A 53,863-nucleotide genomic window follows, 5' to 3' on the forward strand; every position below is an offset into this window, starting at 1 on the left:
CCGCGTTGAAGAAGCGCGCGCAACCATGGATGTGCCGCCAGCGCTCATAGATGACGCCCTTCGGATTGGCGCGGATGAAGAAGAATTTCTCGAAATCGTCGTCGCTCTCGGCGGCAATGTTGGTGGAGCGCGCGATATGCGCCTCGCCGGCATTGCGGAACTCGAGTTCCGGGCGCTCTTCCTCGCAATAGGGGCAGCGGATGAGAAGCATTCTGTTTGTTCCTACAATTCGCCGTAGTCGATGGATCAGTGCGCCACCGCCGCCGCGGCGGCCTCGTCGATGAGACGGCCGGTGCGGAAGCGCTCGAGCGTGAAGGGCGCGTTGATCGGATGCGGCTCGTCCTTCGCGATCGTATGGGCAAAGACGTTGCCCGAACCGGGTGTCGCCTTGAAGCCGCCCGTGCCCCAGCCGCAATTGACGTAGAGGCCCTTGACCGGCGTCTTCGCCAGGATCGGCGACCGGTCGGGAGTGACGTCGACGATGCCGCCCCAGGAGCGCAGCATCTTCATGCGCGTGAAGATCGGGAACATCTCGCAGATGGCATCGAGCGTGTGCTGCAGGATGTGCAAGCCGCCGGTCTGCGAATAGGAGACGTACTGGTCGGTTCCGGCGCCGATCACCAGCTCTCCCTTGTCTGACTGCGAGATATAGGCGTGCACCGTGTTCGACATCACCACGCAGGGCACGACCGGCTTGATCGGCTCCGACACCAGCGCCTGCAGCGGATAGCTTTCGAGCGGCATGCGCACGCCGGCCATGTTCATGATGACGGAGGAATGGCCGGCCGCGACCACGCCGACCTTCTTGGCGCCGATGAAGCCGCGCGTCGTCTCCACGCCGCTGACCGCGCCGTTCGCGGCGCGCTTGATGCCGGTGACCTCGCAGTTCTGGATGATGTGCACGCCGCGCGCCGAGGCGCCGCGCGCATAGCCCCAGGCAACCGCGTCATGACGCGCCGTGCCGCCGCGCCGCTGCAACGCCGCGCCCATCACCGGATAGCGCGCTTCCTTGGAGATGTTGAGCGGCGGACAGAATTCCTTCGCCTGCTCCGGCGTCAGCCACTCATTGTCGATGCCGTTGAGCCGGTTGGCGTGGATGTGGCGCTTGAACACCTGGATGTCGTGCACATTGTGCGCCAGCATCATGACGCCGCGCGCCGAATACATGACGTTGTAGTTGAGCTCCTGGCTCAGCCCGTCCCACAGCTTCAGCGCATGGTCGTAGATGCCGGCGCTCTCGTCATAAAGGTAATTGGAGCGGATGATAGTGGTGTTGCGGCCGGTGTTGCCGCCGCCGAGCCAGCCCTTTTCCAGCACCGCGATGTTGGTGATGCCGTGCTCGCTCGCCAGATAATAGGCCGTCGCCAGGCCGTGCCCGCCGGCGCCGACGATGATGACGTCGTATTCCTTCTTCGGCTCAGGCGACGTCCACTGTTCTTCCCAGCCCTTGTGGCCGCGCATGGCCTCGCGGGCAATGGCGAATACCGAGTATTTCTTCACGTTAAGCCTCGCGCCAAAAATCGCGGATGTGGTTCGGGCCTCTCCCGTCACGCGAGGTGTATCACTAGCGAAACAGCGATGTCATCCTTGCGCTGTTTGCGACGGCGCTTGCCGTTTTGCGCCTCGGTCAAAATGATGCATCCGATCTGGCTTCGACAGGGGTCTTCGGCGACACTTCCCGTCGCGCGAATCCGGAGACGATGATGGGTAACGCCTGGTGGAATCTTATCCTGCGCTTTCTGCTTGAGCTTGCCGCCTTGCTTGGTCTCGGCATGGCGGGCTGGAGCCTCTCGGCCGGATTCTGGCGCTGGATTCTCGCTATTGGCTTGCCAATCGTCGCGGCCGTGTTGTGGGGCACTTTCGCCGTGCCCGACGATCCGAGCCGGTCGGGCCGAGCTCCGGTGCCGGTGCCCGGCGCCGTCAGGCTGGCGCTGGAACTTGTCATCCTGTTCGGCGGCGCCACGGGATTCTATCTGACCGGTCACGCCGCCATTGGCATCGTCATGGCCCTGTTGATTGCCTTCAACTATGCCTTCTCGCTGGACCGGCTGGGTTGGCTGTTGCGGCAGTAGGGCAATGGCGGCCGTTGCAGGTTTCGGGTGGCCGCGGCAATCCTCATCTGCGACCAAGCATCCATCGCCGCAAGCCGGCACAAAGGAAGGATGCTGAGACATGTTCACCCTGGCAAGCAAAGTCGCCATCGTCACTGGCGCCAGTTCCGGCATCGGCCGCGCCACCGCCAGGCTGTTTGCCGAGCAAGGCGCGAGCCTGGTCGTCGCCGCCCGGCGCCAAGCCGAGCTCGACACGCTCGTCGGCGAGATCGAGGATGCCGGGGGCACTGCGGTCGCACTTGCGGGCGACGTAAGGGACGAAGCCTATGCGCGGGCGTTGGTGGAACTCGCTGTGGCTCGCTTCGGCGGCCTCGACATCGCCTTCAACAATGCCGGCGCCGTTGGCGTGATGGGGCCGGTGACCGACTTGGCGCCGGCGACCTGGCAGGAGACGATGGACACCAACCTGACCAGCGCCTATCTCGCCGCCAGGCACCAGATTCCGACCATGCTGGAGCGCGGCGGCGGTTCGCTGATCTTCACCTCGAGCTTCGTCGGCTACACTGCCGGCATGCCGGGCATGGCTGCCTACGCCGCAGCCAAGGCCGGACTGATCGGCCTGACGCAGGTGCTCGCCGCCGAGTACGGCCCGCAAGGACTGCGCGTCAACGCGCTGCTGCCCGGCGGCACCGACACGCCCGGCGCGACCACAACCACACCCGAGGCGCGCGCCTTCGTCGAAGGCATTCATGCGTTGAAGCGCATGGCGCAGCCGGAGGAGATCGCCCGCTCCGCGCTCTATCTCGCCTCGGATGCCTCGAGCTTCACCACCGGCACGGCATTGTTTGCCGATGGCGGCGTCTCGATCAACCGGACGTGATCGCCCGGCGGACAGCAGACATGCTCATCCGTTGAAATCTAGCGATACGGCCTTGCATTCCGGTCCAATTTGACGATTTGTTTCCCGTCGAAATCGGACCGGAACGATGCTGCTGATCAGAACCTATGTTGCCCAGAGCGCCATCGAAGGCGTCGGGGTCTTTGCCGCGGAGCCGATCCGCAAAGGCGCCTCGATCTGGCGCCTCGATCCGGATTTCGACCGGCTGATCCCGATGGAAAAATATGAAGCCGCATCCCCGCATCTCAAGGAACTGCTCGACCGCTATGCCTATCCGAGCCCGGACAAGCCCGGCTTCATGGTCTATGAGGTCGACAATGGCCGCTTCATGAACCATTCGGAGCGGCCGAACACGGATTTCTCGCAATATGGCGGCGCCACCGCCATTCGCGACATCGCCGCAGGCGAGGAAATCACCTGCGATTATGGCGAGTTTTTCGAGGACTTCGCCCGCCTCCATCTGGCGGCGGTGGACGGTTGAAGCACTGCCGGGCGCAGCGCTCGGGTTTTTGATCGCTGTTTCCCGCAATCAGCGGTGGACATCCCAGCCTGATTCTGCTATCAGCCGCCACAATTCGCGGTGCAATTCGCCGCGGAGGCATCCCAGCTATGGCTGATTGCCTAACGATTTCAAACCCGAAGACAGGATTGCCCGTGCAGGTACTCGTCCGCGACAACAACGTTGATCAGGCGCTTCGCGCGCTGAAGAAGAAGATGCAGCGCGAAGGTATTTTCCGCGAAATGAAGATGCGCGGTCACTACGAGAAGCCGTCCGAGAAGCGTGCCCGCGAGAAGGCTGAGGCCGTGCGCCGCGCCCGCAAGCTGGCCCGCAAGCGCGCCCAGCGCGAAGGCCTGCTGCCGATGACCCCGCGTCCGGCTCCGGCTGGTGCCGCCGGCGCTTCGCGCTCGCCGCGCTCATAACGCCTATTTTTCGTCCTTTTCGAAGGATACCGAGGGTGGCGCGATGCGGAATCGCCGCCACCTTTTTGTTTATGCATAGGAGCCGGTTCGGAGAGGGAACGAACTGACGGCGCTGCGGCAGTGAGGACAAAGATGAACGCAATTTCCGTGGAGCGCAAAACCGCTTTTCGCGGCTTCGCCCTGACGGCGGCCCTGCTTTCGGGTCTGACGCTTGCAGCATGCCAGACGACGCCGACCGGCGAGTTCAACAACATCGACAAGGCGCAAGGCTCGAGCGAGAACATCTCGTCGCTTTCGGCCGTCATCCAGCGCAGCCCGCAGGATCCCGAGGGCTACAATGTGCGCGGCTCGGCCTATGGCCGCGGCGGCCAGTACCAGGCGGCGCTGAAGGACTTCAACCAGGCCATCCAGCTCAACCCGAACTTCTACCAGGCCTATTCGAACCGCGCGCTGATCCAGCGCTTCCTCGGCAACCAGGAAGCCGCCTTGGCCGACTATAACCGCTCGATCCAGATCAACGCCAATTACGACGCCGCCTATATCGGCCGCGGTAATCTCTATCGCAAGGCCGGCCGCACCCAGGATGCCTTCAACGACTTCCAGAAGGCGATCCAGCTCGACACCACCGACGCTCGCGCCTACCACAATCGCGGCCTGATCTATCAGAGCCAGGGCCAGCACAAATTCGCCATCGAGGATTTCTCGACCGCGATCTCGCTGGCGCCGGACGCTGCCGAGCCCTACAACGGCCGCGGCCTCTCCTATCTGGCCACAGGCGACCAGGACAACGCTTTCTCCGACTTCAACATGGCCATCAAGCTCGACGGCAAGAACGCCGAGGCCTGGGCCAACCAGGCGCTGATCTATGAAAAGCGCGGCGACAAGGTAAGGGCGGCCAAGTCCTACCGCGAGGCCGTCCACCTCGACCCCAACTACCAGCCGGCCAAGGACGGCCTGTCGCGCACCGGCGGCAACGCCAGCTGATCGAAAGCTGACGCCGCGTCGTCCCCGGTCGCCGCTGGCGACCGTGGTGTTGCGCTGCGGAGACGCCCGATAGCGATCCGTTAACCGCCCAGCGCGATGCGTTAACCTTTGCCATGTTCGCGCCAAGTTTCCGGCGGAACGCTCCGTGCACCTCGATCGTTTAGGCCGGGGCCAAGATTTCGCGAAAGGACCTTTCCAATGATCAAAACACTTGCCTGTGCCGCTGCCGCGCTTGCCGCCACGGTCCTCGCTTCTCCGGTAAGCGCCGGCACGCTCCGACTCGGCACGCTCGATTGCACGATCGACGGCGGCATCGGCTACGTCATCACGTCGAACAAGGGCGTCGCCTGTACCTTCCGTCCCTACCATCACGGGCCGGCCGAGCAGTACACCGGCATGATCTCCAAGCTCGGCGTCGACATTGGCCAGACGCATCAGGGTCAACTCGTCTGGGCGGTGCTCGGCGCCACGCGTCATCATGAGGCGGGCGACCTCGCCGGCAGCTATTACGGCGTCAACGCCGAGGCTTCCGTGGTGACCGGCGGCGGCGCCAATCTCCTGGTCGGCGGCCTCGACGGCGCCTTCATGCTGGAGCCGCTCAGCGTCCAGGCGCAGACCGGCGTCAACCTCGCCGTCGCGGTGGCCTCGCTGGATCTCGTCCACTCCTACAAGTGAAGCTTTCGGCTTCAAAAGTCCGTCTGGAACACTTGGCCCGGAACACCCTTGTTCCGGGCCAAGTGCTTTTTTGAGGATCGCATAAGGTCGTTAAACCCACGATCCTGCCTGCAACGTCAGATTCGCGAAAAAGCCTCTTGAGCTCAACTACGCTTGAGGTTCTACAAGCACCGCCGAACTGGACCTGGCGCCCATTTGAAAAGCGAATGAGGCTGCAATGCATCGAGGAGATTGGCGTGACGGCAGAAAGCGGCAACAAGGTGTCCGGCCACAGGGTGGATTGGCGGGCGCTGTGGGCGAGCGGCGACCTGGCACGCTTCTGTTTCGTCAGCCTCGGTATCCTCCTGCATGCCACCAACGAGACGATGGTGGCGACGGTGATGCCCGCCATGGTCGGCGATCTCGCGGGCGTGCAGCTGGTTGGCTGGTCGCTGGCGGTCTACGAGCTTGGCGCCATTGTCGCGGGTGCCGCGGCCGGCCGGCTGGTCAGCTATGTCGCGCTGCGCTCCAACATGATGGTCGCAGCCCTGCTCTATGCGGCCGGCGCGTTGATTTGCGCAACGGCCCCTTCGATGCCGCTGTTCCTCGCCGGGCGCCTGGTCGAAGGCCTTGGCGGCGGCGCGCTCGTGTCGCTGGCCTTCGTCTCGGTCGAGCGCCTGTTTCCACGCAACATCTGGCCGCAGCTCTTCGGCATCATGTCCGCGGTCTGGGGCGTCGCCGCCTTCAGCGGCCCGATGCTCGGCGCGCTCATGACCGAGTTCCTGTCATGGCGCTGGGCGTTCGGCATCTTCACTTTCGGCGGCGCGGCGATGGCGCTGGCGAGCTTCATCGTGCTTGACACGCCCGAGGCAGCGAAGCCGCAGGCCGTCGGCGGCAGGGCGCCACGCTTTCCCTATCCGGCGCTCGCCTGTCTCGCCTTCAGCGTGGTGCTGATCGCCGCAGCCGGCATCGATATTGCCCTTGTGCGCTCGTCGCTGCTGCTCCTGCTCGGCCTGATCGGCTTGGCGTTGTTCTTCCGCATCGATGCTCTCAGGCCGCAATCGCGGCTCTTTCCATCGCCTTTGTTCTCGTGGCGCTCGCCGCTTGGCAGCGGCATGACCATGGTTGCGGCATTCTCCGTGGCCACCTGCAGCTTCACCATCTACGGGCCGCTGCTTCTGACCACGCTGCACGACATACCGATCCTGACCACCGGCTACATCATTGCCGCCGAATCGATCGCCTGGTCGATCCTGTCGATCCTCGTCGCCAATGCGCCGCTGGAGCGCGAGAGACTGATCATCGTCGTCGGCGCGCTGATGATCGCCTCCGGTCTCGCCGGTTTCGCCTATGCCATTCCGGCAGGCTCGATCCCGCTGATCCTGCTCTGCGCCCTGCTGCAGGGCGGCGGCTTCGGCGTGTGCTGGCCATTCCTCACGCGCGTCATCGTCGCTTCGGCCCGCGACGGCGAGCAGACGATAGCCTCGGCCGCCGTGCCGACCATGCAGCGCATCGGCTACGCGGTGGGCGCAGCACTTGCCGGCATCGTCGCCAATGCCAGCGGCTTCTCGGAGGGCCTGAACCGTGAAGCCGCCGCCGGCGTCGCCGGCTGGCTGTTCCTCGCCTTCGTGCCGCTTGGGGTCCTTGGATGCATCGCCGCGCTCAGGATCGCGCTGCCGGCGTTGCGGCCTCAGCAAGCGGCCGGCTAGAGCAATTCCAGGAAAAGTGTATGCGGTTTTCCGTCCGGAATTGCGTAAAACAAAGGGATAGAGCGGTTCGCCGTTTCCGTGAAACGGTGAAACGCTCTAGACGACGACTGTCGCCAATCGCTCGGCAATCAGCGCGGCGAGCCGGGCCGCCACTTCGTCCTTGCCCATTTCCGGCCATTCCTCGACGCCGGTCCTGGAGACGATGCGCACCTTGTTGCGGTCGCCGCCCATCACGCCGGACGGCCCGATGCCGCTTTCATGCGAAACATCATTGGCGACGATGAAGTCGGCGCCCTTTTTCTTGAGCTTTGCCTCTGCATTGGCGATGAGGTCCTGCGTCTCGGCGGCGAAGCCGACGACGAGGCCTGGCCGCTGCGCATGATGGCCGATGCCGGCCAGGATGTCGGGATTTTCGACCATCTGCAGCGAAGGCGGTCCTTCGCCCGCCACCTTCTTGATCTTCTCGCCGGCGGCGTTGGCGGTGCGCCAATCGGCGACCGCCGCGACGAACACGGCGGCATCCGCCGGCAACAGGCTCTCGACCGCCTGCTTCATCTGGGCGGCTGTTTCGACATGCGTGGTCGCGACACCGGCCGGATCGGCGATGGTGACTGGACCGGAGACGAGCCGCACATCGGCGCCGAGCTTCGCAAGCGCGGTCGCGATCGCATGGCCCTGCTTGCCCGACGAGCGGTTGGCGATGTAGCGCACCGGATCGATAGGCTCATGCGTCGGCCCGGAGGTGACGATGATCCTGCGGCCGGCAAGCGGCTTCGGCTTCTCGTCGAGCATCGCCTCGATCGCGGCGACGATCTCGAGCGGCTCGGCCATACGGCCCTCGCCGGCTTCGTTGCTTTCGGCCATCTCGCCCTTGGCGGGACCGACAAAGGCGATGCCGTCCTTCTGCAAGGTCGCGCGATTGCGCCGCGTTGCCGGATGCGCCCACATCTTCGGGTTCATCGCCGGGGCCATCAGCACCTTCTTGTCGGTGGCCAGAAGCACCGTCGAGGCAAGGTCGTTCGCATGGCCGTTGGCGAGCTTCGCCATCAGGTCGGCGGTCGCCGGCGCAACGACCAGCAGGTCGGCCTCGCGCGACAGGCGGATATGGCCGACATCGTGCTCGTCATTGCGGTCGAACAGCTCGGTGAAGACATGGTCGGCCGAAAGCGCGCCGACCGACAGCGTGGTGACGAATTCCTGCGCGGCCGACGTCATCACCACCCGCACCGAAGCGCCGCGTTCGCGCAGCCTGCGGATGAGGTCGAGCGCCTTGTAGGCGGCGATGCCGCCGCCGATGATGAGCAGGATGCGCTTTCCGGAGAGCGAGCCCCTCGGGACCGGCCTGCCGGCAGCGGCGACAACCGGCGTCGCCTGCTCATTCGCCTCTGTCAGCGCACGCAGGGTCTGCTCGATCTGGCCGATGCGGTCGGACTGCCCTGCCCGGCCTTCGACCGCGGCGCGGATCATCGCCCGCGCCTGCTCTTCCATCGAGCAGCCATTTTCGGCCGCGAGTTGCCGGAGCAGGTCCTTGACCTCGTCATCGAGATTACGGATCGTGATGCTAGCCATGTGATTGCACTCGCTTGCATGCAGTGCATGCGATGATAGCAATGCAATCAGACTGCGGCAACCGCTTGGCAATCAGAGCAATTTCCAGGCGATGTAGATCAGGGTCAGCGCGATCACCCATAGCGCCACACGGCCGGAGCGGGTGTGGCGCGCTTCGGCCTTGCCGATGGCGCGGGCGGTCGCTTCGTCGAAGCGCAGGCCTTTCTCGGCCATCAGATCGATCTCGCGCGACAGCCGGTCGGTGCGGGCAGCGAGGTCCGGCGCCTGCCGTGCAAGCGCCAGCAGCGCCTTGGCGCCGTCGCGCGCGTCGGTGAGCAGTCCGCGCGGACCGAGATTGCCGGCGATCCAGTCGCCGACCACGGGCTCCGAGGTCTTCCACATGTTGAAGGCCGGATCGAGCGTGCGGGCAACACCCTCGACGACCACCATCGTCTTCTGCAGCAGGATCAGCTCCGGCCGAGTCGCCATGTCGAACAGCTCGGTGACCTCGAACAGCAAGGTCAGGAGCTTGGCCATCGAGATGGTGTCGGCCGACTGGCCGTGGATCGGCTCGCCGATGGCGCGGATCGCCTGCGCGAAGGCCGAGACATTGTGCTGGCGCGGCACGTAGCCTGCCTCGAAATGCACTTCGGCGACACGCTGGTAGTCGCGCACGATGAAGCCGTAGAGGATCTCGGCGAGGAAGCGGCGCTCCTTCTTGCCGAGCCGGCCGGCAATGCCGAGATCGACCGCGACGATGGTGCCGTTGGCCTCGACGAACAGGTTTCCCGGATGCATGTCGGCATGGAAGAAGCCGTCGCGCAGTGTGTGCCTAAGGAACGACTGGATGAGATTGGCGGCGATCGCCTTGAGGTCGTGGCCGGCCTCGGCAAGGCCGGCGATGTCGTTCATCTTGACGCCGTCGATCCACTCCATGGTGAGCACGTCGCGGCCGGTCCGCTCCCAATCGACCGCGGGCACGCGAAAACCCGGATCGTCCTTGGTGTTTTCGCCGAGTTCCGAGAGCGCCGCCGCCTCGAGCCGCAGGTCCATCTCGATCCTGGTGGTCTGCGCCAGCGTCTCGGTAACCTCGACCGGGCGCAGCCGGCGCGACGAGGGGATGTATTTTTCCTGCAGATGGGCCGCGAGGAAATAGCTTTCGAGATCCTGGTAGAAGCGGTGCCGCACGCCGGGCCGGATCACCTTAACCGCCACGCGCGAAGCGGCGCCTTCGCGCGCGACCTCCGCACTGTGCACCTGCGCGATCGAGGCGGCAGCCACCGGCTGACCGAAGGCGACATAGAGGTCGTCGATCTTGCGCCCGAGCGAGCCTTCGATCGCGTGGACCGCTTCCGCCTTCGGGAAGGTGTGCATCTTGTCCTGCAGCAGCGCGAGATCGAGCGCCATGTCGTTGCCGACGACATCGGGCCGAGTCGCCAGGAACTGGCCGAGCTTGACGTAGGAAGGTCCGAGCCGCACCACCGCCCGCGCCAGCCTGTCGCCGCGCTGATAGCTCAGCGCCCGACGGCGGGTAAAAAGCCGCGCCACGCGCCAGCCGAATTTCGGCATGCCGGAGAGCTCTTCGCCCGGCAACGCCGCGACGACGCCCTCGCGGACCAGCACCCAGCCGGCCCTGGCCAGCCTGAAGGCGGCGCCGACGCTGCTCATAGGCCAGCCTGTTGCAAAGGAGCCTGCTGCAAGGGGCCGCGCCTCAAAGCTTCCAGCCGGAATGAAGGGCGGCGATGCCGCCGGAATAGTTGCGGAAGGTGACGCGGTCGAAGCCGGCGCGGGTGATCATCGCCGCGAAATTCTGCTGGTTGGGGAACTTGCGGATGGATTCGACGAGATAGGAATAGGGTTCGCCGTCGCCGGTCACCGCCTTGCCGATCTTGGGGATGGCGTTGAACGACCAGGCCTCATAGGCCTTGTCGAGCAATGGCATGTCGACCTCGGAGAATTCCAGGCAGAGCAACCGTCCGCCTCGCTTCAGCACGCGATAGGCTTCGGCAAGCGCGACCTCGATGCGCGGCACGTTGCGGATGCCGAACGCGATCGTATAGGCGTCGAAGGTCTCGTCCTCGAACGGCAATTCCTCAGCATTGGCCTCGACGAAGTCGGTGTTTGCCGCAAGGCCCTGCTTCTCGGCGCGGTCGCGGCCGACCGCCAGCATCGAGCCGTTGATGTCGAGCACCGTGGCATGGGCCTGGCGCTGGCTGGCCTCGACGATGCGGAAGGCGATGTCGCCCGTGCCGCCGGCGACGTCGAGCACTTTCCAGCCCGGCCGCTTCGGCGGGTTCAGCCAGGCGACCATCGCGTCCTTCCACAACCGATGCAACCCAGCCGACATCAGATCGTTCATGAGGTCGTATCGATTGGCCACCTTATGGAAGACGTCGTTGACGAGGGGCTGCTTCTCGCCTTCCCCGACCTTCTTGAAACCATAGGAGGTTTCCATGCCGCCCGCGGCCGTGGTTCTCTCAACTGACATTATTTTGATCCGTCATAAAACCGGCGGGACCATAGCCGATCGATGGTGCCGACGCTATTGTCCAGGGCGCGGTTTTCGGCCGCGCTTTCAAAACACGGTCGAGAAAGGTTCCGCATGATTTTCCGGCCAGAATCCGCGCGAGATCAGCATGCCGAGCGGAATGACCGCATGATTTTGAAGGCCGAACTGCACTGCCACATCGAAGGGGCGGCAGCACCAGAGCTCGTCGTCGCCCAGGCCCGCAAATATGGCCAGGACCCTTCGCCCTACATCCAGGACGGCTCCTTCGTCTGGCACGATTTCACCTCGTTTCTCGCCGCCTACGATTTCGCTTCCGACCTGTTTCGCACCGAAGAGGACTATGCGCGCCTCTCCGACCACTATCTGACCAGCCTCGCCCGTGACGGCGCCATCTATTCCGAGGTTTTCACCTCGCCGGACCATGCCAAAAAGGCCGGGCTATCACCAAAAGCCTACACGGATGCGCTGGGCGAAGGCATGGTCCGCGCCAAGGCCAAGACCGGCATCGAGGGCCGCATGATCGTCACCGGCGTGCGCCATGTCGGGGTTGAGGCGATCGAGCAGGCGGCGCGCTTCGCGGCGCGCTGCGGCCACCCGCTGGTGACCGGCTTCGGCGTCGCCGGCGACGAGCGAATCGGCGACTTCGAGGACTATGTGCGCGCCTTCGAGATCGCGCGCGAAGCGGGCCTCGGCATCACCATCCATGCCGGCGAGCTGATGGGTTGGGAAAGCGTCAAGGCGGCCCTCGACCACATTCGCCCTTCCCGCATCGGCCATGGCGTTCGCGCCATCGAGAACCCGGACCTCGTCCGCCGCATCGCCGCCGAGGGCGTGGTGCTGGAATGCTGCCCGGGCTCCAACATCGCGCTGAAAGTGTTCGACAGCTTCGCCGACCATCCTTTTCCGGCACTGCGCGCTGCCGGCTGCAAGGTGACGCTCAATTCCGACGACCCGCCTTATTTCTGGACTTCGCTGAAGCGCGAATACGATATCGCCGCCGAGCATTTCGCCATGGACGACAAGGCGCTCGCCGGGATCACCCGGACGGCCATCGAAGCGGCCTTCGTGGACAAGAAGACCAAGGCGATGTTGCTGACCAGGCTCGACGCCAGAGTCCGGTGAATGGTGAATGGTGAATGGTGAATGGTGAATGGTGAATGGTTTGCCGGCTCTTCGGCCTGTCAACCGCAATCATCGATCCATCGGGACTCGCAAACCCGCTCACTATTCACTATTCACTATTCACCATTCACTGGAGCAGACCATGCAGGGCGTCACCGTCGTCGACCACCCCCTTGTCCAGCACAAGCTGACCATCATGCGCAAGAAGGAGACCTCGACCGCCGGCTTCCGGCGGCTGCTGCGCGAGATTTCGCTGCTCTTGGGCTATGAGGTGACCCGCAATCTCGAACTGACCACGACCATGATCGAGACGCCGATCGAGGAGATGGAGGCGCCGACGCTCGAGGGCAAGAAGCTGGTCTTCGCCTCGGTGCTGCGCGCCGGCAACGGCCTGCTCGAGGGCCTGCTCGACCTAGTGCCGGCGGCGCGCGTCGCCCATATCGGCCTCTACCGTGATCACGACACGCTGGAAGCGGTCGAATATTTCTTCAAGGCGCCGAGCGATCTTGCCGACCGTCTGGTGATCGTCGTCGATCCGATGCTGGCGACCGCGAATTCGGCGATCGCCGCGATCGACAAGCTGAAAGGACGCGGCGCCACAAACATCCGCTTCCTGTGCCTGCTCGCGGCGCCGGAAGGCATCGAGCGCTTCACCAAGGCGCATCCGGACGTGCCGATCTTCACCGCCTCGATAGACCGGCAGTTGAACGACAAGGGCTATATCATGCCCGGCCTCGGCGACGCTGGTGACCGCATGTACGGGACAAAATGAGCGGTCTTCTTTACCGCCTGTTTACGCAGACAAGCGGTTCCGGCACGCGTTAAAGTCGCAAACACCATGTCGGCCTAAGGATGCTGCCTTCGGGAGCAATTCCAGGAAGAGTGTGAAGCGGTTTTCCGTTCGGAATTGCTCCAAAACAAAGGGATAGAGCGGTTCGACGTTTCCTTGAAACGGTGAAACGCTCCAGGGGCATCCATGCTGCGCAAGCTTCTCATCCTTGGCATCTTTGCCGGAACCTCGGCTTCTATCCCGATTGTCTATCAGGCGAATCCGCATCTGGTGGACAGCCTGCTGAAATCGACCGTCGCCTCGCAGCCGGCAACGCCGGAGGCTCAGCCGCAGGTCAATCTCGCTTCGGTCCCGGACAAGCCCGCCGCCCCGATGCCGCTCGGCCGCCAGGTGCTGGTCAATGCCGATGGACGCGGTCACTTTACGTCGCAGTTCAAGCTCAACGGCCGCCAGATCGACGGCATGATCGACACCGGCGCGACGCTGGTCGCCATCAACACCTCGACCGCGCGCAGGATCGGCATCTCGCTCAACCCATCCGACTTCAATCACCAGGTGAACACCGCCAACGGGGCGATCAAGGCCGCCGTGGTGACGGTCGACCGCCTGCAGATCGGCAAGATCGCGATCGACAACGTCCAGGCGATGGTGCTCGACGACAGGGCGCTGCAGACCAACCTGATCGGCATGAGCTTCCTGCAGCGCTTGCAGAAATACCAGGTCCAGGACGGCTCGCTGCTGCTCGTTCAGTGAGTTCGCATAAGCAATTCCAGGAAAAGTGTGCAGCGGTTAGGCTCGGCGATCTCGCCGTAGCCTTCCGTCCGGAATTGCGTCAAGAACAAAAGATAGAGCGGTTCATCCTTTACGCCAAACCATGAACCCCTCTATCGCGGGAAATTACCCCTGAGCACGGTCTTCTCGGGGGGGGGCTTGGAATCGCCCGGGCGAACCTCTGCGCCGACCGGCAGCAGCCTGGTCAGACCGACGGCATGATCGATCTTGTCGTCAGGATGCGAACGCCCGCCACCGAGCGTGACGATGGCAAGCCCGATATCGCGCGTGGCGATGCTGCTAACGAACCCGTCCTGCTCCGCTTTCACAGCCAGTTCGACCGGCGCCGCCGGCAGATATTTTTCCGGGTTCTCGATGAAATCGCCGGGACCGCCGAGCACGGCCACCATCCGCGCGAAGACGGCTGCGGCGCGACCTCCGGCAAGCGCCTCGGTGGCGCGCCTGATACCGTCCTGGTTGGACGAGACGAGCCCCGCCGACTGCAGCATTTCGGCCGCCAGCGCCAGCGTGACATCCTCCAGCCGGCGGTCGCGATAGCGGCCGGTGAGGAAATCGACGGCATTCTTCACTTCGACCGCATTGCCGGCCGCCGAGGCGAGCGGTTCGTTCATGCCGGTGACCAGAGCCGAGGCATTCAAGCCGGCGCCGTTGGCGACCTCGACCAGGCTGTTCGCGAGCGCCACGGCATCGCGCGACTTCTCCATGAAGGCGCCGTTGCCGACCTTGACGTCGAGCACCAGCGAGCCGAGCCCCGCGGCAAGCTTCTTCGACAGGATCGAGGCGGTGATCAGCGGGACCGATTCGACCGTGCCCGTCACGTCGCGGATCGCGTAGAGCCTGCGGTCGGCAGGTGCCAAATCGGCGGTCTGGCCGATGATGGCGCAGCCTGTTTCCAGCACTGTCTTGCGGAAAAGCGCCACGTCCGGCTGGCTGGCATAGCCGGGGATGGCATCCATCTTGTCCAGCGTGCCGCCGGTGTGGCCGAGGCCGCGGCCCGAGATCATCGGCACACAGGCGCCGCAGGCGGCGACGATCGGCGCCAGCATCAGCGAGACATTGTCGCCGACGCCACCGGTCGAATGCTTGTCGGTGGCCGGGCCTGGCAGGTCGGACCAGTCGAGCACGTCGCCGGAATTGCGCATGGCGAGCGTCAGCGCCACCGTTTCCTCGCGGCTCATGCCGTTGAGGAACACGGCCATCGCGAAGGCGCCGGCCTGGCCCTCGGAGATGCTGCCGGTCGTCAGCCCCGCGACGAAGGCCGCGATCTCGTCGGCCGAGAGTTTGTGGCCGTCGCGTTTGCGGCGGATGATCTCCTGCGGCAGCATCAGTCGGGCAGGCCGTCCTGGAAGACGCGCCGCAGGATCGTCGCCAGCCGCGCGCCGCCGACCGGCGCCATATCCTTGGTTTCCTGGTGCGAGAGCTCCGCTCCGGTCATGCCCGCAGCCAGGTTGGTGATGACCGAGCAGGCGGCGACCTTGAGCCCGAGGAAGCGGGCGAGGATGACCTCTGGCACGGTCGACATGCCGACCGCGTTGGCGCCCATGACGCGCGCCATGCGGATTTCCGCCGGCGTTTCGAAGCATGGTCCGGAAAACCACATATAGACGCCCTGATGCAGCGCCGTGCCGGTCGCCTTCGCCGCCTTTTCGATCGCGCCGCGCAAGCCCGCGTCATAGGCCTCGGTGAGACCGACGAAGCGGCGGTCGCTCGGCTCTCCGATCAGCGGGTTCGAGCCCGAGAAATTGATGTGGTCGGTGATCAGCATCACCGAGCCCGGTCCCATTTCAGGATCGACCGAGCCGGCGGCATTGGTGAGGATCAAATGCGAGATGCCGATGCCGGCAAGCACCTCCAGCGCCGGCCGCATCGCGGCGGCGTTGCCATGCTCGTAATAATGCGCGCGGCCGGACAGCATCAGCACCGGCGTGCCCGCGAAATGCCCGGCAACCACCTCGCCGGCATGGCCGGAAACGCCGCTGCGCGGGAAGCCCGGCAGCTCGGCATAGGAGATGCGCCTGGCATCCTTGACCTGGTCGACCAGCCCGCCAAGGCCCGAGCCCAGCACGAGGGCCGCGGTCGGCGCCAGTCCGTCCAGCTTCTCGACCAGATGATCCAGCGCTTCCTTCATTTGAGGTTATCGCCCCTGAAGCCGTAAGGCAGCATGTCGCCCATGGTCACCGTCTCGGCCACGCCGGTATTGTCGCACAGATAGAGCTTCGTGTCCGGCCGGCAGAATTCCGCCAGCCGCTGCCGGCAGCCACCGCAGGGCGAGCATTTGGCCATGCGTTCGGCGATCACCGCGATCTCCACAATCCTGCCGCCGCCGCCCATGATGTAGTGGCCGAGTGCCGTCGTCTCGGCGCACCAGCCTTCCGGATAGGACGCCACCTCGACATTGGCGCCGGTGAAGACGCGCCCGTCCTCGGTACGCAAGGCGGCACCCACCGGGAACTTCGAATAGGGCGCATAGGCCTTGGCCATCGCCGTCTTCGCCGCCTCGAACAGATCATGCGACATCCGGTTCTTCTCTCCCACGATCTTGTTCAAATGCCGGTCGCCCCCGGACGAAAATCCAGCCCTCAGCGTTCCTTCACATAGGGCACGCCGCCGGCACGCGGCGGGATCGCCTTGCCGATGAAGCCGGCGAGCAGGATGACGGTCAGCACATAGGGCAGCGCCTGCATGAACTGCACCGGCACCTTGCCGATTATCGGCAGCGGCGAGCCCTGCAGGCGGATAGCTGCGGCATCGAGAAAGCCGAACAAAAGGCAGGCGAACATGGCGTTGACCGGCTTCCACTTGGCGAAGATGAGCGCGGCCAGCGCGATATAGCCCTTGCCCGCCGTCATGTCCTTCACGAAGCCGCCATTCTGCACCATGGAAAGATACGCGCCGGCCACGCCGGTGAGGATGCCGGTGCAGATCAGCGCGCGGTAGCGCAGCCAGGCGACCGAGATGCCGGCGGTATCGACGGCGGCCGGGTTTTCGCCGACGGCGCGCATCCTCAGCCCGAAGCGGGTACGAAACAGCACCCACCAGGTGAACGGCACCATGGCGAAGGCGAAATAGACCAGGATCGAGTGGCCCGAGATCAGCTCGGCATAGATCGGGCCGATGATCGGCACATCCTTGATCGCGTCGGCGCCGGGCCAGGTGATCGCCTCGAACCGTTCGCCCGGCTGCAGCGCCGGCGTGCGCCCGCCCTGCTGGAACCAGGCCTGGCCGAGGATGATGGTCGATCCGGCGGCGATGAAATTGATTGCCACGCCGGAGACGATCTGGTTGCCGCGATGCGTGATTGAGGCAAAGCCATGCACCAGGGCGAAGGCGACCGAGATCAGGACGGCTGTGCCGAGGCCGATCAGCGCCGAATGGAAGACGGCGGCGGCCGAAGCTCCGGCAAAGGCGCCGACCAGCATCTTGCCTTCCAGCCCGATGTCGAAGATGCCGGCCCGCTCCGAATAAAGCCCCGCCAGGCAGGCGAGCAACAGCGGCACCGAAAGGCGGATGGTCGAATCCAGCACCTGGATGATGGCGTTGAACATGTCCATCTCAGGCCCCCTTCCCGTTGACTGCCTGCATGCCGACCGATTTCGGACTGACCGAGGCGAACAGCGCCTGGATATAGGGCCTGAACATGTGCTCCAGCGCGCCGGCGAACAGGATGACCAGGCCCTGGATGATGACGATCATGTCGCGGCTGATCGCCGGCATCTCGAAGGCGAGCTCGGCGCCGCCCTGGTAGAGCATGCCGAACAGGATCGCCGCCAGCACGATACCGACCGGATGCAGCCGGCCCATCAGCGCCACCGCGATGCCGACATAGCCGGCGCCGGACACGAAATCGATCGCGACATTGTGCTGGTCGCCCATCACCGGGTTGAGCGCCATCATGCCGGCCAACGCGCCCGAGATCATCATCGCGGTGATGATGATGCGGGTTTCCGAAATGCCGGCGTAGCGCGCCGCCTTCGGGCTGTGGCCATAGGTGCGCATTTCATAGCCGAGCCGGGTGCGCCAGATCAGAAGCCAGACCAGGAACGCCATCACCAGCGCCAGCAGGAAGCAGATGTTGAGCGGCGCCGAGCGGATCTTGGCGCCGAACAATTCGATGATCCAGTTGAGCTTCGGCAGTTCGGCGCCGGCGAGAAAATTGCGCGTCTGCGGCGCCTGCGAGCCGGCCGGCTTCAGCGGGCCGACCAGCAGATAGACCATCACCGAGGCGGCGATGAAGTTGAACATGATGGTGGTGATGACGATGTGCGAGCCGCGCTTGGCCTGCAGATAGGCCGGGATCAGCCCCCAAAGCGCCCCGAACGTCGCCGCGGCCACGATCGCGATCGGAAAGATCACCCACCAGGGCATCACGCTGTCGAGGCTCAGGCAAACGAGCGCGATGCCGAGGCCGCCTATATAGGCCTGGCCCTCGGTGCCGATGTTGAACAGGCTGCAATGCGCCGCCACCGCCACCGAAAGGCCGGTGAAGATGAAGGTCGTGGCATAGAACAGGGTGAAGGCAATGCCCGTGCCCTTGCCGAAAGCGCCCTCGACCAGGATGACGGCGGCGCGGAACGGGTTTTCGCCGACCAGCATGACGACGAAGCCGGCGACGATGAAGGCGACCGACAGGTTGATCAGCGGGATCAACCCATAATCGGCCCAGGCCGGCAGCTTGGCGTAAGGCGTGCTCATTCGGCGGCCTCCTGGTGCTCGACGCCGGCCATCAATAGGCCAAGCTCGCCTTCGGTCGCATCTGGGCCGCGCTCGCCGACGACACGGCCGGCGAACATCACCAGGATGCGGTCGGAGAGCGAGCGTATCTCGTCGAGCTCGACAGAGACCACCAGCACGGCCTTGCCCTGGTCGCGCATGGCGATCAGCCGCTTGTGGATGAATTCGATGGCGCCGACGTCGACGCCGCGCGTCGGCTGGCCGACGATCAGCACGCCGGGATCCTGTTCCATCTCCCTGGCCAGCACGATCTTCTGCTGGTTCCCGCCGGAGAAATTGGCCGTCTTCAGCCGCGGATTGCCGGGGCGGATGTCATATTTCTCGATCTTGTCCTTGGCGTCGGCCATGATGGCATCGATGTCGAGGAACGGCCCCTTCAGATAGCGTTCGTCGTCGTGATAGCCGAGGATCGAGTTCTCGTTCTCCTCGAAGGCGAGCACCAGCCCGACATGATGGCGGTCCTCGGGCACATGGGCGAGGCCGCGGTCGCGCAATTCGCCGGGATCGGCCTTGCCGGTGAGATCGATCGGCTTGCCGTCGAGCATAACCTCGCCGGAAACCGCATGCCTGATGCCGGAAATCGCCTCGAGCAGCTCCGACTGGCCGTTGCCGGCAACGCCGGCGATGCCGACGATCTCGCCGCCGCGCACGTCGAAGGAGACGTTGTCGACCATGGTGACGCCGCGCGAATCCTTGACCGTCAGGTTCTTGACCGAGAGTTTTACGGCGCCGGCTTCGGACTCGCCCTTCTCGACCCTGAGCAATACCCGCCTGCCGACCATCAGCTCGGCCAGTTCGCCGACGGTGGTTTCCTTTGTCACCCGGGTCGCCACCATCGTGCCCTGGCGCATCACCGAAACCGTGTCGGTGATCGCCATGATCTCGCGCAGCTTGTGCGTGATGAGAACGATCGTTTTTCCCTGGTCCTTCAATTGCTTGAGGATGCGGAACAGGTGGTCCGCCTCGGCCGGCGTCAACACGCCCGTCGGCTCGTCGAGGATCAGGATCTCGGCGCCGCGATAGAGCGCCTTGAGGATTTCGACGCGCTGCTGCAGGCCGACCGCCAGTTCTTCGATGACGGCGTCGGGTTCGACCTCGAGGCCATATTCGCGCTCCAGCCGGTCGAGCTCCGAGCGAGCCTTGGCGATGCTGCTCTTCAGCAGCGCATCGTTTTCGGCGCCGAGGATGACATTTTCCAGCACCGTGAAATTGTCGACCAGCATGAAGTGCTGGTGCACCATGCCGATGCCGAGCGCGATGGCGTCGTTGGAGGTATGGATCGAAACCGGCTTGCCGTCGACGCGGATCTCGCCGCTGTCGGCCTGGTAGAAGCCGTAGAGGATCGACATCAGCGTCGACTTGCCGGCGCCGTTCTCGCCGACAATGCCGTGGATGGTGCCGCGCGCGACTTCCAGGTTGATGTCGCGGTTGGCGCGCACGGCGCCAAAGCTCTTGTTGATGCCTATGAGCTCGATTGCGGCTTGCGCCATGCAGCCAGTTCCCACTGTTATTTTTTTATCGCTTGGTCAAAATGCCTAGCATGATGCCCCGCTTATGCCAATCGGCCGTTCACTCTCGACAAATCCCCGCGCCCTTGTCAATTTCGAACCTGAGCAGGTTCCGCAAAAGTGTCCCACGGTTTTGCGATCGGAACCTGTGAAAACCAACAGAGCATAGGCAGATATACGTGGGGCTCCCACGTATATCTGCTTAGGTGGAAGTTCACATTCACAAGGGTCGGTTTTGCATGGCCAAACCTGACGATCGGCTGACGACGCTGGAAATCCGCGCCGCCGAGCAGGAAAAGATCATCGAGGAACTGTCCGGCCAGATCGCCGAGCAGTGGAAGGTGATCGAGCGCATGGAGCGCAAGCTCGCCGCCCTGACAGACCGATTCCTGGAGCTGGAGGAGCAGACCACCGCCGACGTGCCGGTGACCAAGCCGCCACATTGGTGAGAAGCCGTGGGGGTGAGAAGCCATGGGGGTGAGAAGCCATGGGGAAAGATGGCCATGTCCAGTGAAAGCGACCGTGTCGCCAGGGCCGGCGACTATGTCTTTGGGCTGATGAACGACAGGGAGCGCGCCCGCGCCGAACGCGACCTTGAGATCGATCCCGCCTTTCGCGACACGGTGCTGCGGTTGGCCGAACGCCTGCGCGCCTTCGATCCCGCAGGACCCGAAGGACGCGACAATCGCTGGGAGCTGGTCACGCAACGCCTTGCCGAATTGCCGCAGATGCAGACGCGGCTTGCCGGCGTCGCCGCCGCCGAGACGCAAGCACCGCAGCCGATGATCCACCGGCTCGAGCGCAAGCCCCACGGCGTCGGCCTGCATTCGCTTGGCGGCAGGCTGGGCTTCGTCATCGCGCTTGCCCTGGTGGCCGCCTTTGCGCTCGGCTATCTTGCTGGAACGCTATAGATCTCTCGACATCAGAAGCATCGGCTCGCCGCCCTGCTCGAAAATCTCGACCGCCCTCCATCCGAGCGCTTCGTAGAAGGCCCGCGCCTGCCAGGTGTAGAGATAGAGCGTGCCGGCACCGGTCGACGCGGCATGGGCCTCGACGGTTTTGACCAGCGCCGTGCCGACCCCGCCGCCGCGATAGGCTTCCTCGACGATCAGCCCGGCGAGCCATGGCGTCAGATCGTGCGGCGAACTGATCTCGTCGCGGACGAGCAGGCAGCTCCCGATCAGCCGGCCACGGTCGCGCGCGACGAAGGCCGCCTCGAAGCCGTCGCCGGCGATCAGCCCGCGCAGCCCGGCCATGTCCTCGTCGAGTGTCCGATCCGTGCCCTCGAAGAAAGCCTTGAGACGAAGCCGCGCCATCGGCTCGACGTCGCGTTCGGCCATGGCTTCGATTGCCGGTCGCATCATACGTCTCCAAAACGAAACCGCCGGGCGTCGGCCCGGCGGTTCAAACCCTGAAGCAATTCCTGGAAAAGTGCGTAGCGGCTTTCCGCCCGGAATTGCGAGAAACAAAAAGTCAGGGCGGTTCAATCGCTGAACCGCTCTGCTTCAACGGCCGATCAATAGGGGCAAGCGTTGTCGGTGGTGTAGTCGTGCACCTGCACCTTGCCGGAAATGATGTCGGCCTTGGCCTTTTCGACGGCGGCCTTCATCTCATCGGTCACCAGCGCCTTGTTGTTGTCGTCCATGGCGTAGTCGACGCCGCCTTCCTTGAGGCCGAGATTCTGGAGGCCGCCCTTGAAGGTGCCGTTCTTGCCGTCCATGAAGGCGTTGTAGACGGCAACGTCGACGCGCTTCATCATCGAGGTCAGCACCTTGCCTGGCTGCAGGCCATTCTGGTTGGAATCGACGCCGACGCCGAGCTTGCCGGCATCCGCCGCCGCCTGCAGCACGCCGACGCCGGTGCCGCCGGCCGCGGCGTAAACCACGTCGGCGCCCTGGTCGATCTGCGTCTTGGCGATCTCGCCGCCCTTGGCCGGGTCGTTCCAGGCGGCCGGCGTATCACCGGTCATGTTCTGGATGACGTCGGTCGCACCCGCCGACTTGGCGCCGCCGACATAGCCGCATTCGAACTTGCGGATCAGCGGGATATCCATGCCGCCGACGAAGCCGACCTTCTTCGACTTCGACGCCATCGCTGCCAGGATGCCGACGAGGTAGGAGCCTTCGTTCTCCTTGAACACCAGCGAGCGGACATTGGGCAGGTCGACGGCATCGTCGATGATGGCGAAATTCAGGTCCGGATAATCTTTCGCGACCGCTTTCAGCGCGTCCTCCCAGGCAAAGCCCGCCATGACGATCGGGTTGCGGCCGTCCTCGGCGAAGCGGCGCAGCGCCTGCTCGCGCTGCGAGGCGTTGGAGACCTCGAATTCGACGTAAGCCACGCCGGTTTCGGTCTTGAACTTCTCGGCGCCGTGATAGGCAGCCTCGTTGAAGGATTTGTCGAACTTGCCGCCCAGATCGTAGAGGATGGCCGGCTGCACATCCGCGGCGAAAGCCGGAAGAACCATTGCGGTTGCGGCCAGTAGGCCGAGAACGATACGTTTCATGTGATCCACACCCTGTCGGTTATTTTTTCCATTTTGCACCGCCTGCCCGCCCGGTTCTCCGGCGGGCTTGCAGCGCCAGGCAGGAAGTGTTTCCCTCCCGCTCGCGGTCAATCTGGCACGGCCCGAAACAAAATTCACGTGGAATTTTGACCTGTTGGAAAAAGCGGTTACCGGCAGTTGGGCTCGGCGGTTTCGCCGTAGCCTTCCCGTCTGGAATTGCGTCAACGCAAGCGCCTTCAGGGGCTTGGAGCGAATTCCGCGCCGCGACGCTTGCGGCGGTAGCCGATGGCGTAGAGCAGGAAGGCAAGCACCGCGAACACCGCAAAACCGGGCTGCGCGAGCACCCATGCGACGGCGCCGTCCCAGACCAGCGGGCTCGCCTTGGCGCGCACGAAAGTCTCGAAAGCCGCGCGTGTGTCGGGCGACACGGCAAGCCAGCTTGCGTTGAGCGGCGTCATCACCAGCGAGGAGGCGGCGACCGAGCGTGTGGTGTCGATCACCGCCATGATGACGGCGATCGACAGCGCAACCATGGCTGCCAGCCGAAAGATGAAACGCAACATCGACGCTCTCCCCGGGAAGGGCTCCCGTCTACCCCGCAATCGACATAGAGCGTGCGTGGTTCCCGCGCAATCGCGGCCCGTGAAATTAGAGCAATTCCAGGAAAAGTGTGAGCGGTTTTCCGTCCGGAATTGCGTAAAAACAAAGGGATAGAGAGGTTCGCCGTTTCCGTGAAACGGTGAAACGCTCTAGCGAGCCCGCGCGGGTCTGCGCCGGTTCACCCGCCAGACGGCGAAAATGCCGCCGGCGATCGCGCCGACGATCAGGCCTCCCAGGCCGACAAAAGCCGCGAAAAATCCGCAGGCGCCCTCGAAGCAGCTCATATGCGTCAGGTCCGCGATCAGCGAACCGGCGAAGAACCCGCCGCAGGCGCCGATCGCGCCGCCGAGGATGATGCCGAGCAGCGCGGCAAGGATCGAGACGAAGACAGGCGGCCGCTCGGTCTCCGGATTGGCGTAGATCGTGTCGGCGCCGGCTCCGTTGCGCAGGAGATAGATGCAGAGCAGGCCGATGGCGATCTCGGCGACGGCGAAGCCCAATGCCTCGGTCGAGAAGGCGAAGCTGTAAAACACATAGGCCTGGCGCAGGACGAGCCAGACGATGATGGCAATCTGCCAGATGGTGTAATGGCGCGGGAAGCGAGCCGAGCGGTTGAAGGCGAGGCCAAGCAGGTACAAGCCCCACAGGATGGTGATCACGCCACCGACAAGGCCGCCATAGATCAGGAACAACAAATTGTCCGGCAGGCTGAAGTCGCCGATCAGCCGCCAGTTTGCGATCAGCCCGTAGGCCGAAAGACCCATGACGATGACGAGCCAGCCTACCGGAATGAAGGAAAGCCCGCTGTCCGGCCGCCCCGCGGGTTGCTGGTCGATCGATGCCATGTCGGGACGATGCCCCTCGCAAAGCCCATTGCAATTTCAGGAGCAAGCCGCTCCCAGGCGGTATTGCGTAAACCAACACTTGAGAGCGGTTCAGTGAAGCCGAAGCGCTCCAGGGCAGTCGATAGACAGCGAACGCCGAAGTCAAGCGCAGCCAATCCGGCCGAGCACCGACATCAAGACGATCCCCGGCTTTGCTCCTCGACCGCCTTCAACCGGACGACCGACACCGAGCAAAGGGCTCGCGCCACGACCTTGGTCGAGACGCTGCCAAGGTGCCGGCGAATTGCCGACGACGATCGGGCACCGACGACGATATGTCCGACGTCGTTGCGCTCGGCGTAGCTGAGGATAGCATCGGCAGGGCTGACTGCTTCGAGCACGTGATAGCTTATGCGATCCTCCGGCAGATGCAGCGGACGCGCCCAGTCTTTCAGCGCGACCAGTCGCTGCAGATAGACAAGACGTCCCGATTGATCGACACTCGGCGTGTCGGCGATGATCTCGGTCTTCAACACCGTCACGCAAGCCAGCCAGGAATCCGCCCGTGCCGCAAGGACACGTGCCGTTTCGTTGAGAACCTCGCCTGCCAGGGCATCGTTTCCGTTGGCGAGGTCGACCGCGGCCAGCACGATCGGCGGTCCGGCCTGCACTCTCGAGCTGGCAGGCTTCCCCACCAGCGCTTTCTCATCGGGCCTGCCCAGCAGATTCCTGATCGCGTCCCAAGGCCGTGCGCTCGATGGCGCGCGTGGCCTGGCGACCACGACCTGATCGGGGTTCCTGAGATCCGACAGAACGTGTGCTGCATCGCCATATCGCCTGGATCTGTCCACTTCCATGCATCGTAGGATGATGGTTTCCAGCCACCGTGGAATGGCCTTGTCGACGTCTCGCGGCGGCTTGGGCGCATGGAATAGCCTGCGCTTCATTCCAGCGAGGGTGGCGGGGCGCCCGAACGGCTCATCGCCGGTGACGAGTTGATAGAGGATGCAGCCCAGCGCAAACAGGTCGCTCGCCGGATCCGATCTCTCGCCCAATACCTGTTCGGGCGAAATATAGGCCGCGGTGCCCATCGGCACGGAACTCTCCTCGCCGAGAAGGTCCGGAAGCTCTGCGTGGCGCGCGAGGCCGAAGTCCAGAAGCACGGCGCCGCGTTCCGCAAGAATGATGTTCTCGGGCTTGAGATCGAGATGAACGACCTTCTGGCGATGCAAGGCGGCGAGCGCCGTTGCGATTTCGACGCCGATCCTCGCCGCTTCGTCCGGCGGCAGCGGCGCCCGGCCGACCACGTCCGCCAGACCGGCCCCGGCGACGAACTCCATTGCAATGTACGGCACGTTGGCCAGGCCTCCGGAGGCCGCAAAGCGCGGCACATGCGGACCCGAGAGGCGTTTTAGGATCAGTTCCTCGGCCTCGAATCCAAGAATCGCCGAGACGTCCCCTCCCGGGTCGAGAAAGGGAACCTTCAAGAGGAGCGGAAAATCGAACTTCGGATTTCTGGCGCGCCAGAGCGCCGCCATGCCGCCGGACTGAAGCTTCTCGACGAGTTCGAAACCGTCGATGTTTGTCCCTGCTTCGAACCTCTCCATCGATCCTCTCCGGGGACTTAGCGGCCGATTTTCAGGCGCATGCCGAGCCAAGCGGGCAGGCCGGCCGCGCCGATCTTGCGGGCGGTTTCTTCATGGTCATAAGGAACGCGAACCATTGTCACCTCATGCCGATCGGTGTCGAGCAGCGCAAAGCAGGCGGCGGGGTTGCCATCGCGCGGTTGGCCGACGGCTCCCACGACGATCAGATGCCGCCGCAGTTCCGACAGCGGCGCCGCCACGTTGCCCAGGGGCGAAAAATGGACCGGCCGGCTAGCGGGCAAGGCGTAGTAGATGGCCGGGACGTGGGTGTGGCCACAGAAGATGAAACGAGCATCGCTGGAGGACAGACAGCGTTCCGCCGCCTCCCTGTCGCGTATGTACAACCATTTCTCCGGCCTCTCCGCGCTGGCGTGAACGAACAGCCGGTCCTCCGACCGGAGCGAAAGCGGCAGCCGCGCGAGAAAATCGAGATGCGCGGCAGCGAGGTGCTTACGGGTCCACTCGATGGCGAATCGCGCATTCTCGGTCATGTCGGTCCGGACCAGTCCCACCGCTTCGTCATGGTTGCCCATGATGCAGGAGGCACCGTTTTCCACCAGACCGGCGGCCGTCTCGATCACATAGGCTGGATCTGGCCCGTACCCGACCAGATCGCCGAGCAGAACCAACTGGTCCGGTGCCCGCTTGCGGACGGCCTCCAGGACTGCGTCGAACGCCTCGCGGTTGGCATGGATGTCAGACAGGATCGCGAAGCGCATTCAACCTTGTCCCGGGACCGGCGCAACATAGCAAGGGGATGGCTGCAAAGGATTTGATCCGGCTCAATGCCCCATCAGCCTCCGACAAGCTTCCCTCATGGCGGCAGCCTTCTCGATTTCAGCGACATCTGCTGCCGATCGGTAGAGGAGAAATTGAACGACCGGCACCCTTATGCGCGAACGCCCTCGGACTCTGGTCGCATCGAGAGACGCGCAGGCATTCCTGGATGCGGGCCTCTGCCATTCGCGACAAAAACCTTCGCCGTGCCATTATGGCTTGGCATTCGCTTTCGGATCGACTAGATGAGCCCCGCGCCCGTTTGCCTAGACGGCTAGCGGCGCAGGGAAGGGTTGCCTGCCGGTTGAAGGCACCCCAGATGCCCGTCCAGGGCTTCCCGCGGGAACATCTCCCCAACCCGCGCGGCGAAACCGGCCGACGCGAGATGCTAAGACGGAGAGGTGGCCGAGTGGTTGAAGGCGCACGCCTGGAAAGTGTGTTTACGGGAGACCGTAACGCGGGTTCGAATCCCGCTCTCTCCGCCAGTTAATTGATTCTAATGCGCTTTGGACCTGCTTGGCGTTCAATGACGAGCTCCACGCTCGACCAAATGATATCTGAAACGATCGCGCACGAATTCGTTGAAGAATTGCCCTTTCGAGGGCGCTGCCTTGAAAGCCTCGTAGGTCTCGGGTCCGACAGCCTCGTAGTCGTAGCGGTCGCCGCTGGGGACGAACCATACCGAAAGGATCCGCCTCAACGGATCGTAACGGATGTTGCGGATGGCGGTGGAAGGCATGTTCGCAATCCTGCTTTCCACCCCTAATCCCCGGCAAAACGCGAGGTTCCGCCAAGCAGGGGCTGGACTTGCACAAGCGCTCCAGTTGCCTATCTGAGCCGCATGCCATCACCAAAAAGCCGAACCGCCGACGGCGCTTTCCAAGGCGATCTCTTCGGCGCGCCCACAGGCGCGCCGACCGCCCCCGAAGGCTTCTCCTACCGGCCGGACCTCATTTCCCGCGACGAAGAGCACGAGCTGGTCGGTCGCATCCAGGGCCTGAATTTCAAGCCGTTCGATTTTCACGGCCATCTTGCCAACAGGCAGGTCGTCGGCTTTGGCCTGCGTTATGATTATGAGCGTCGCCTTGTGCTCGAAGCGCCGCCGATTCCGGACTTCCTGCTGCCGCTGCGCGCCAGGGTCGCCGCTTTCGCGGGCGTCCCGGCGACCGAATTCGCGCAGGTGCTGATCAACGAGTACTGCCCGGGCGCCGGCATAGGCTGGCACCGGGACAAGCCGCATTTCGAACTGGTCGCCGGTGTTTCCCTGCTGGCGCCCTGCAGTTTCCGGCTGCGCCGCAAGAACGGCGCGGCATGGGACCGCGAGACGATCGAGGTCGAGCCCAGGTCGGTTTATCTCATGGCGGGACCGGCGCGAAACGAGTGGGAACACTCCATCCCGCCGGTCGCGCAACACCGGTATTCAGTCACATTCCGAACGCTGCGCGCCGACTGAACGCCCAGGTGATCCGCGATCGCCTTGGGGCCAAGCAGTGCCTCTACTTCTTGATCGGAAACGTCAGTTCCTGCTGGCCCGTATCGACCACGAAAACGGCGAGCAGCTTTGCCGGTTTCGTCTTGCTGGCGTTTTCGCTGACGCCGTGGCGGTCGCCGGGCATCTCCGAAAAGCTCTGACCAGCCTTGTAGACCGTGACGGGGCCGTCATTGACCTGGCTGCGGATCTCGCCTTCCAGGACAGTGGCATAGATGAAGGCGGACTGAGGGTGTGTGTGACCCTCCGAGAAGCCTCCAGGAGCATACTCGACGAGAACGCCTTTGATGCTCTTGCCGGGCACATTCGGCAGTTCATGGTCGTAGACCAAGGCGACCTTCGCGCCTTTGCCTCCGCCTGGCGTGCCATCGGCGAACGCCGCACCGGGCAGAAACGCCGCGAGAGCCGTGGCAACAACAACTGATTTGATCATCTCGATTTTCCTTTTCACGGGTTGGACGCCGCCGGACGAAGGCGACAGGCGCGATCATTTCTTGGGCTGGGCGGCGAACCATTCGTCGAAGCCGACTCGGCCGATGCGGGGATGGTTGTCGGAAACCAGCGAACCGTCTTGCAATTTGGTCCCGAAATACCGCGCCTCCGGATCGGCTATGACGGTGCGCTTGTCGCCGACCGCCTTGAGGTAGCGGGCGACGAAATCGCACAGACGCAAGCGCTCGGGACCGGAGATCTCGACGATGCCGTTGACCGGAGCGGCAAGGGCGGCGTCCGTCACGAAATCCGCGACGTCGTCCGAAGCAATCGGCTGAAGGTAGCCCGTCGACAGGCGTGACGTATCGCCGACCGTGCCCTCCTGAGCGATGCCGCGGAGAAATTCGAAGAACTGCGTGGAGCGCACGATCGTATAGGGGATGCCGCTTTCCCTGATGATCTTCTCCTGCGCGACCTTGGCGCGAAGATAGCCGCTGTCGGGCAATCGATCTGTCCCGATGATCGAAAGCGCGACATGGTGTTTGACGCCGGCGGCCCTCTCCGCGGCAATCAGGTTGCGGCCCGAAGTCTGGAAAAATTCGAGCACAGCCTTGTCCTCGAATGAGGGAGAGTTTGCCAGGTCGACGACCACCTCTGCCTCCGTCAGCACATCCGCCAGGCCTTCGCCGGTGATGGTGTTGACGCCGGTGTTGGGCGAGGCCGCAATCACTTCGTGACCGTGCTTGCGAAGGCGTTCGGCGGTTTTCGAACCGATCAGGCCGGTGCCGCCGATGATGACGATTTTCATGTGATGTCTCCCTTCGCGCCTGCTCTTGCAGCGCGCTCTTTGTTCGATGGGCGTCAGGCAAGCGGCTTGATCGCACGATCGCAAACCGGCCTTGCCTTATTAAGGATATTTTGTATCCTTATGGATAGATAATATCCTTAATTGCCAGCTGTAAAGCCCCTTTCGCCCCGGATCCGGCCTGAACAGTTCCATCGAGAGGTTTGTTTGATGCCGCTCATCCTGACCAACGTCCTCGGCATCGCCGGTATCGTCGTCTGGCATCTCCAGGGCAGCAACCGTCCGACGGGCCGATTGATCGTCCAGATCCTGTTCTTTGCCGGGATGAGTTTCGTGCTCTATCTGGGCGGTATCTCGCCGCAGCATGTCGACGACACCAATCTGAAGGGTTTCGCCGCCCTGCTCGCTAAATCGGCCCTGGTCCTGTGGTGGACGCATCTCGCATGGACCATCATCGGCCTGGTGCGCATCTGGCTCATGCTCAACCGTGGCCCGCGCGAAGCGCATCTTGTCCGGGATATGACCGTCGGCGTCATCTATCCCGGCGTGGCGCTGTCGATCATAGGCTTCGTTTTCGGCATGCCGGTCGGCACGCTGATCGCAACCTCGGGCATTGTCGCCATCGTGTTCGGCCTGGCCCTGCAGAACACGCTGGGTGACGTGTTTTCGGGCATCGCGCTGACACTTGGCAGGACTTATGCGATAGGCGATTGGATCCGTATGAAGGATGGCCCCGAAGGCCGCGTTGTCGAAACCAACTGGCGCTCCGCCAACCTGCTCACCGCTGAGTACAATATCGTGGTGGTGCCGAACAGCGTTCTGGCCAGGCAAGCGCTGACCAATCTCAGCCGTCCCGATGACACGCGCCAGATCACGTTGACCGTGCGCATCGTCCCCACGCAACCGAGCTTCGTCGAGCAGGTCATGCGTTCCGCGTTGCAAGGCAGCACGCGGATCGTCCAGGATCCGTTACCGATCGTCGCTTTGAAGACCATCGATGCGGCCGCGATCGAGGTCGACCTGCTGTTCCGCATCGCAAGCCCCGCCGACTGGGCAGTTGCCCGCAACGAGGTCATCGACCTCATCTACAGCCAATGCAAGGCGGATGGCCTTTCGTTGGCCGCGCCGGCCGAAAGCCTTGTCCTCGCGTCGGCCGCGACCAGCGGGGCAAAGATCGTCGGGCGTATCGACGCGCGTTCATCCGGCGCGGTCTAACACCCAATCGAATGTGTCCTTCCAGAGAGCGGCGGGGGTTTCCTGCACGAGCATTCGCCCCAGATCCGACAGCGTCACGCTGCGCAGCTTGTCGCGCCAGGCTTCATCGGCCTCCCACATGATGCGTGCGACAGCGCACGGTCCGCTATAGCAATAATTCTCGGGCAGACAGGGATTGTTCTCGCGGATGTTGTTGCAGACGAAGGTGCGCCCCTTGCCCTCCACGGCCTCGACGATATCCAGAAAGGTCATTTGCTCCGGCGGCTTTGCCAGGCGATATCCGCCCGACGGACCGAGCGTCGTATCGACAAGACCCGCCTGCGACAGGCTCTGCAGCGCCTTGGAGAGATATTCCTTCGGCAGTCCGTGGAGTTCCGCCAGTGCCTTGGTCGACAAATAGCGTCCCTCGGGAACACCGGAGAGAATGGCGCAGCAGTGCAGCGCCCATTCAACTTGGCTTTTCAAAATCATCGATCTTTTCCGGGAACAAGTCGATCACCGCATATTAAGGATACATAATATCCCTATTATAGCATCATGTAAATATTGAGGTTTTGGACGCCTTCGCAGTCATCGGCCGATACGACAAGGACAAATGCTTCAAAGGGTTGGCAACCGGCCACCTGGCATTCCTCATATTCAGGATGACGCGCGCCACCGGAGCATTGGATCCGTGAGACCGTTATGCCGGAACCATTGCCGGGCCCCCGGGGTTGTGTCGTCAGGCTTCCAGATGGAAAGGAAAGACGATGCGCATGTTGACGATGGTCCTGACGCTGTCGGCAATCGCATTGGCGCAGCCCGCTTCCGCCCAACGCGCCGATCCGCAGCCGCCGCAAGCCCTGCCTCCCGCCCAGGAGCCCATCCCCGGCCAGCCCCAATCCGACCAGAACCCCGGTCAGGACGATACTGCCCAGAACGTCACCAACATCGTCGTGGTGGCGATCGAGGACCTGCCTTCGGAAGTGAAGGCGCAGGCCGAGGCCATCGTCACCAGGACGACCGCCAAAGAACTGGCCAAGCTGCAGGACTCGGTCGACGCCTCGCCCGAGGCGACGTCGGTCCTGCATGCGAACGGACTGAATTCCTCGCAGGTCGTCGCCGCCAACATCGACGGTGACGGCACGCTGACGCTGATCATCCAGACGACGGCCTGACCCGACCGGACGGCGGACGTCGCCGGCTGGACATCGTCTTCGGTGAGATCGATCGCTGGAAAGGCAGGAGAGGCAGGCGCCTCTCCACCTCTTCCCATCAATCAATACGCCCGGCGCGATCCCGCGACGGAACCCGCGTCAATGCATGAACACCGCTCTCAGCCAGGCGAGAATGCCCGCACCCGGCGAGATCGCCGCCCGCACGCGCGATGCCGCCCAGCGGGCCGGCATATTGGCGCCGACATGGCAATGGCAGACGACTTCATGCAGCTGCCAGTCGCTCATCTCGAAGAAGCGTTTGGCTTCGCCGTAAGTGTCGTCCCGCAGACCTTGCGCGCGGAAGATCGTATCCTCGAAAGCGACGGTGATCGCCGATCCGTCGGCGCGCATTCTTTCACGCACGTCGGGTGGAGCGTATTCGGTGCCCGCCAACGCCATGAGGCGACGGCTCGGGCCTTCCTCCAGAAGTTGCGCCCAGCGCTCGAGGCGCTGGCCGCGATTGGCGATGAGAGCCGGTGCTTCAGCTTGAACGTCGGCAACGGCGTTGATTTGGTCAAGGGTTTGATGCTTCACGGCCGCCTCCTGTGTCGGCAGATGGCCCCACCCATTATGAGAATTAAGGCGCCGACCGACGCCGGCAAGAGCCGAAACAGGCCCGCGGAATGATTTGATCGTTACTTGTTGCCGTCGCGCGGCCCGATCGTGTTGGAACCATCCGCGGGCGCGACCGTTCCGCCAGCTTGCGCCGCCGATCGCTCCAGAGCGAAGCGTCTGAATGCGGCGATCACCTCAGTTCAAGTCGGGCAGGACATCCCGCTTGTTGGGATCGCAGCAGGCCCTACCGAGGCATCGAGCAGAAGGATACGCGATGGCCATTCTTCCCAATCCCGACCCGTCCCCCACGCCGGTACCCACGCCGCCGCCCATCCCGGAACCGAAGCCGATGCGCGAGCCGGAGCCGGACCGGCTGCCCGATGAGGCTCCGATCCCCAATCCCGACGAGAATGACGCGCCGCCCAAACATTCCAGGCGGCGCCGGATTTGAACGGTTCACGGGAGGCGCCTGATGCGCCTCCCGCCGCCTGGTTATTCCCCGCGCATGGTCGCCTGGAAGGTCGGCAGATGCTTCTTCTGCGCCTCGATCATGCGTTCGCGGTAGACGCCATAGATGACGTCGGTGTCGTGCAGCGTCACGCCGGCAATGGTCGGCGAAGCAAAGACCGGCAGCTCGATGCCGCGCTTCGACAATTGCTCGGCCGTGCGCGCCAAGAGCTCATGCGCCATGATCATCGCCAGCACGGTCGAAGAACCCGCCACCGGGCGGCTCCAGCCTTCGACCGGCACCACGGCGTCCTCGATCGGCGAGCAGGTGTCGATGACGAGGTCTGCGGCGTCCGCCAGCCGCTTGCCGGAGGAATGCGTGGCCGGCTTGTCGAGATTGTTCTTGCTGGTGACCGCGACGACGAAGATGCCGCGCTTCTTGGCGTAGAGCGCCGTGTCGATGCCCGACGAATTGCGGCCGCTATGGCCGAAGATGATGATGGAATCGCCTTTGTTCAGCGGCTGGTGGTCGAGGAACTTCTCGGCGTATTTCTCGGTCCGCTCCAGCCACAAAAGCTCGCGCACGCCGCCGGCGCCGAGCACGTTGTGCCACATCACGCGCGGATCGGTCAGCGGATTGAAGCCGACGAAGCTGCCATAGCGCGGGAACATCTCCTGCGCCGGCAGCACCGAATGACCCGAGCCGTAGAGATGCACCAGCCCGCCATTCTCGAGCGTGTCGGCGAAGCGGCTCGCCGCCTGGCCGAAGGCTTCCGCATTGGCCTTCGATGCCTGTTCGATGAGGGCGACGAGACGGGGGATGTAGAGATCGGACACTTCGGTACTCCTGTTGATCGTGTCAGCTTCTGGTATTTGAGAGGCGGCCGGCGCGCAGCGTCGAGCGGATCTCGTAGCGATCGCCGCGCATGACCGAGACGGTGAATTCGAACGGGCCGCGTTCGTCGATGGTGATGCGCTCGACGACGAAGGCGGGACTGCCCGCGGGCAGGTCGAGCAATTCGGCGTCCGCCGCGCCGACGGCGCCGACGCGGTAGTTCTCGCGCGCCTCGACCGGCACAATGCCGTACTGGCGCTCCAGCGCTTCGTAGAGCGAGCCCTTGAGCAGGCCGGCATCGAGGAAGCCCGGCACGCGCGCGGCCGAAAGCTGCGCCGTCTGGATACCGATCGGCTCGTTGTTGCCGAGCCGCAGCCGCCTGATCCGCACCACCGGGTCGCCTTCCTCGATCTCCAGCGCGCCGGCCGCCGCCGCGTTGGCCGTCGTCAGGCTGCAGTCGAGCAGGCGTGAGCCGGCGACCACGCCGATATTGCCCATTTCCTGGGTGAAGGAGGTGAGCTCGCGCGTGCCGGCGACCAGCGTGGCCGAGCGCACGAACGTGCCCCTTCCATGCTCGCGCCTGAGCAGCCCGCTTTCCTCCAGATTGCGCAACGCGTGGCGCAGCGTGATGCGGCTGACGCCGAACAGCGCGCAGAGCCGGTCCTCCGCCGGGATCTGGTCGCCGGTCGCCCACTCGCCGCTCTTGACGATGGCGCGGATCGCTTCCTCGACCTGATACCAGAGCGGCTCGGGCCGCCTGCGGTCCGGCTGCTGAAAGCTCGCTTCGCTCATCGGATCTGCCTCCATCCGCTTCCCGCCTGCCCGGCAAGGGCGGCACCCACCAGTCCGGCGCGGGAGCCGAACAATCCCGGCTTGAGTTCGATGCCACGCAGATGCGGCGGCAGTTGCCGCCGCAGCGCCGCAAGCAGCGGCGGCGCGATCACGTCCAGCACATCGGCGAGGCCACCCGAGACCAGTATGACGCCCGGATCGAGCAACCCGACCGCGCCGGCCAGCGCCGTGCCGAGCTGGCGCGCGGGCACCTCGAGCAGGGTCTGCGCGGCAAGCTGGCCCGCCTTGGCGGCTGCGATCAGCTGGCGGCCGTCGGCCAGTCCTATCTCTCCGGCAAGGGCGTCCAGAGCACGGCCGGAGGCGACACGTTCCAGCCAACCGCTGCGCTCCTCGCCATGGTCCTTGATGTCGGCGCTGGCCCAACCGAAAGAGCAGGCGCCGCCATGCGCGCCGGCGACGATGCGGCCATTGGCCAGAACCGCCGAGCCGATGCCGGTGCCGATCGCAAGCAGGATCGCGTCGGAGACGTCCTTGGCCGCGCCTTCGGCTGCTTCCGCCAGCAGCGCGATCTGCGCGTCATTGCCGACCGCCACGCGAAGGTTGGGAAACAGCGCCGCGATGTCGACGCCGTCGAGCCAGGGCAGGTTCGGGATCCAGCGGCAGACGGATCCTTCGGCCAGGCCCGGCACGGCAAGCCCGACCGCTTCGGCTTCGCCTTCGGCCGCGAGCGCGCGGACGCGCGCCACGAACGCGTCGAGGTTCCCCGGCGCCGGCTCGCGAACCAGCTGTGTCAGTCCAGCGATATCGCCGGTATGGACAGCGGCGCGCAGATTGGTGCCGCCGAGATCGATGGCGAGGACCCGCGTCATGTGTCATGGCTCCGGTCGGCGGGCGGCGCGAACAAGCCGCTGCCGGCATTCCAGGAATGCGAGGCCGCCGCGAAGGCCTGCGCATGGCGCGTGCCGCGCAGGCAGCCTCGCAGCCGGTAGAGCGCGCTGTAATAGTCGACATAGGGAAAGCTGCTTAAGCCCCGCGCCAGCTCATACTCCATCACGGCTTTCTGCCAGGCGTCGAAGCCGGCGCTGACATCGACGAGGTGCTCGGGCCGAAAACCCTCGTCGTCCTCCCAGTTCTCGCCGAAGAGGAGCAACTGCGGCGTATGCGCGGGATGGGCGCGCTTCAGTGTCGGCAGGGCGGAAAAGAATATGCCGGTCTGGGTAAGTTGCGCCGCCGCGCGATGGTCCTTGTGCCAGCTGCCGTGCCAGTGGGTGATGACGACCTCCGGCCGCATTTCACGCATGACGTCGCAGACCTGCAGCGCGGTCGCGTTGTCGTTGGGCAGGAAGGCGTCCCGCAGCTTCATGTTGCGCATTCCGACACCGAGCCGCGCCGCCGCCTTCGCCGCCTCGTCCTCCTTCTGCGCCGAATAGTGCTCCGGGATCAGGCAGGGATGGCCCTGCTCGCCCATCGACAGATGCAGGAAGGTGACCTGGGCTCCATTCTTGGCAGCGGCTGCCGCCAGCGGCCCGGCGATGACCTCGGCGTCGAAGGCATGCGCCCCGACGACCAGGATCGAGCGCGCGGCATAGACCTTGTCCTCGATCATTTCATGCCTCCCCCGGCGCCGACGCCCTCGCGAATCTGGCGCGCCAGCAAACAATACATGATCAGGATTGGCGCCATGGAGATCGCCAGCGAAGCGAACACCAGGCCCCAATCGGTGCGGAACTGTCCGACGAACACGCTGATCGCCAGCGGCACGGTCTTGTAGCGGTCGTCAAAGATGAAGATCAGCGGGAAGAAGAAGTCGTTCCACACCGCGATCGCGGTGAAGATGGCGACGATCGACACCGCCGGCTTCACCATCGGCAGCACGATCTGGAACAGGATGCGGGTCTCGCCTGCCCCGTCCATGCGCGCCGCCTCGTCGAGCTCGGACGGCAGCACGCGCATGAAATTGGCAAAGATGAAGACGGCGAACGGAATGCGGATCGCCGAATAGACGAGGATCAGCCCGGTGAGCGAATCGAGCAGGCCGAGGTTGCGCATCAGCGTGAACAGCTCGACCGAGGCGAGCCTGATCGGCAGCATGATGCCGGACAGGAACAGGCCGAGCATGATGCCGTTCCAGCCGAGCTTGTAGCGGCTGAGCGGATAGGCGGCCATCGCCGAGACGACGATGGTGAGGATCACCGCGCCGCCGGTGACGATCAGGCTGTTGATGAAATTGTGGCCGAGATCGGCGCGCGTCCAGGCGCGCACGAAATTGTCGAAGGCAAAGCTCTGCGGCAGGCCGAGCCGGTTGTCGTAGATCTCGGCCGTCGTCTTGAAGCATGAGACGACGAGGATGTAGAGCGGCAAAAGCACCGCCGCCGTCCAGATCAGCAATATGATCCAGCCCGGCAGCCGCGCCAGTTTCTGCGGGATGGCTATTCCTTGCTGGAGGGACGCGGCGCTCATAGCTCGACCGTCCGCTTGTCGAAGAAGCGCAGCATCAGCAGCGTGCCGATGCTGAGGATCAGGAACAACATCGTGCCGAGCGCCAGCGCCAGGCCGATATCGGTGATGCCGACCGCGCCTTCCGCGCCGAAGGCCAGACGGTAGAAATAGGTCACCAGCGTGTCGGTCGCATAGCTCGGATTGCCCTGCACGCCCTGCATCACATAGACGATATCGAACTGGTTGAAGGTGTTGATGAAGGAGAGCGTCGTCAGCGTGCCGAGCGCCGGCATCAGCAATGGCAGCGCTATCGCATAGAGCATGCGCGCATTGCCGGCGCCGTCGAGCTTCGCCGCCTCGAACACCTGCGGCGAGATCTGCCGCAGACCCGCCGTATAGATCAGCACCGGCAGGCCCATCCAGTTCCAGGCGTCGACCGCGATCAGCATGCCGAGCGCGGTGTGGCTGTTGCCGAGCACGGTCAGGCTGCCCTGATGCAGGCCGAGGCCGTTGAGCGCCCATTCGACGATGCCGCCGGGCGCCAGCAGCAGCCGCCACAGCGCGCCGACGATGACGGGGCTGAGCACGGCGGGAAAGAAGAACACTGACTGGAAAAAGGCAGCGCCCCTGCCGCGCAGGAAAAGCAGCCAGGCGAACAACAGGCCGAGCCCGTTCTGCAGGACCATGATGCCGAAGAACCAGGCGATGTTGTGCCAGAGCGCGCCGTAGAGCCGCGCGCCGCTCGGGAACACGAACAGGCGCGAGAAGTTCGCCAGCCCAGCGAACTCCTGCATGCGCAGCCCCTTCCAGATAAAGAAGCTGCCCCACAGCGACAACAAGAGCGGATAGAGCACGAACAGCCCGTAGACGGCCAGGGCCGGCAGAATGAACAGCACCGCCATGCGCTGCTGCGTGCGCTGAAGGCTGGTCGTGCGGCGGAGCTTGATCATGCGCTGCGTTTCTGTGGGACAGAGATGCCGGCCCTCTGACGGCCGGCGCAATGCCCTACTGCTTCGGCTTGAACCAGGTGGCGACGGCGGCCTGCATGTCGGCCGCGAGCTTCTCCGGCGCGACATTGCCTTCGACCATGTCGATGATCCCGGACTGCAGCACCGACGACGCGGTCGGCGTCTGCCAGCGGAAACCGACCAGCGTCAGGTAGGGCGTCGAGTTCTTCGCCATCTCCATCATCTTGGAAAGGACCGGGTCCTTGACGGCGACGTCGGTGCGCGCCGGCGGCCAGCCGAGCTCGTCGGCGAAGGCCTGCGCGAACTCCGCCGAGGCCATGTAGTTCAGCACCTTGGTCGCCGCCTCCTTGTTCTGGCTCTCCGAGACGAGACCATAGGAGCCGTCGGAGAAAGCCGAGGTATAGAGCTTGGTCGAGGCGTCGTCGGCCGGGAACGGAAAGATCGAGAATTTCAGCTTCGGGTTCTGCGACTTGAAGCTGCCGTTCTCGAACGAGCCACCGAAGAACATCGCCGCCTTGCCGCCGATGAACTGCTGCGTCGCGGTGGTGTAGTCGATGCCGGCAAAGCCGTCGGAATAATAGGGCTTCAGCTCGGCGAAGCGCTTCAGCGCCGCAATGTAGCGCGGATCCTCGAAGGTCGCCTTGCCGCTCATCATCTCGTCATAGAAGCCCGGGCCGTAGAGCGTCGGCCCGATGACGCCGACGCCGATCTCCAGCTCCCAGGCCGAGCCGTTGGCGCCGCCATTGGCGATCGGCGTGATGCCCGCCGCCTTGAGTTTCTCGCAGGCGGCGATGAAGTCCTTGTAGGTCTTCGGGATCTCGATGCCTTGCGCCGCAAAAATCTCCTCATTGTAGAACACCCCCATCATCGGCACCGAATAGGGCACGCCGTAGAGCTTGCCGTCAGCGCGGCCGCGCGCCCCGCCAAGCGCTGCGTCCGGCATGTTCTTCAGTTCCGCCACGCTGTCGTCGAGCGCGTCGAGATAGCCGCCTTCGATGAAGGGCTGCAGTTCGCCATAGGCCTTGAGCTGCGCGATATCGGGTCCGCGGCCGCCGCGCAGCGCCGTGCTCAGGCGGTTCTGGTAGTCGGCGTCTGGCGTGAACTGGATCTCGACCTTGATGTCGGGATTCTTCTTCTCGAAGGCCTCGAAGATGCGGTGCATCGCGGCCTCGTCCTCGGTGCGCCAGCTCCACAGCGTCACCGTCGAGTCGGCGTGGGCCGGCAGCGTCGTAAAGATGGCCGCGCCGGCGGCGGCGAGGCCGCCGATCAGGCCGAGCGCGGCGCGCCGGTGTATGGAAAGCATGCTCATTGCCAGTTCTCCCATTGTTTCGGTTTTGAGGTCCGCGCGGCAGCAGCCCGAAGGCGATTGTCTGAATTTTCTCAAAGTCATTATAACGACATTATGCCACCCGCAAGTGCCATAAGGACGTTAACGGCCGCTGGTCGATCGGGGATCAGGCGGGAAAATAAGATCATAATATGCTGATTTATATACATTATTTAATGAGAATGATGCCATCGGGATTTTTTGGACCACAAACGTGATCCGAGCGTGCGCACGCTAGGGGCTTGCGCCCTTGCCCAAACTTGTCATAACGTCATTCACTCTTGTCACGGCTTATGTGGAGGATGCCGATGTCGCTTGCCTGGATCTCGAAGCTCGCTCTCGCCGCGGGGCTCGCTGCGCTGCCCGCGACCGGCTGGGCGCAATCGGTGAACATCTCCTACCTCACGCATTGGTCGCCGGAGACGGTGGCGCTGCTTGATGCGGCGGCCAAGGATTTTTCCAAGCAGCATCCCGATGTCGCCGTCACCGTGCGCGCGGTTCCGTTCGGCGATCTTTTGACCACGCTGCGCTCGCAGGGCGGCAGCTCGGACGGCCCGACGATCGGCGGCATCTACGATCTGTGGCTGCCGGAACTGGCCAGGGACAAGCTCGTCGCGCCTGCCCCCGACGCGGTTGCCAGCGAGGTGAAGAGCGCCTGGCCGGCGGGTGTCGTCAGCGCTGCCTCGGTCGGCGGCACACTCTACGGCATCCCGAACGAGATCGACGTCTACGCGCTGAATTACAACAAGGAACTGTTCAAGGAAGCGGGCATCGCCGCGCCTCCGAAAACATGGGCCGAATTCAAGGATGCCGCCGCGAAGCTGACCAACAAGGACAAGGGTCAGCAGGGCTTCGGCATGATCAATTCATGGGCGGCGGGCGTGGTCCATCCTTTCGCCTCGCTGCTCGTTTCCAATGGTGGCAACCTGGTCAAGGACGGCAAGCCGGCGCTGGATAGTTCCCAGGCCGGCGAGACCTTCGCGCTCTATGAAGACTTGATAAAATCCGGCGCGAGCAATCCGGCGATGGCGACGGCGGACGCCAACACCACCGGTCCGTTCCTCGACAATTTCGTCTCCGGCAAGACCGGCATGATCATCATGGCGAACTGGTGGGAGAGCGCGCTCAAGACCGGCATGGGCGACAAGTTCGCCAACGTGGCCACAGCGCCGATCCCGGTCGGTCCGAGCGGCGACAAGCCGCATTCGATCTCCTACTCCTGGATGACCGTCGTCAACGCCAAGGCCGGAGCGGCCGAGCAGAAGGCGGCCTGGGAGTTTCTCGCCTGGCTGAACAGCCCGAAGTCGGGCAAGAACGGCGCCTCGGCCATGTCCGACATTTTGATGTCTATGGGCATCCTGCCGTCACGCAGCTCTGACATCGAGGCGCACAAGGACAAGCTCGGCTCCGAATTCCTGTCCGGCTATGTCTCCGTGCTTGCCGATGCGCGCCCCTTCCCGGTCGTGCTCGGCGGCCAGGAATTCTCGGAATCCCTGCAGCAGACGCTCGAGGCGTTGCAGTATGGCCAGGTCTCGGCCAAGGATGCGCAGGCGAACGCCGAGACCGACGCCACGTCGATCCTGGAGCGCGCTGCCAAGTAAGTTCGGGTCCCTGACCGGAAGCAGGTGAATGGCCAAAGCTTTTCGTGCCTCGGCGGGCGTCATGCTTGCGCCCGCCGTGACATTGATCGGCGTGTTCGTGCTGTTGCCGATGCTGCTGACCGTCTGGCTGTCCTTCCAGGACTGGTCGACGCAGACGCCCTTTTCCGAGGCGAGCTTCGTCGGTCTCGGCAATTTCCAGGAGATCTTCGGCCCCACCTCGGTCGGCCGCGACTTCAAGACGGCCCTGCTCAACACCGCGATCTACACCGCGCTGTCCGTCGTCCTCATCCTGCCGCTGTCGGTCGTCTTCGGCCTGCTGGTCTATCAGCGCCAGGTCGCCGGCGGCACGGCGCTGCGCACAGTGCTGTTTTCCACCTACATGGTACCGATGATCGCGGTGGCGCTGGTCTGGTCGAAACTCTATTCGCCGAGCGAGGGCCCGCTCAACCAGTTGCTCGGCCTGGCAGGCATCGGCCCGCAGCCCTGGCTCTCCTCGCCACGCTCGGCTTTGATCTCGATCGTGCTTCTCAATGTCTGGCAGCAGGTCGGTTATTTCACGGTCCTCGCCATCGCCGGGCTGACGCAGATCCCGGGTAGCCTCTATGAGGCGGCGACGCTCGACGGCGCCAACGGCCGGGAGCAGTTCCGCTTCATCACCCTGCCTTTGCTTCGCCGCACGCTGCTGTTCAGCGCCGTCATCGCCATCATCAACGCGGTGCAGGTGTTCGAGCCGGTCGCGCTGATCACACAAGGCGGCCCGGTCGGCTCGACCAATGTGCTCACCTACCATATCCGCCGCGTCGGCATCGAACGCGCGCAGGGCGGGTTGGGCTCGGCGATGGCGGTGATGCTGATGGTCTCACTGATCGTCTGCGTTTCGGCGCTGTTTGCCTTCGGCAACCGCAAGGACAGCGAATGAACGCGGCTGCCCGATCGCTTGCCCGCAAGCGCCCGTCGGGTCGCAAGGCGCTGCTTGCGACCGCAATGCTTCTGGTGGCCGTCGCCTCCGCCTTCCCGCTCGCCTGGATGGTGCTGTCCAGCCTGAAGACGCCGGCCGAGACCATGCAGGTGCCGCCGGTCTGGATCCCGCACACGCCGACCCTTGAGGCGTATGGCAAGGTCGCCGGCGTCATCAGTCTTGGACGCTCGATGTGGAATTCCTTTGTCATCGCCTCGATCACCACGGCCGGCATCCTGGTCACCAGCATGATGGCCGGCTATGCCTTTGCCAAATATTCCTTCCCTGGCCGCTCGCTGCTGTTCTCGCTGCTGATCGCCACCATGTTCCTGCCGCCGATCGTGACGCTGATCCCGCTCTACCGCATGGTCGGCTCGATAGGGCTGGACGCCAGTCTCGCCGGCATCATCGTGCCCAACCTCGCCAACGCTTTCGGCATCTTCCTGATGCGTCAGTTCATCGCCGGCGTGCCGGACGATTTGATCGACGCCGCCCGAATGGACGGCGCCTCCGAGCTGCTTATCCTCTACAAGATCGTGGCGCCGAGCGTCGCGCCGGCCATCGCGGCGCTGGCGCTGTTCGCCTTCGTCTATCACTGGAACAGCTATCTGTGGCCGCTCACCGTGCTGCAGGGCAATGCCGACGCCTATCCGATCGTCATCAGCCTGAGCCGGCTGCTCAGCTACAACAGAGGCGCGCTCAACACGGGCCTGGTCATGGCCGGCGCCACACTCGCCGTGTTGCCGCCACTGTTGCTCTTCGTCTTCCTGCAGCGTTTCTTCGTCGATTCGATCGTGGGCTCTGCGATCAAGGGCTAAGTCACAAGCCAGTCACGTGGTCTCTCGCAGGATCACGGTCGGCTCCATCAGGACAGTCCGGCGTGGACGCTCGGGGTCGTCGAGAAAATCGATCATCGCGCCGATGGCCAGAGAGCCGGCTTCCGAAATGCGCCGCTCGATCGTCGAAAGCGGCCGCACGAGAAGCGGGGCTATGTATATGTTGTCGAAGCCCATCACCGCGCAGTCGTCAGGAACGCTCAGGCCGTGTTCGCGCAGCCCCACCATCGCCCCCATCGCCAGCATGTCGCTCATGCAGCACATGGCGGTGAAGCGCGTGCGGTCGAGCAGCGTGCGCGTCGCCATCAGCCCGAAGCGGTGATTGAACGCGCCGCACTCGATGAGATCGGGATCGACCGGGAGGCCTGCTTCGCAATGGGCTCTCTCAAAACCAGCCCGCCTGATCCTGGTGTTCGAGGCCAAAGGGTTGCCGCTGACAAAGGCGATGCGCCGATGTCCGTTGCGGATCAGATGGCTGGCCGACAGATAGGCTCCTGTCTCGTAGTCCGTATCGATGCGCGCGGCGAGGCAATCGAGGTCAGGCACTTCGCGGTCCATCGATACCAAGGGGATCCTCAGCTTTTCCAGAAGCCGTGCATCCGGAATGAGATCGCTCGCGGCAAGCACGATGCCGTCGACGCCGTGACTGGCGAGGAAGGTCAGATGCGACGTCTCCTTCGCGGGGTCGCTGTCGGAATTGCACAGGATCGTCGAATAGCCGCGTTCGCGGGCGGCCTGATCGCAGGCGCGGACCAGTTCCGTGAAATAGGCGTTGAGGATGTCCGGCACGATGATGCCGATGACGCGCGAGCTGCGCGTGATCAGCGAGCGCGCGATGGAGTTGGGCGTGTAGTCGAGTTCCTTGACGAGCGACCAGATCTTTTCCCGGGTCTCCTCGCTTATGAACTGATCTTTCCGATTGAGAACCTTTGAAACCGTGGCAGCCGATACGCCGGCCTGCCTGGCGATATCCTTGATCGTCGTTGCCACATTCCCTCGCCGCCTCGACCGGCGACAGCCCGTCTCCAGCCGCCGTCGCATCATCGGCCGCACTTAACACATATCTCGATTTCGAGAAACGGGGACGCGTGATCGACGGCATTGGCCGTGGAATTGACAACCCTTTATTAGATGGATAGGTAAACGTTTACCTGCGTGAGCTATCCGCTATTTTTGCAGATCAGCGGCTCTGTCTGGTTGCCATCGACGTCCTCGGGATCTCTCGGGTTCGTGACGGTGAACTCATGCCATTTTTCGAGACGGACTCGCCTGCATCAAAAAGGAACTCTGAATGGGACAAACGAGTGTGCCAGGAATCGTTGGTGAAGGGGCTGCCGCCAGGCGTCAGGCATCGCCTTCGATCAAACTGTCCATCAAGAATCTCGGGGTCAAATTCGGCTCGGCGATCGCGCTGAACGATGTCAGCCTCGACGTAGCCGAAGGCGAATTTGTCTGCATCCTCGGCGCGTCCGGCTGCGGCAAGAGCACATTGTTCAACGTCGTTTCCGGGCTGCTCACGGCGACATCCGGAAAGATCGTGCTGGATGGGCAGGATGTCAGCGATCGGCCCGGCCAGGTCGGCTACATGCTGCAGAAGGATCTGATGCTGCCCTGGCGCACCGTGCTCGGCAACATCACGCTCGGCGCCTCGCTGACGCGCGGCGCCACTGCGCGGGACAAGGCCGAGGCAGCGGACCTCGCCCGCCGCTACGGCCTCGGCGATTTCCTCAACCACTATCCGCATGCGCTCTCGGGCGGGATGCGCCAGCGCGTCGCCATGATGCGCACCATCGCCGCCGGCCGTGAGATGATGCTGCTCGACGAGCCGTTCGGGGCGCTCGACGCGCAGACGCGGCTCGGTATGCAGCAATGGCTGCTGCAGCTCTGGCGCGACCTCAACCGCACCATCCTGTTCGTCACACACGACGTGGATGAGGCGATCTATCTCGCCGACCGCATCGTGGTCATGACCCCTCGCCCGGGCCGCATCGCCGAGATACTCACCGTGGACCTTCCGAGGCCACGGCCGCTCGAAGTGCTGACGACCGACACCTTCGTCGGCCTGAAGCGGCAGATCATGCAGCACCTCTACCACTGATCGCAGGAAGGTCACCGCAATGAACACACGGTTTGGAGCGGCCGCGGGGCCGTTCATGATCTGGGTCGTGGCCATGGTGCTGATCCTGGCCACCTGGCAGGCGCTGGTCTGGGTGACCGGGCTTCCGCCCTATGTCATCCCGCCGCCGACTCTGGCGTTCTCGACGCTTTTCGACAATTGGCCCAGGCTTTCGGTGCTGACCGGCCAGACCCTGCATGAAACCGCGATCGGATACCTGCTCGGCGCCCTCATCGGCTTCCTGCTTGCCCTGGCGATGGGCCAGATCCGCGTGGTGCAGCGGCTGGTGATGCCGGCGCTGATCATTTCGCAGGCCGTCCCGATCGTCGCCATCGCCGCTCCCCTGGTCATCATCTTCGGCTTCGGCATCACGCCAAAACTGATCATCGTCGCCTGGATCGTCTTCTTCCCCGTGGTCGTCAACGTGCTCGACGGGCTGGCTTCGGTCGACCGCGACATGCTGAACCTTGCTCGCCTGATGGGCGGCAGCGGCCTGCGCACCTTTGCCATCGTGAAGCTGCCTGCCTGCATCGGCCCGCTGTTTTCGGGGCTGAAGATCGGCGCGACTTACGCGGTGACAGGCGCCGTCATCGGCGAATGGACCGCCTCGTCCAAGCAGGGTCTCGGCACCTATCTGCTTACCGCCAACGCGCAGATGAACACGGCCGGTGTCTACGCCGCCATGCTTCTGCTGACCATCATCGGTGTCGGCTCCTTCCTGCTCGTGTTCGGCCTGGAAGTGCTGATGACGCCATGGCGCTCGCGTTCCACGGCTCCCGCATGGGCGCAATGGAAGCCCCCTCGGGGGAGCACCGCCAGGTGAGCCTGGCACCAGTCTTCGACAAACCCAAAACAAATCAGGAGGAATTTGAATGCACACGACCTTTTCCAGGATGCTGCTTGCCGGCGCGGGCCTGCTGGCGCTCAGCGCCGCATTCGGTACGACGCCCGCTGCCGCCGCCGATCTCACGACGGTCCGTTTCGTCTATGACTGGCCCAGCGCCGACTTCGAGCTGATCCCGACGCTCGTCGGCCAACAGAAGGGCTTCTATGAAGCCGAGGGCATCAAGGTCGATGTGATCTTCCCGCCGGACTCGCAGACCACCGCGCGACTGCTTGCCGTCGGCCAGGCCGAGATCGGCTTCGAGGCCACCACCGACGTCGTCTTCGGCGCCGCGCAAGGCATCCCGATCACCTCGATCGGCCTCTACACCAAGAGCAACAATTGGGGGCTGTTCGGCCGCCCCGGCGAGCCGCTCTCGCTCGACAACCTCAAAGGCAAGTCGATCGCCATCTACACCGACTCCTGGACCAAGGCGATGATGCCCTTCGTGCTCAAGGCGGCCAAGCTGACCGAGGACGACGTCAAGCTGATCATCGCGCAGGATTCCGACACCAACCTTCTGCTCGCCGGCAAGATCGACATCGCCACCAACACCGAGAACTATCTGGTGCCGCAGGTGCAGGAAACCTTGAAGAAGGACCCGACCAGCCTCGTCGGCAAGGCCGCTGGTGCGCCCGACGTGCCAGTCTGGACCTACACCGCCTCCACCGCCTATCTGGCCGAGCATGGCGATGTCGCCAAGAAGTGGATGCGCGCCACCATCAAGGCGACCGAATGGGCCGCCGAGCATCCGGAAGAAGCGGCCGAGATGTTCACCAAGGCTTATCCGGAAGGCGGCAGCCTCGCCTACAACGTCTCCGGCTGGAAGCTGACCGCCGCGCTGATGAAGGGCGACACCGGCTACATGATGCAGGAAGACAAGAACTGGCTGCCGATCGCCCAGGCGCTGAAGGACACCGACCAGATCAAGGAAGTCCTGCCCGGCTCGAAATACTACACCAACGAACTGCTGAAGTAAGCGTCGCGGCGCCCATCGCGACGAGGGCCATCCCGACCGGATGGCCCTTTTTACTGCACAAACAAAATGGACTTGTCACACATGGCCAAGAGCAAAATCATCATCGATTGCGACCCCGGCGTGGACGACGCCATTGCACTACTTCTGGCCTTCGCATCCCCCGACGAGATCGAACTCGTCGGCATCACGACAGTCATCGGTAACGTCTCGCTGCCGCTGACGACCCGCAACGCCTTGCGCGTTACCGCCATGGCCAACCGGCAGGACGTTCCGGTCTATGCCGGCTGCAGCCGGCCGATCGTCCTGCCGCGCGTGCAACGCGGCGCCTCGGTGCACGGCACTGACGGGCTTGGCGATCTTGGCGTGCCCGATGCCACGCATCCGATCCAGGGCCAGCACGCCGTCGACTTCATCATCGACACGATCTTACGCGAGCCGGGCGAGATCACGCTCTGCCCGATCGGCCCGATGACCAACATCGCGCTGGCGCTGATCAAGGAACCCTCCATCGCTGCCAAGATCAAGCAAATCGTGTTCATGGGCGGCGCCGCCTTTAGCCCGGGCAACACCGCCACCGATGCCGAATTCAACATCTGGATCGATCCGCATGCGGCGCAGGTGGTGCTGTCGTCCGGCATTCCGATGACCATGTTCGGCCTCGACGTGACGCGCCACGCGACGCTGACCAAGGCGCGCTTCGAAGAGCTTGAACGTGACGCCAGCCCGCTTATGAAAACAGCCATCGCCATGATGCGCTATTACGGCAGCGGCGACGCCAGCCTGCACGACCCCTGCGTGACCGCTTTCCTCATCGATCCGACTCTGTTCGAGGGCGTCGATGCCGTCATCGACGTCGACCTGGATCAGTCGGGCGCATACGGCCGCACGCGCGCTGTCGAAAACGGCAACGGCTCACCGATTCACGTCATCACCGAGGTCGACGATGAGCGTTTGTTCCGGCTCATCGACCGGCGGCTGCGGTTGCTATAGCTCCGCGAGCTAAGCGGCGAACCGCGCCAGCGTCCACGCACCGCCCGCGCCGCTCGACTCCACCGCCGCGGCCACAAGCTTCACGCCGCGCGCGCCGTCGACCACGTCCGGCACCTGCGCCGCGAGGGCCGCGTCGACTTCTCCACCAGAACGGTGCGCGCGAGGGTTAGCCTGCGCGGCATTCCCACGATGCGCAACTCCAAGCATGTCGCCGACTGCGTGGCACCGCGCCAGCTGCGATCCGGGATTGACGCTCACGCCCTCTCGCTGCAATGTCTATTAACCAGCTGTTAACCTTGCAGCGGCTGAGATCGGGGGCAATTTGGAACCGTTTCTGGATGCGAATCTCCTGAATTGGGACGATCGCGCCGAGTTGCACGCGACCGACCGAACCGGCAGCTATCGCATCGAAAATGTACTGGCTGGCGGATCCAACCTCTATGAATTGGAAACGCGCGAGGTTGGCGACATTTTCGGCAAGGACATCGTCCATCTGCAATGTCACATCGGGCTCGACACGATCAGCCTGAAAAATCTCGGCGCGGGCAGCGTGACAGGCCTGGACTTTTCACCACGGGCCATCGCGGCGGCGCGAGATTTCGCCTCCAAGGCGGGCAGCGACGTCCGCTTCGTGGAAGCGCCGCTGTACGAGGCCGTCGAAGCGCTCGACCGGACCTATGACATCGTCTACGTCACCTGGGGGTCGGTGAACTGGCTCGACGATGTCTTCCGTTGGGGCCGGGTGGTCGCCGGTCTTCTACGGCCCGGCGGCCGGCTCTATATGGCCGAGGGCCACCCCTTGATGTTCCAGTGCAATCGCAAGGCTGCTGCGCTCGAGTTGAAGGACGATTGGCGAACGCCTGTAGCACGGCCGCTGGTCTGGAACGAGAAGCTGACCTATACCGGCGATGAGCGCGCCTTGAAGCACCCTCGCTACTATGAGTGGATCCATCCAATCAGCGACGTGGTAAACGCCCTGATCGCAGCGGGGCTGACGCTCGATTTTCTCAACGAGCACGACACGGTTTCCTGGAAGCACTTTTCATTCGCGGTAAGGGCCGGCAAGGATATGTACGGCTTGCCTGAAAACGCTCCCAAGATTCCGATGGCTTATTCGATTGGAGCAACCAAGCGCGGCGTCGGGACGTACCGGATCGTCCAAAAGAAGGTCGACAGCCACTAGAGCAATTCCAGGAAAAGTGTGATCGGTTTTCCGTCCGGAATTGCACAAAAACAAGAAGATAGTGCGTTTTCGCCGTTTCCGTGAAACGGTGAAACGCACTAATGGTGGCGCGTTCTCCGGGAGACGGTGTCCGAAGGTGGAAAATTTTCAGAGACCGTGAAGGCCAAAATTAAGTTATTGCGAACTAATATTCCCTTGACGAGGCTCGCTTAGAGAGCCTGACAAGCAAAGGGAACCTCGCTTTATTGGCTTTTTTCGCCGATATGTTCGCCCGCGTGAAGGGGGGCGTCTTTTCACCGGCGAGGATTCCGGCGGCGATCGCGGTTGCGGTTATTGCCCTTTGCGCGGTGCTCGTTGACCATCAAAACAAGCTCGTTTCGGATCAGGTCACCCGCGCGGACGTCCTGGCCAAGGTTAATGTCGTTCGCGCCAAGCTCGAAGGGAAGATTAACGGCAACCTCCAGCTGGCGCGAGGACTGGTCGCGGCAGTCTCGACCGAACCCTACATGGGACAACAACGTTTCGCTGAGCTTGCGAGCAGACTGTTCAATGAAGAGTCCCAGCTTCGCAATATTGCCGGCGCGCCCGACCTGGTCATTTCCTTGATGTACCCGATGGCCGGCAACGAGAAGGCCATCGGCCTCGATTATCGCAAGAACGACCAGCAACGTGCGGCGGCACTGCGTGCGCGCGACGAGCGCAGGCTTGTTCTTGCCGGCCCTGTCGAATTGGCCCAAGGAGGACAGGCCTTCATCGGGCGATTTCCGGTATTCGTGAAAAGCGCGGGCAACACCGAACGGTTCTGGGGCATCGTTTCCGCTGTCGTCGACGTGCAGCGCCTCTACCAGGCGAGCGGTCTTCTCGACAAGGATCTTGGGATTGACATCGCCCTCATCGGCAAAGACTCCCTTGGCGCGAAGGGAGTGCAGTTCTTCGGTGACGAACGGGTCGTCAAAAGCGATCCTGTGATGGCCGACGTTCTTTTTCCATCGGGCTCCTGGCAGATCGCTGCGATTCCCAAGGGCGGTTGGCCCTCCGTCCCCACCAACGCCTGGCGACTCCGGGCGATCATGGCGGCGGCAGCGGCGCTGATTTTGATTCCTTTCCTGGTGGCCGGCCGCCTGATCAATGAAAGACAGCGTAACTACTGGGAACTGAACCGGCTGTCGCGACGGCTGGAACTGGCTCTGGAGGCGTCGGCAATCGGAGTGTGGGAGCACGACCTCGAAACCAACCACCTTGCGTGGGACGATCGCGTCAACGAAATATACGGTAGAGAGGCTGATGGCGGGGCCCGTGGATATCCGGACTGGGCCGGGGCCATTCATCCTGCCGATCTGCCCGGTGCGCTTGCAGATTTCGACAAGGCCGCGGCCGGGCGGAGCACCTATTCGTCGGAATACCGGATTGTTCGTCCCGACGGCGAAATTCGTCACGTCCGCTCCAGGGCGATCTTCTACCAGGCTGCAAACAATTCGCCGCGAATGGTCGGCGCGGAGTGGGACGTGACGGCAGACGTTTTGCTGAACACCGATCTGGTTCGCGCAAAACAGCTGACTGAATCAAAAAATACGGAACTTGAATCTGCCAAGGCGCGCATAGAACACGTCGCCTTGCACGATTCGCTGACGGATTTGCCCAATCGGCGTTACCTGGACCAGGTGCTGGAGGATTATACGGCAAAAGCCAGGCTGAATGGCGGCTATGCAGCGCTGCTTCACGTCGATCTGGACCGTTTCAAGCACATCAACGATACGCTCGGGCACGCGGCGGGCGATGCAATGCTGGTGCATGCGTCATCCGTTCTGCAGTCCAATGTCGGCGATCGCGGGTTCGTCGCCCGAATTGGAGGGGACGAATTCATCGTGCTCTGCACGGTGCGTGACGATGTCGGCCAGGCGGCCGAGCTCGCCGACCGCATTATCGATGAGATGCGCAAGCCCGTTTACTACCACGGCAACCAATGTCGTTTTGGCGTCAGCGTCGGAATTGCCATCGACAATGGCAAAGACGCCGATGCCAAGCAGTTGCTGGTCAACGCCGACATCGCCCTCTACCGGGCCAAGCGGCGCGGCCGCAACCGACATGAATTTTTCAGCGGCGAACTGCAAAGCGAAATCGTCAACGCAAAGAGAATAGCCGACGAGATTCTGGCCGGTCTCGAGCGAAACGAATTCGTCGCATACTACCAGCCTCAATTTGACGCGAAGACGCTGGAGATCGTTGGAGTTGAAGCGCTTGCGCGGTGGAAACATCCAGAGCGGGGAATTCTGGCACCTGACGTTTTCCTGAAGATTGCCGAAGAACTGAATGTCGTCTCGGTGATAGACAGGAAAGTCCTCCAGCAATCGCTATTGGATTTCGAAGCGTGGTCCGGCGAGAAAATCGGCATTCCGCGCGTGTCGGTCAACGTTTCGGCGCGGCGCCTGCAGGACGAGGAGCTCCTGAAGAGTCTGCGGGCCCTCAACATCAGGAAGGGAACTTTTTCCTTTGAGCTCGTCGAGTCGATCTTCCTCGACGACAATGACGATCTGGTCACGTGGAATGTCGAGCAGATCAAGCAACTCGGCATCGACATCGAGATCGATGATTTTGGCACCGGCTATGCGTCCATTGTCAGTCTGCTCAAATTGCAGCCGCGCCGCCTTAAGATCGATCGCCAGCTGGTGGACCCTATCGTAAACTCGCCCCAGCAAAGGCAAGTCGTCTCCTCGATCATCGAAATCGGCAAATCCTTGGGTATCGAGATCATTGCCGAAGGCGTGGAAACGATGAAGCACGCACGTTTGCTCAAGGGGCTAGGCTGCGACATATTGCAAGGCTACGCATTCGGGCACGCGATGGATCCCGAAGGGCTGAAAAGCTTCGTTCGGTCTCGTCGGTTGCGCGTCGCAAGTTGAATCTTGATCTCGGGCGAGCATCCCCTCGCGGCAAGGCGTCGCGTGCCTCAGGGAAACCGGGCGGGAGTCCACGCCCCACCCGCCGCGTTCGACTCCACCGCCGCCGCCACGAATTTCACGCCGCGCGCGCCGTCGACCACGTCGGGCACCTGCGCCACGCGCGCGGCATCAACCGTTCCGCCCGAGCGATGCGCGCGAATAATGGCGGCGGCGTCGCGATAAAAGTTGGCGAAGGCCTCGATATAGCCTTCCGGATGCGCGGCCGGCATGCGCGAGACGCGCCGTGCTTCCGCCGTCGAGCCGTGGCCGCCGCGCACCAGCGTGCGCGTCTCCTCGCCATAGGGCGAGAAGCGCAATTCCTCCGGCCGTGACCCGGACCATTCGAGTCCGGCCTTCTCGCCGTAGATGCGCACCGAAAGGTCGTTGTAGTGGCCGGGCGAGGTCTGGCTGGCGAGGATCGTGCCCCGCGCTCCGCCACTCCAGCGCAGCAGCACATGCGCGTTGTCGTCGAGCCGCCGCCCCGGCACCGCGGTGAACAGGTCCGCGGAAACCGCCTCGGCTTCGAAACCGGAGACGAAGCTTGCCAGGTTGAAGGCATGCACGCCGATATCGGCGAGCACCGCCGACTGTCCGGCGCGCGCCGGATCGGTGCGCCACTCGGCCTGTTTCTGGCCTTCGGCATCGATCGGCTTGGTCAGCCAGTCCTGGATATAGGCGCCGTGCACAGACACGATGCGGCCAAGCTCGCCCGCCGCCACCATTTCGCGCGCCTGGCGCGCCATGGCGTAGCCGGTGTTGTTGAGCGTGACGACGAAACGGCGCTGCTTCGCTTTGGTCAGCGCCACCAGCGCTTGCGCCTCCTCAAGCGTCGTCGACAGCGGCTTGTCGCAGATCACGTCGATGCCGGCTTCGAGGAAGGCGGTGGCGACCGGCGCGTGCAGATGGTTGGGCGTGACGATGACCACTGCCTCGATGCCGTCCGGCCGTGTCGCCTCGGCCTTCGCCATGGCGCGGTAGTCGGCATAGCTACGCTCCGGCGCGATGCCGATCTCGGCGGCGGAGGCCGCGGCATTGTCCGGATCCGACGACAGCGCGCCGGCGACCAGCGCGATCTGATCGTCGAGCCGCATCGCCAGCCGGTGCACGGCGCCGATGAAGGCATTGCGGCCGCCTCCGACCATTCCAACTCTCAGGCGTTGGCGCGTGGTTCCGTCCGCGGTTGCATAGACCATGATAGAGATTATCCTCCCGATTGCAGCGGTGTGTTGCTGTGGCGCGGACCATAGGCAGTCCGCCGGCATTTTTCGAATGATATTTCTATTTTTTGTTTTGTAAAACGATCGTACCGCGGTAGCGTTTCTCGTGGCCCAATTTATGGGCCGCATCCGGAGGGAGGGTTCGGGTGTCTCAAGCCGTGTTTGGGTACGTCGTATGAGCGGCCATCGCCGAGCGGCGAACGAATCGTCTGCGAATAGCCTGGAGACGGCGGCGAGAAAGCGAAGCCGATCGCTGGCGGCACTTGGCTACACCAAGCCGCAAACCTATGAAGAGCTGCGGGCGGTGCTTTCGTCGGGCACCGTGCATTTCCCGAAACGGCTTCGGCAGGTGGCGATCTTCCTCTGGCAGCATCCGAGCGAAGTGGCGCTGGGCACGATCGCGCAGGTGGCGGACCAGGCCGGCGTGCAGCCTTCGACCCTGGTGCGCTTCGCGCAGATCTTCGGCTATTCCGGTTTTTCCGATTTCCAGGTCCTGTTCAAGGATCGCATGAAGGGCTCCTGGCCGGACACGCAAGGCAACCAGGAAAAAGCCCCAGAGCCGAATGCGAACCTGCATTTCCTCGGCGGCATGGTCGGTGCGTGCCAAGCCTCGCTCGGCCGCATCGGCAATGGGTTCGACATCGACAGTTTCGAGACGATGATCGATCATCTGGCGGCGGCGGAGCTGATCTATGTGATCGGCAGCAAGCGCGCCTTTCCCGTCACCACCTATCTGTCGCTGACGCTCTCGCAGCAGGGCGTGCGCAACGTGCTGGTCGACAATGTCGGCTCGACCGCGCTCGACCAGGTCGGCTGCATCACGCCGCGCGACGCGGTGCTCGCTGTCTCCTTCAGCCCTTACAATTCGATCACGCCTGACCTCGTCGCCGTCGCGCATGAGCGCAAGGCACGCATTGTCACCATCACCGACAGCACCTTCTCACCGCTGGTGAAGCTCTCCGACACCTGGCTGGAAGTGGTCGAGCAGGATTTCGCCGGCTTCCGGTCGCTTGCCGCTTCGCTGGCGGTCGGCATGGCTTTGGTCCACGGCGTGGTCGAGCGGCGGACAGGCTGACCGGGACGATTGACTA

58 protein-coding genes and 1 tRNA gene (1 of these 59 cut by a window edge) are annotated in these 53,863 nt (G+C 63.7%); 27 read left to right on the forward strand and 32 right to left on the reverse strand.

Annotated elements, in window-relative coordinates; all coding sequences use genetic code 11:
• A protein-coding gene (locus AC0YKC_RS14765) for a sarcosine oxidase subunit delta (protein WP_434723926.1) crosses the window boundary here: on the reverse strand, positions 1-211 show its 5' portion. 86 nt of this gene lie to the left of the window's left edge; the window shows 211 of its 297 coding nt (coding positions 1-211); it begins with the start codon at positions 209-211; the stop codon falls past the left edge of the window.
• Positions 212-246: 35 nt separating this feature from the next.
• Entirely contained in the window at positions 247-1,500 is a 1,254-nt protein-coding gene (locus AC0YKC_RS14770) for a sarcosine oxidase subunit beta (RefSeq protein WP_320293056.1), read from the reverse strand.
• Positions 1,501-1,616: 116 nt separating this feature from the next.
• Between AC0YKC_RS14770 and AC0YKC_RS14775 the strand changes: the two genes are divergently transcribed.
• The 7 genes from AC0YKC_RS14775 to AC0YKC_RS14805 all read left to right on the forward strand — a co-directional run bounded on the left by AC0YKC_RS14775 (position 1,617) and on the right by AC0YKC_RS14805 (position 7,217).
• Positions 1,617-2,072 (forward strand): YrdB family protein, encoded by a 456-nt coding sequence (locus AC0YKC_RS14775; RefSeq protein WP_488511566.1) that lies wholly within the window; start codon positions 1,617-1,619, stop codon positions 2,070-2,072.
• A 100-nt stretch (positions 2,073-2,172) separates the two neighbouring features.
• Positions 2,173-2,931 (forward strand): SDR family oxidoreductase, encoded by a 759-nt coding sequence (locus AC0YKC_RS14780; protein ID WP_488511567.1) that lies wholly within the window; start codon positions 2,173-2,175, stop codon positions 2,929-2,931.
• 106 nt (positions 2,932-3,037) lie between these two features.
• Positions 3,038-3,430 (forward strand): SET domain-containing protein, encoded by a 393-nt coding sequence (locus AC0YKC_RS14785; protein WP_434723928.1) that lies wholly within the window; start codon positions 3,038-3,040, stop codon positions 3,428-3,430.
• 173 nt (positions 3,431-3,603) lie between these two features.
• Positions 3,604-3,870 carry a 30S ribosomal protein S21 gene (gene rpsU / locus AC0YKC_RS14790; RefSeq protein ID WP_027165252.1) on the forward strand — a complete coding sequence of 89 codons (267 nt, stop codon included), beginning with the start codon at positions 3,604-3,606 and terminating at the stop codon, positions 3,868-3,870.
• Positions 3,871-4,002: 132 nt separating this feature from the next.
• Positions 4,003-4,854 carry a tetratricopeptide repeat protein gene (locus tag AC0YKC_RS14795; protein ID WP_434723929.1) on the forward strand — a complete coding sequence of 284 codons (852 nt, stop codon included), beginning with the start codon at positions 4,003-4,005 and terminating at the stop codon, positions 4,852-4,854.
• 198 nt (positions 4,855-5,052) lie between these two features.
• Positions 5,053-5,529, forward strand: coding sequence for a DUF992 domain-containing protein (locus AC0YKC_RS14800; RefSeq protein ID WP_320293051.1), 477 nt, complete (start codon positions 5,053-5,055; stop codon positions 5,527-5,529).
• Positions 5,530-5,765: 236 nt separating this feature from the next.
• Positions 5,766-7,217: an MFS transporter gene (locus AC0YKC_RS14805; protein WP_434723931.1), complete on the forward strand. Its 1,452-nt coding sequence runs from the start codon at positions 5,766-5,768 to the stop codon at positions 7,215-7,217.
• A 96-nt stretch (positions 7,218-7,313) separates the two neighbouring features.
• Here AC0YKC_RS14805 and coaBC read toward each other — a convergent pair whose 3' ends face one another.
• From coaBC to ubiE, 3 genes are all read right to left on the reverse strand, one after another.
• Positions 7,314-8,786 (reverse strand): bifunctional phosphopantothenoylcysteine decarboxylase/phosphopantothenate--cysteine ligase CoaBC, encoded by a 1,473-nt coding sequence (gene coaBC, locus AC0YKC_RS14810; protein ID WP_488511568.1) that lies wholly within the window; start codon positions 8,784-8,786, stop codon positions 7,314-7,316.
• A gap of 72 nt (positions 8,787-8,858) precedes the next feature.
• On the reverse strand, positions 8,859-10,433 hold the full coding sequence (ubiB, locus tag AC0YKC_RS14815; protein WP_488511569.1) for a 2-polyprenylphenol 6-hydroxylase: 1,575 nt from the start codon (positions 10,431-10,433) through the stop codon (positions 8,859-8,861).
• A 43-nt stretch (positions 10,434-10,476) separates the two neighbouring features.
• Complete coding sequence (gene ubiE, locus AC0YKC_RS14820; protein WP_434723933.1) at positions 10,477-11,253, reverse strand: bifunctional demethylmenaquinone methyltransferase/2-methoxy-6-polyprenyl-1,4-benzoquinol methylase UbiE; 777 nt, start codon at positions 11,251-11,253, stop codon at positions 10,477-10,479.
• 168 nt (positions 11,254-11,421) lie between these two features.
• Here ubiE and AC0YKC_RS14825 point away from each other — a divergent pair, with 168 nt between their 5' ends.
• The 3 genes from AC0YKC_RS14825 (at position 11,422) to AC0YKC_RS14835 (ending at position 13,939) form a co-directional block, all read left to right on the forward strand.
• A complete protein-coding gene (locus AC0YKC_RS14825; RefSeq protein ID WP_488511570.1) occupies positions 11,422-12,396 on the forward strand; it encodes an adenosine deaminase in 975 nt (324 codons plus the stop codon).
• A gap of 142 nt (positions 12,397-12,538) precedes the next feature.
• The gene (gene upp, locus AC0YKC_RS14830; protein WP_112096510.1) at positions 12,539-13,168 is read left to right on the forward strand and encodes a uracil phosphoribosyltransferase; all 630 of its coding nucleotides are present in this window, start codon (positions 12,539-12,541) and stop codon (positions 13,166-13,168) included.
• A gap of 204 nt (positions 13,169-13,372) precedes the next feature.
• Positions 13,373-13,939, forward strand: coding sequence for a TIGR02281 family clan AA aspartic protease (locus tag AC0YKC_RS14835; protein WP_320293045.1), 567 nt, complete (start codon positions 13,373-13,375; stop codon positions 13,937-13,939).
• Between the two features lie 131 nt (positions 13,940-14,070).
• Here the strand turns inward: AC0YKC_RS14835 and deoA are convergent, their stop codons facing one another.
• From deoA to AC0YKC_RS14865, 6 genes are all read right to left on the reverse strand, one after another.
• On the reverse strand, positions 14,071-15,303 hold the full coding sequence (deoA, locus tag AC0YKC_RS14840) for a thymidine phosphorylase (RefSeq protein WP_488511571.1): 1,233 nt from the start codon (positions 15,301-15,303) through the stop codon (positions 14,071-14,073).
• Complete coding sequence (locus AC0YKC_RS14845; protein WP_434723936.1) at positions 15,303-16,106, reverse strand: purine-nucleoside phosphorylase; 804 nt, start codon at positions 16,104-16,106, stop codon at positions 15,303-15,305. The genes deoA and AC0YKC_RS14845 overlap by 1 nt, the downstream gene beginning before the upstream one ends.
• The gene (gene cdd, locus AC0YKC_RS14850; RefSeq protein ID WP_434723937.1) at positions 16,103-16,495 is read right to left on the reverse strand and encodes a cytidine deaminase; all 393 of its coding nucleotides are present in this window, start codon (positions 16,493-16,495) and stop codon (positions 16,103-16,105) included. Before cdd ends, AC0YKC_RS14845 begins: the two co-directional genes overlap by 4 nt.
• Positions 16,496-16,557: 62 nt before the next feature.
• A complete protein-coding gene (locus AC0YKC_RS14855; protein ID WP_488511572.1) occupies positions 16,558-17,529 on the reverse strand; it encodes an ABC transporter permease in 972 nt (323 codons plus the stop codon).
• Between the two features lies 1 nt (position 17,530).
• Positions 17,531-18,670, reverse strand: a complete 1,140-nt coding sequence (locus tag AC0YKC_RS14860; protein ID WP_320293041.1) for an ABC transporter permease — start codon at positions 18,668-18,670, stop codon at positions 17,531-17,533.
• Positions 18,667-20,199 (reverse strand): ABC transporter ATP-binding protein, encoded by a 1,533-nt coding sequence (locus tag AC0YKC_RS14865; protein WP_488511573.1) that lies wholly within the window; start codon positions 20,197-20,199, stop codon positions 18,667-18,669. Before AC0YKC_RS14865 ends, AC0YKC_RS14860 begins: the two co-directional genes overlap by 4 nt.
• Positions 20,200-20,456: 257 nt before the next feature.
• Between AC0YKC_RS14865 and AC0YKC_RS14870 the strand changes: the two genes are divergently transcribed.
• On the forward strand, positions 20,457-20,666 hold the full coding sequence (locus AC0YKC_RS14870) for a SlyX family protein (RefSeq protein WP_488511574.1): 210 nt from the start codon (positions 20,457-20,459) through the stop codon (positions 20,664-20,666).
• A 54-nt stretch (positions 20,667-20,720) separates the two neighbouring features.
• Positions 20,721-21,128, forward strand: a complete 408-nt coding sequence (locus AC0YKC_RS14875; protein ID WP_488511575.1) for a hypothetical protein — start codon at positions 20,721-20,723, stop codon at positions 21,126-21,128.
• On the opposite strand, the gene AC0YKC_RS14880 is transcribed toward AC0YKC_RS14875, so the two are convergent.
• From AC0YKC_RS14880 to AC0YKC_RS14905, 6 genes are all read right to left on the reverse strand, one after another.
• Complete coding sequence (locus AC0YKC_RS14880; RefSeq protein ID WP_488511576.1) at positions 21,123-21,578, reverse strand: GNAT family N-acetyltransferase; 456 nt, start codon at positions 21,576-21,578, stop codon at positions 21,123-21,125. The genes AC0YKC_RS14875 and AC0YKC_RS14880 overlap by 6 nt on opposite strands.
• A gap of 155 nt (positions 21,579-21,733) precedes the next feature.
• The gene (locus AC0YKC_RS14885; protein ID WP_320293036.1) at positions 21,734-22,723 is read right to left on the reverse strand and encodes a BMP family lipoprotein; all 990 of its coding nucleotides are present in this window, start codon (positions 22,721-22,723) and stop codon (positions 21,734-21,736) included.
• 236 nt (positions 22,724-22,959) lie between these two features.
• Positions 22,960-23,286, reverse strand: a complete 327-nt coding sequence (locus AC0YKC_RS14890) for a hypothetical protein (protein WP_434723941.1) — start codon at positions 23,284-23,286, stop codon at positions 22,960-22,962.
• Positions 23,287-23,472: 186 nt separating this feature from the next.
• A complete protein-coding gene (locus tag AC0YKC_RS14895) occupies positions 23,473-24,168 on the reverse strand; it encodes a hypothetical protein (protein WP_488511577.1) in 696 nt (231 codons plus the stop codon).
• Between the two features lie 173 nt (positions 24,169-24,341).
• Positions 24,342-25,754: a protein kinase domain-containing protein gene (locus AC0YKC_RS14900; protein WP_488511578.1), complete on the reverse strand. Its 1,413-nt coding sequence runs from the start codon at positions 25,752-25,754 to the stop codon at positions 24,342-24,344.
• 17 nt (positions 25,755-25,771) lie between these two features.
• On the reverse strand, positions 25,772-26,512 hold the full coding sequence (locus AC0YKC_RS14905) for a metallophosphoesterase family protein (protein ID WP_488511579.1): 741 nt from the start codon (positions 26,510-26,512) through the stop codon (positions 25,772-25,774).
• A 453-nt stretch (positions 26,513-26,965) separates the two neighbouring features.
• On the opposite strand from AC0YKC_RS14905, the gene AC0YKC_RS14910 reads away from it, so the two are divergent.
• A tRNA-Ser gene (locus AC0YKC_RS14910) sits at positions 26,966-27,055 on the forward strand.
• 38 nt (positions 27,056-27,093) lie between these two features.
• Here AC0YKC_RS14910 and AC0YKC_RS14915 read toward each other — a convergent pair.
• Entirely contained in the window at positions 27,094-27,309 is a 216-nt protein-coding gene (locus AC0YKC_RS14915; RefSeq protein WP_488511580.1) for a KTSC domain-containing protein, read from the reverse strand.
• Positions 27,310-27,411: 102 nt separating this feature from the next.
• Here AC0YKC_RS14915 and AC0YKC_RS14920 point away from each other — a divergent pair, with 102 nt between their 5' ends.
• Positions 27,412-28,023: an alpha-ketoglutarate-dependent dioxygenase AlkB gene (locus tag AC0YKC_RS14920; RefSeq protein WP_488511581.1), complete on the forward strand. Its 612-nt coding sequence runs from the start codon at positions 27,412-27,414 to the stop codon at positions 28,021-28,023.
• A gap of 43 nt (positions 28,024-28,066) precedes the next feature.
• On the opposite strand, the gene AC0YKC_RS14925 is transcribed toward AC0YKC_RS14920, so the two are convergent.
• Both AC0YKC_RS14925 and AC0YKC_RS14930 read right to left on the reverse strand, forming a co-directional pair.
• Positions 28,067-28,492 (reverse strand): cupin domain-containing protein, encoded by a 426-nt coding sequence (locus tag AC0YKC_RS14925; protein WP_434723946.1) that lies wholly within the window; start codon positions 28,490-28,492, stop codon positions 28,067-28,069.
• Between the two features lie 54 nt (positions 28,493-28,546).
• A complete protein-coding gene (locus AC0YKC_RS14930) occupies positions 28,547-29,299 on the reverse strand; it encodes an SDR family oxidoreductase (RefSeq protein ID WP_488511582.1) in 753 nt (250 codons plus the stop codon).
• Positions 29,300-29,506: 207 nt separating this feature from the next.
• On the opposite strand from AC0YKC_RS14930, the gene AC0YKC_RS14935 reads away from it, so the two are divergent.
• A complete protein-coding gene (locus AC0YKC_RS14935; protein ID WP_488511583.1) occupies positions 29,507-30,511 on the forward strand; it encodes a mechanosensitive ion channel family protein in 1,005 nt (334 codons plus the stop codon).
• On the opposite strand, the gene AC0YKC_RS14940 is transcribed toward AC0YKC_RS14935, so the two are convergent.
• Entirely contained in the window at positions 30,494-30,982 is a 489-nt protein-coding gene (locus tag AC0YKC_RS14940; protein WP_434723949.1) for an RrF2 family transcriptional regulator, read from the reverse strand. The genes AC0YKC_RS14935 and AC0YKC_RS14940 overlap by 18 nt on opposite strands.
• Positions 30,983-31,260: 278 nt before the next feature.
• Here AC0YKC_RS14940 and AC0YKC_RS14945 point away from each other — a divergent pair, with 278 nt between their 5' ends.
• Entirely contained in the window at positions 31,261-31,668 is a 408-nt protein-coding gene (locus AC0YKC_RS14945) for a hypothetical protein (protein ID WP_488511584.1), read from the forward strand.
• A gap of 138 nt (positions 31,669-31,806) precedes the next feature.
• Here the strand turns inward: AC0YKC_RS14945 and AC0YKC_RS14950 are convergent, their stop codons facing one another.
• Positions 31,807-32,241, reverse strand: coding sequence for a hypothetical protein (locus AC0YKC_RS14950; RefSeq protein ID WP_488511585.1), 435 nt, complete (start codon positions 32,239-32,241; stop codon positions 31,807-31,809).
• A 295-nt stretch (positions 32,242-32,536) separates the two neighbouring features.
• Between AC0YKC_RS14950 and AC0YKC_RS14955 the strand changes: the two genes are divergently transcribed.
• A complete protein-coding gene (locus tag AC0YKC_RS14955; RefSeq protein ID WP_488511586.1) occupies positions 32,537-32,713 on the forward strand; it encodes a hypothetical protein in 177 nt (58 codons plus the stop codon).
• 41 nt (positions 32,714-32,754) lie between these two features.
• Here the strand turns inward: AC0YKC_RS14955 and AC0YKC_RS14960 are convergent, their stop codons facing one another.
• Genes AC0YKC_RS14960 through AC0YKC_RS14990 form a run of 7 tightly spaced genes read right to left on the reverse strand, consistent with a single transcriptional unit; the run spans position 32,755 to position 39,052 of the window.
• Positions 32,755-33,546 carry a sugar isomerase domain-containing protein gene (locus tag AC0YKC_RS14960; RefSeq protein WP_488511587.1) on the reverse strand — a complete coding sequence of 264 codons (792 nt, stop codon included), beginning with the start codon at positions 33,544-33,546 and terminating at the stop codon, positions 32,755-32,757.
• 22 nt (positions 33,547-33,568) lie between these two features.
• Entirely contained in the window at positions 33,569-34,336 is a 768-nt protein-coding gene (locus AC0YKC_RS14965) for a GntR family transcriptional regulator (RefSeq protein WP_434723951.1), read from the reverse strand.
• On the reverse strand, positions 34,333-35,205 hold the full coding sequence (locus AC0YKC_RS14970; RefSeq protein WP_488511588.1) for an ROK family protein: 873 nt from the start codon (positions 35,203-35,205) through the stop codon (positions 34,333-34,335). The genes AC0YKC_RS14965 and AC0YKC_RS14970 overlap by 4 nt, the downstream gene beginning before the upstream one ends.
• A complete protein-coding gene (locus tag AC0YKC_RS14975) occupies positions 35,202-35,942 on the reverse strand; it encodes a PIG-L deacetylase family protein (protein WP_488511589.1) in 741 nt (246 codons plus the stop codon). Before AC0YKC_RS14975 ends, AC0YKC_RS14970 begins: the two co-directional genes overlap by 4 nt.
• A complete protein-coding gene (locus AC0YKC_RS14980) occupies positions 35,939-36,796 on the reverse strand; it encodes a carbohydrate ABC transporter permease (RefSeq protein WP_488511590.1) in 858 nt (285 codons plus the stop codon). Before AC0YKC_RS14980 ends, AC0YKC_RS14975 begins: the two co-directional genes overlap by 4 nt.
• Positions 36,793-37,725, reverse strand: a complete 933-nt coding sequence (locus AC0YKC_RS14985; RefSeq protein WP_320296808.1) for a carbohydrate ABC transporter permease — start codon at positions 37,723-37,725, stop codon at positions 36,793-36,795. Before AC0YKC_RS14985 ends, AC0YKC_RS14980 begins: the two co-directional genes overlap by 4 nt.
• 55 nt (positions 37,726-37,780) lie before the next feature.
• A complete protein-coding gene (locus tag AC0YKC_RS14990; RefSeq protein ID WP_488511591.1) occupies positions 37,781-39,052 on the reverse strand; it encodes an extracellular solute-binding protein in 1,272 nt (423 codons plus the stop codon).
• A 326-nt stretch (positions 39,053-39,378) separates the two neighbouring features.
• Between AC0YKC_RS14990 and AC0YKC_RS14995 the strand changes: the two genes are divergently transcribed.
• From AC0YKC_RS14995 to AC0YKC_RS15005, 3 genes are read left to right on the forward strand one after another with little or no spacing between them, the layout of a single operon-like run.
• Positions 39,379-40,671: an ABC transporter substrate-binding protein gene (locus tag AC0YKC_RS14995; RefSeq protein ID WP_488511592.1), complete on the forward strand. Its 1,293-nt coding sequence runs from the start codon at positions 39,379-39,381 to the stop codon at positions 40,669-40,671.
• Between the two features lie 28 nt (positions 40,672-40,699).
• Positions 40,700-41,590: a carbohydrate ABC transporter permease gene (locus tag AC0YKC_RS15000; protein ID WP_488511593.1), complete on the forward strand. Its 891-nt coding sequence runs from the start codon at positions 40,700-40,702 to the stop codon at positions 41,588-41,590.
• On the forward strand, positions 41,587-42,447 hold the full coding sequence (locus AC0YKC_RS15005) for a carbohydrate ABC transporter permease (protein ID WP_488511594.1): 861 nt from the start codon (positions 41,587-41,589) through the stop codon (positions 42,445-42,447). Before AC0YKC_RS15000 ends, AC0YKC_RS15005 begins: the two co-directional genes overlap by 4 nt.
• Before the next feature lie 12 nt (positions 42,448-42,459).
• On the opposite strand, the gene AC0YKC_RS15010 is transcribed toward AC0YKC_RS15005, so the two are convergent.
• A complete protein-coding gene (locus AC0YKC_RS15010; protein ID WP_320296813.1) occupies positions 42,460-43,455 on the reverse strand; it encodes a LacI family DNA-binding transcriptional regulator in 996 nt (331 codons plus the stop codon).
• 316 nt (positions 43,456-43,771) lie between these two features.
• On the opposite strand from AC0YKC_RS15010, the gene AC0YKC_RS15015 reads away from it, so the two are divergent.
• The 4 genes from AC0YKC_RS15015 to AC0YKC_RS15030 all read left to right on the forward strand — a co-directional run bounded on the left by AC0YKC_RS15015 (position 43,772) and on the right by AC0YKC_RS15030 (position 47,433).
• A complete protein-coding gene (locus tag AC0YKC_RS15015; RefSeq protein WP_320296814.1) occupies positions 43,772-44,563 on the forward strand; it encodes an ABC transporter ATP-binding protein in 792 nt (263 codons plus the stop codon).
• Positions 44,564-44,582: 19 nt separating this feature from the next.
• A complete protein-coding gene (locus tag AC0YKC_RS15020) occupies positions 44,583-45,404 on the forward strand; it encodes an ABC transporter permease (RefSeq protein WP_320296815.1) in 822 nt (273 codons plus the stop codon).
• Positions 45,405-45,453: 49 nt separating this feature from the next.
• Positions 45,454-46,443, forward strand: a complete 990-nt coding sequence (locus AC0YKC_RS15025) for an ABC transporter substrate-binding protein (protein WP_488511595.1) — start codon at positions 45,454-45,456, stop codon at positions 46,441-46,443.
• A gap of 81 nt (positions 46,444-46,524) precedes the next feature.
• Positions 46,525-47,433 (forward strand): nucleoside hydrolase, encoded by a 909-nt coding sequence (locus AC0YKC_RS15030; protein WP_488511596.1) that lies wholly within the window; start codon positions 46,525-46,527, stop codon positions 47,431-47,433.
• Between the two features lie 9 nt (positions 47,434-47,442).
• Here the strand turns inward: AC0YKC_RS15030 and AC0YKC_RS15035 are convergent, their stop codons facing one another.
• Positions 47,443-47,691, reverse strand: coding sequence for a hypothetical protein (locus AC0YKC_RS15035; RefSeq protein WP_488511597.1), 249 nt, complete (start codon positions 47,689-47,691; stop codon positions 47,443-47,445).
• Positions 47,692-47,755: 64 nt separating this feature from the next.
• On the opposite strand from AC0YKC_RS15035, the gene AC0YKC_RS15040 reads away from it, so the two are divergent.
• A complete protein-coding gene (locus AC0YKC_RS15040) occupies positions 47,756-48,616 on the forward strand; it encodes a class I SAM-dependent methyltransferase (protein ID WP_320296819.1) in 861 nt (286 codons plus the stop codon).
• A gap of 263 nt (positions 48,617-48,879) precedes the next feature.
• Positions 48,880-51,516 carry a bifunctional diguanylate cyclase/phosphodiesterase gene (locus AC0YKC_RS15045; protein WP_320297021.1) on the forward strand — a complete coding sequence of 879 codons (2,637 nt, stop codon included), beginning with the start codon at positions 48,880-48,882 and terminating at the stop codon, positions 51,514-51,516.
• A 47-nt stretch (positions 51,517-51,563) separates the two neighbouring features.
• Here AC0YKC_RS15045 and AC0YKC_RS15050 read toward each other — a convergent pair whose 3' ends face one another.
• Complete coding sequence (locus AC0YKC_RS15050) at positions 51,564-52,748, reverse strand: Gfo/Idh/MocA family protein (protein WP_488511598.1); 1,185 nt, start codon at positions 52,746-52,748, stop codon at positions 51,564-51,566.
• 199 nt (positions 52,749-52,947) lie between these two features.
• Between AC0YKC_RS15050 and AC0YKC_RS15055 the strand changes: the two genes are divergently transcribed.
• Positions 52,948-53,847, forward strand: a complete 900-nt coding sequence (locus tag AC0YKC_RS15055) for a MurR/RpiR family transcriptional regulator (RefSeq protein ID WP_488511599.1) — start codon at positions 52,948-52,950, stop codon at positions 53,845-53,847.
• Positions 53,848-53,863: the final 16 nt, after the last annotated feature.

This window comes from Mesorhizobium sp. CNPSo 4661 (assembly GCF_057784215.1).

What these genes read in the sequence shown, in the direction of transcription:
- AC0YKC_RS14780 (WP_488511567.1), top strand. Translation starts at nt 2,173, where the DNA reads ATGTTCACCCTGGCAAGCAAAGTCGCCATCGTCACTGGCGCCAGTTCC.
- AC0YKC_RS14785 (WP_434723928.1), top strand. Translation starts at nt 3,038, where the DNA reads ATGCTGCTGATCAGAACCTATGTTGCCCAGAGCGCCATCGAAGGCGTC.
- AC0YKC_RS14795 (WP_434723929.1), top strand. Translation starts at nt 4,003, where the DNA reads ATGAACGCAATTTCCGTGGAGCGCAAAACCGCTTTTCGCGGCTTCGCC.
- AC0YKC_RS14800 (WP_320293051.1), top strand. Translation starts at nt 5,053, where the DNA reads ATGATCAAAACACTTGCCTGTGCCGCTGCCGCGCTTGCCGCCACGGTC.
- coaBC (WP_488511568.1), bottom strand. Translation starts at nt 8,786, where the DNA reads ATGGCTAGCATCACGATCCGTAATCTCGATGACGAGGTCAAGGACCTG.
- ubiB (WP_488511569.1), bottom strand. Translation starts at nt 10,433, where the DNA reads ATGAGCAGCGTCGGCGCCGCCTTCAGGCTGGCCAGGGCCGGCTGGGTG.
- ubiE (WP_434723933.1), bottom strand. Translation starts at nt 11,253, where the DNA reads ATGTCAGTTGAGAGAACCACGGCCGCGGGCGGCATGGAAACCTCCTAT.
- AC0YKC_RS14825 (WP_488511570.1), top strand. Translation starts at nt 11,422, where the DNA reads ATGATTTTGAAGGCCGAACTGCACTGCCACATCGAAGGGGCGGCAGCA.
- upp (WP_112096510.1), top strand. Translation starts at nt 12,539, where the DNA reads ATGCAGGGCGTCACCGTCGTCGACCACCCCCTTGTCCAGCACAAGCTG.
- AC0YKC_RS14835 (WP_320293045.1), top strand. Translation starts at nt 13,373, where the DNA reads ATGCTGCGCAAGCTTCTCATCCTTGGCATCTTTGCCGGAACCTCGGCT.
- deoA (WP_488511571.1), bottom strand. Translation starts at nt 15,303, where the DNA reads ATGCTGCCGCAGGAGATCATCCGCCGCAAACGCGACGGCCACAAACTC.
- AC0YKC_RS14845 (WP_434723936.1), bottom strand. Translation starts at nt 16,106, where the DNA reads ATGAAGGAAGCGCTGGATCATCTGGTCGAGAAGCTGGACGGACTGGCG.
- cdd (WP_434723937.1), bottom strand. Translation starts at nt 16,495, where the DNA reads ATGTCGCATGATCTGTTCGAGGCGGCGAAGACGGCGATGGCCAAGGCC.
- AC0YKC_RS14855 (WP_488511572.1), bottom strand. Translation starts at nt 17,529, where the DNA reads ATGGACATGTTCAACGCCATCATCCAGGTGCTGGATTCGACCATCCGC.
- AC0YKC_RS14860 (WP_320293041.1), bottom strand. Translation starts at nt 18,670, where the DNA reads ATGAGCACGCCTTACGCCAAGCTGCCGGCCTGGGCCGATTATGGGTTG.
- AC0YKC_RS14865 (WP_488511573.1), bottom strand. Translation starts at nt 20,199, where the DNA reads ATGGCGCAAGCCGCAATCGAGCTCATAGGCATCAACAAGAGCTTTGGC.
- AC0YKC_RS14870 (WP_488511574.1), top strand. Translation starts at nt 20,457, where the DNA reads ATGGCCAAACCTGACGATCGGCTGACGACGCTGGAAATCCGCGCCGCC.
- AC0YKC_RS14875 (WP_488511575.1), top strand. Translation starts at nt 20,721, where the DNA reads ATGTCCAGTGAAAGCGACCGTGTCGCCAGGGCCGGCGACTATGTCTTT.
- AC0YKC_RS14880 (WP_488511576.1), bottom strand. Translation starts at nt 21,578, where the DNA reads ATGCGACCGGCAATCGAAGCCATGGCCGAACGCGACGTCGAGCCGATG.
- AC0YKC_RS14885 (WP_320293036.1), bottom strand. Translation starts at nt 22,723, where the DNA reads ATGAAACGTATCGTTCTCGGCCTACTGGCCGCAACCGCAATGGTTCTT.
- AC0YKC_RS14890 (WP_434723941.1), bottom strand. Translation starts at nt 23,286, where the DNA reads ATGTTGCGTTTCATCTTTCGGCTGGCAGCCATGGTTGCGCTGTCGATC.
- AC0YKC_RS14895 (WP_488511577.1), bottom strand. Translation starts at nt 24,168, where the DNA reads ATGGCATCGATCGACCAGCAACCCGCGGGGCGGCCGGACAGCGGGCTT.
- AC0YKC_RS14900 (WP_488511578.1), bottom strand. Translation starts at nt 25,754, where the DNA reads ATGGAGAGGTTCGAAGCAGGGACAAACATCGACGGTTTCGAACTCGTC.
- AC0YKC_RS14905 (WP_488511579.1), bottom strand. Translation starts at nt 26,512, where the DNA reads ATGCGCTTCGCGATCCTGTCTGACATCCATGCCAACCGCGAGGCGTTC.
- AC0YKC_RS14915 (WP_488511580.1), bottom strand. Translation starts at nt 27,309, where the DNA reads ATGCCTTCCACCGCCATCCGCAACATCCGTTACGATCCGTTGAGGCGG.
- AC0YKC_RS14920 (WP_488511581.1), top strand. Translation starts at nt 27,412, where the DNA reads ATGCCATCACCAAAAAGCCGAACCGCCGACGGCGCTTTCCAAGGCGAT.
- AC0YKC_RS14925 (WP_434723946.1), bottom strand. Translation starts at nt 28,492, where the DNA reads ATGATCAAATCAGTTGTTGTTGCCACGGCTCTCGCGGCGTTTCTGCCC.
- AC0YKC_RS14930 (WP_488511582.1), bottom strand. Translation starts at nt 29,299, where the DNA reads ATGAAAATCGTCATCATCGGCGGCACCGGCCTGATCGGTTCGAAAACC.
- AC0YKC_RS14935 (WP_488511583.1), top strand. Translation starts at nt 29,507, where the DNA reads ATGCCGCTCATCCTGACCAACGTCCTCGGCATCGCCGGTATCGTCGTC.
- AC0YKC_RS14940 (WP_434723949.1), bottom strand. Translation starts at nt 30,982, where the DNA reads ATGATTTTGAAAAGCCAAGTTGAATGGGCGCTGCACTGCTGCGCCATT.
- AC0YKC_RS14945 (WP_488511584.1), top strand. Translation starts at nt 31,261, where the DNA reads ATGCGCATGTTGACGATGGTCCTGACGCTGTCGGCAATCGCATTGGCG.
- AC0YKC_RS14955 (WP_488511586.1), top strand. Translation starts at nt 32,537, where the DNA reads ATGGCCATTCTTCCCAATCCCGACCCGTCCCCCACGCCGGTACCCACG.
- AC0YKC_RS14965 (WP_434723951.1), bottom strand. Translation starts at nt 34,336, where the DNA reads ATGAGCGAAGCGAGCTTTCAGCAGCCGGACCGCAGGCGGCCCGAGCCG.
- AC0YKC_RS14970 (WP_488511588.1), bottom strand. Translation starts at nt 35,205, where the DNA reads ATGACGCGGGTCCTCGCCATCGATCTCGGCGGCACCAATCTGCGCGCC.
- AC0YKC_RS14975 (WP_488511589.1), bottom strand. Translation starts at nt 35,942, where the DNA reads ATGATCGAGGACAAGGTCTATGCCGCGCGCTCGATCCTGGTCGTCGGG.
- AC0YKC_RS14980 (WP_488511590.1), bottom strand. Translation starts at nt 36,796, where the DNA reads ATGAGCGCCGCGTCCCTCCAGCAAGGAATAGCCATCCCGCAGAAACTG.
- AC0YKC_RS14985 (WP_320296808.1), bottom strand. Translation starts at nt 37,725, where the DNA reads ATGATCAAGCTCCGCCGCACGACCAGCCTTCAGCGCACGCAGCAGCGC.
- AC0YKC_RS14990 (WP_488511591.1), bottom strand. Translation starts at nt 39,052, where the DNA reads ATGAGCATGCTTTCCATACACCGGCGCGCCGCGCTCGGCCTGATCGGC.
- AC0YKC_RS14995 (WP_488511592.1), top strand. Translation starts at nt 39,379, where the DNA reads ATGTCGCTTGCCTGGATCTCGAAGCTCGCTCTCGCCGCGGGGCTCGCT.
- AC0YKC_RS15000 (WP_488511593.1), top strand. Translation starts at nt 40,700, where the DNA reads ATGGCCAAAGCTTTTCGTGCCTCGGCGGGCGTCATGCTTGCGCCCGCC.
- AC0YKC_RS15005 (WP_488511594.1), top strand. Translation starts at nt 41,587, where the DNA reads ATGAACGCGGCTGCCCGATCGCTTGCCCGCAAGCGCCCGTCGGGTCGC.
- AC0YKC_RS15020 (WP_320296815.1), top strand. Translation starts at nt 44,583, where the DNA reads ATGAACACACGGTTTGGAGCGGCCGCGGGGCCGTTCATGATCTGGGTC.
- AC0YKC_RS15025 (WP_488511595.1), top strand. Translation starts at nt 45,454, where the DNA reads ATGCACACGACCTTTTCCAGGATGCTGCTTGCCGGCGCGGGCCTGCTG.
- AC0YKC_RS15030 (WP_488511596.1), top strand. Translation starts at nt 46,525, where the DNA reads ATGGCCAAGAGCAAAATCATCATCGATTGCGACCCCGGCGTGGACGAC.
- AC0YKC_RS15045 (WP_320297021.1), top strand. Translation starts at nt 48,880, where the DNA reads ATGTTCGCCCGCGTGAAGGGGGGCGTCTTTTCACCGGCGAGGATTCCG.
- AC0YKC_RS15050 (WP_488511598.1), bottom strand. Translation starts at nt 52,748, where the DNA reads ATGGTCTATGCAACCGCGGACGGAACCACGCGCCAACGCCTGAGAGTT.
- AC0YKC_RS15055 (WP_488511599.1), top strand. Translation starts at nt 52,948, where the DNA reads ATGAGCGGCCATCGCCGAGCGGCGAACGAATCGTCTGCGAATAGCCTG.